A 55,296-nucleotide genomic window follows, 5' to 3' on the forward strand; every position below is an offset into this window, starting at 1 on the left:
TGCTAAGGCCCGGTTTGGCGATGTGCCCTATTTGGCGGTACCTGTCGTTGGCCCGCAGCGATCCACAAGGATCCGCAGCGCAGGTTGACGCAGGCAAGGGGGCTGCGCATCTTGTGCTGCACTGCACCCGTCGATACCCAGTATCGCACCTTAGGACAGAAACAGGGTAATAAAATTGCCGTCGAAAGTCACTTTCATTCTTGGGGGCGCGGCCTCTGGAAAATCGGCTTTTGCCGAAGAAATCTGCGTAAAGTCCGGAAAAGACAGGGTTTATCTGGCCACGTCACAAGTGTTTGATCGTGAAATGCGCGCAAAAGTGGACCGCCACCTGCAACAGCGGGGAGAGGGCTGGACCACCCATGAGGCGCCAATGGATGTGGCGCCGGTCCTCGACTCGCTTGGTGGGGATCAGATCTGCCTGCTGGATTGCGCGACCATGTGGCTGAGCAATCATATGCTGGCAGAGGACGGTGATCTGGTGTCCGCGCAGAGGGATCTTTTGGATGCGCTGGCGCGCTGTGCGGCTGATGTTGTGGTTGTGTCCAATGAAACCGGACAGGGCATCGTCCCTGAAAACGCGCTGGCGCGGCGGTTCCGCGAGGCACAGGGGCGGCTGAACATCGAACTGGCCAAGGTGGCAGATACCGTTGTGCAGGTCACTGTCGGCCTGCCACATGTGCTGAAAGGTGCGCTATGAGCGAGAGCGATCTGACGCGGTTGTTTCTGATCCGTCACGGGCCGACCCATGCCAAAACTATGGTCGGCTGGTCGGATCTGCCAGCGGATCTGTCTGACACCGCGGCGCTTGCACGGTTGCATGATTACCTGCCGCAGGAGGCGGTGGTGGTGTCCTCGGATCTGTCGCGCGCCCGTGACACCGCCTCGGCCATCGGCGGCACCCGCGAGCGGCTGGCGGATCATCGCGACCTGCGCGAGATCCACTTTGGCGCCTGGGAGCTGCGCAGCTGGGCCGAGATTGACGCCGAATCCCCCGACCATATCCGCGCCTATTGGGAAACGCCCGGCGATGTGCGGCCCCCCGGCGGCGAGAGCTGGAACGAGGTTTGCGCCCGTGTCGATCGCGCCATCAATGCGCTGATTGCGCAGCATCGGGGCCGCAACCTGATCGTGGTGGGGCATTTCGGTCAGATCCTGACACAGATCCAGCGGGCCGCGCGGCTGACAGCAGAAGAGGCGTTTTCCCACCGCATCGACAATCTGTCGGTCACGGAGCTGAGCCATCAGGGGCTGGACTGGGATCGGGGCTGGAGCAGCGGGCGGATCAATCACATTCCGTGATGTATGGGCGCACAAATATTCGATTTGAGAATGGTTTCGCTGCGTCTAGCCTGTCTCTATGGCTTATCAACTTTATATCGGTGATCGCAAGTATTCCAGCTGGTCATTGCGCGGCTGGCTGATGCTGGAAAAATTCAACCTGCCCCACTCGACCACTTTGGTCGAGATGTTTTCGGGCACGATGGCAGCGCAGATGGCGCCCCTTGCACCGGCGCGTCTGTTGCCGACGCTGGTTCTGCCGGAGGGCACTGTGGTGGGGGAAACCGTCGCCATTGCCGAAACGCTGGCAGAGCGCCACCCAGAGGCCGGACTATGGCCCGCTGACCCGGCCGCACGCGCCACGGCGCGCTGGCTGGTGGCAGAGATGGCGTCGGGCTTTGGGGCGCTGCGCAGCGCCTGTCCGATGCAACTTGCCTATATCTATCAGGGATTTGAGCCGTCAGACGCCGTTCTTGCGGATCTTGCACGGATCGAGACGCTGTTTGACCATGCCCGCGAGTTCTCTGGTGCTGCGGAGGGCTGGCTGTTTGGTGATTATTCTCTGGCGGATGCCTTTTATGCGCCGGTTGCGGCGCGGATTGTTGGCTATGACCTGCCAGTGTCAGAGCGGATGCGGGCCTATTGTCGGCTGACCCTGTCGGACCCGGTTTTGCTGCAATGGCAGGCCCGCATTGATGAAACGGTCTATGACACCAACCCCTATCCCGTCGACCTGCCCTACCGCCCTTGGGTGCTGGCCTAGCGGGACACGTAATCGTGGTGAATAGATCGTAAATACGGCACGCCGTTAACGACTCCGAAACCACGATTGCCAAGCCTTTCTGCAGACCCACCTGAGGCCTGCAGAAAGGGGAGAGATGATTTCACGCGCCTATACCGTTGCCTTTCAGGGGGTAGAGGCCCGCCCGGTGGAGGTGCAATGCGCCGTGGCGCCCGGCCTGCCTGCGTTTTCCATCGTCGGGCTGCCAGACAAAGCGGTGAGCGAGGCCCGCGAACGGGTGCGCGCCGCCTTTGCCGCCCTGTCCATCGCCCTGCCCGCCCGCCGCATCACCGTGAACCTGTCCCCTGCCGACCTGCCCAAGGAGGGCAGCCATTTCGACCTGCCGATCGCGCTTGCCCTGCTAGCGGCGATAGAAATCATCCCGCCCGAGGCCGCATCAGAGAGCATCGCACTTGGTGAGTTGTCGCTGGATGGCTGCCTGATGCCGGTTGCGGGTGCCCTGCCTGCGGCAATGGCGGCCGCGAGCGAGGGGCGGCGACTGCTGTGTCCGGAGGCATCGGGTGCAGAGGCCGCATGGGTCCGCGATGCCACCGTGATTGGGGCGGCGACCCTGGGGGATGTGCTGCGCCATTTTACCGGTCAGGGCGTCATCTCCCCCGCCCGCCCCGGTGAGGTGGTTGAAGACACAGGCTGCAAGGATCTGCGCGATGTTAAGGGACAGGACCGTGCAAAGCGGGCGCTGGAGATTGCTGCCGCGGGACGTCATCACCTGCTGTTTGTCGGCGCGCCCGGTTCCGGCAAATCAATGCTGGCCGCGCGCCTGCCCGGCATCCTGCCAATGCTGAGCGCGGCTGAAGCGCTTGAGACGTCGATGATCCAGTCACTGTGCGGCCTGATCGACAGCGGTGGCATCTGTCGCAGTCGGCCGTTTCGCGCGCCCCATCACACGGCGTCGATGGCCGCAATCGTCGGAGGCGGCAGGCGCGCGCAGCCCGGTGAGATCAGCCTCGCCCATAATGGCGTGCTGTTTCTTGATGAACTGCCGGAATTCAGCCGTCCGGTTCTGGAAACCCTGCGTCAGCCGCTGGAGACCGGATCCGTCAATGTGGCGCGGGCCAATGCCCATGTCAGCTATCCCAGCCGGTTCATGCTGATTGCGGCGGCGAACCCCTGCAAATGCGGCGCGCTGAGCGATCCGGGCCGGGCCTGCGCGCGGGCACCGCAATGTGCGCAGGACTACATGGGCCGCATCTCTGGCCCGCTGATGGACCGGTTTGATCTGCGGGTGGACGTTCCGGCGGTTGCGTTTTCCGATCTCGATCAGCCCGCCTGCGGTGAGGGCTCTGGCGAGGTGGCGCAACGTGTTGCCATCGCAAGGGAAATTCAGACGTCGCGCTATGATGGCTACGCCGGATTGCGCCAGAATGCGGACGCAGAAGGCAAGCTGCTGGAAGAGGTGGCCGCGCCAGACAGCGAGGGGCGCGCGTTGCTGCTGCAGGCTGCTGAACGCTTTGGCCTGACCGCGCGGGGCTATCACCGTGTGTTGCGCGTGGCGCGCACGATTGCCGATCTTGCCGGTGAGCCATTGATGCGCCGCCCCCATGTCGCCGAGGCGCTGAGTTTCCGCATTCCGGCCTGAGCGCAAAAAAAAGACGCCCGCCCCGGTGGGCAGGCGTCTGGCTGGATCAATCGGGCAGGATCAGACCTTGGCCTCGATCGCCTGCCAGATTTTTTCGGCGATGTTCACACCGTCAAAGCGCTCCAGCTCTTGAATGCCGGTGGGCGAGGTCACGTTGATTTCGGTGAGATAGTCGCCGATGACGTCGATGCCGACAAAGATCTGGCCTTTTTCGCGCAGCAGCGGACCAATGGCGGCGCAGATTTCCAGATCGCGTTCGCTCAGTCCGATTTTCTCCGGGCGACCGCCCACATGCATGTTCGAGCGTGTCTCGCCCGCGGCGGGAACGCGGTTGATGGCCCCGACCGGCTCGCCGTCGACCAGGATCACCCGCTTGTCGCCGTTTGAGACATCGGGCAGGAATTTCTGCACAATCAGGGGCTCGCGGCTGAAGCCGGTGAACAGCTCGTGCAGAGAGGTCAGATTGCGGTCGTTGGCATCCAGACGGAACACACCCGCGCCGCCATTGCCATAGAGCGGCTTGAGAATGATGTCGCCGTGTTTTTCCTTGAATGCCTTGATGGTCTGCAGATCACGGGCAATCGTTGTCGGCGGGGTCAGATCCGGAAAGTCGAGAACCAGCAGTTTTTCCGGGTAGTTGCGGACCCAGAAGGGATCATTCACCACCAGCGTCGTGCCCTTGAGCCGGTCGAGAAGATGGGTGGAGGTGATGTAATGCATGTCAAAGGGCGGATCCTGACGCAGCCAGACCACGTCGAAATCAGCCAGATCGACCTCGCGCTCGGGGCCGAGCACTGCGGGGGTTCCCGGCACCCGCTGGACCGTCATGTCCTGACCACGGGCGGTGATGCGCCCTTCCTGATAGGCGAGCTGATCCGGGCCGTAGAAAAACAGCTCATGGCCGCGCGCCTGTGCCTCTTCGGCGAGACGGAAGCTGCTGTCGGCGTTGATATCGACCGCAGAGATCGGGTCCATTTGAAAGGCGATTTTCATGATGTCAGTCCCTCATGACATGGGCAGGTTGCAGGGCGTTTGGGCAGGTTGGTCGACAATGGGCCAGAACCCGGCGCGAACCGCTGCCCGGAATACATGGCCCAGCCGGGCCTTATGTTCAATGGTGCGCTGCCGCATGGCCCAAGGCGAAGGGATGGGAAACCCCCCCGTTTTCACAAAAAAGTGAGGCGTGTGCGGAACCAATTGCTGCACGGCTGAGTTGTCCTGCCAGTAATGAACGACATTACACTGACAACTAAGAGGATGGAAACAATGAAGAATCTGCTTCTCTCGACTGCAATCGCCCTGACCCCTGCAAGCGCTGTTATGGCGGCTGATCACGGGGACATGTTCCGCGCCGAAGCGGACCCGATGGCGATCCACGCCTCCGAGTTTATTGGCATGCGGGTGTACCGCTCTGATGTGGAAACCGCCGCCGATGAATACGCTGGCGTGCAGCAGGACTGGGATGACATTGGCGAAATCAACGACGTTGTTCTGAACCGCGATGGCACCGTTGACTCCATTCTGGTGGATATCGGCGGCTTCCTCGGCATCGGTGAAAACCAGGTGGCGGTTGACATGAAATCGGTGAAATTTGTCGCCGACAGCTCCACTGCCGAAGATCTGGATGACTTTTTCCTCGTGATGGATGCTCCGGTTGATGCGCTGAAGGACGCGCCGACCTACGACTGGACCCGCCAGGTCGAAGCAGAGGCAGAAGAGCTGAAGCAGGAAACAGCTGCGGCGGCGGGTGAGCTGAAGGATGACGCGGATGCGCTGGCGAAAGATGCCGAGCAGACCGCCGAGAACGCAGCCGACAGTCTGAAAGACCCCTTCGTGAAGGACGGCTATGTTGAGGCATCTGCCGAAGCGCTGACCAGCGAAGAGCTGACCGGTGCACCGCTTTATGACAGCAAAGACGAATGGATCGGTGAAGTGTCGCAGATCAACCTGACGGAACAGGGCAAGGTGGACACGATCGTGGCTGACATCGGTGGCTTCCTTGGTCTTGGTGAAAAGCCGGTTGCGCTGAAGCTGGGTGAGATGGACATCCTGCGCTCTGACGATGGGGACAACCTGCGTGTCTATGTCTCCATGAGCAAGGCAGAGATGGAGCAGCTGCCTGAATACGAGAAGTAATCACGCCATTCTGTCCATTGGGCACAGGTTGGGGGTGCGGGGCGTATGCTCTGCGCCCCCAATCCTGTTGCGGGGGCTACGTGAGGGCAATGGCGGCGACAGCGGCGGTGTTCGTCAGCCCTGACCATAGGCATTTTCCAGCACCTCGACATGGCCTGTGCCATCCACCAGTGCCACGTCGATGCGGCAGTCGGTGAGGCTGCCCTTTGGTTCGCCCTCCAGAAACCGTGCGGCGCTGAGCATCATGCGCTGCATCTGGGTTTCGCTGATGCGGGACACGGCGCTGTCACGGCTGCGGCTGTGCTTGACCTCGACAAAGATCACCATTGCGCCCTGCCGCAGGATCAGATCAATCTCGCTGCCGCCCTTGCGCCAGCGTCGGGCCGCGACCGTGCAGCCGATGCGTTCATAGTGGCGCGCGACCAGTTCCTCTGCCGCGTGGCCTGCGTGATGGGACTGTGCGCCACGACGCTGCCGGGTGGTTCTCGCCCCTTTGTCAGAGCCTGCACCACCCTGCATGATCACCCCTCTCCCTTGGCGATTTCGAGCGCCAGTTGATAGATCTTGCGGCGTGGCATGTTGTGCATCTCTGCGACAATCGCGGCGGCGTCCTTGACCGAGTTCCCCTGCAGGGCCGCGCGCAGGTCGGTGTCCAGATCACCGTCGCTGACGCTGTCGCCGCGATGGCGGTCAACCAGAACCACGATCTCGCCCTTGACGGGGGCGTCCTCCAGCCCGGTGGCCAGGGTGGCCAGGCTGTCGCGGCGGATTTCTTCGAATTTCTTGGTCAGTTCACGGCAGAGCGCGGCGGGGCGGTCGCCCAGGACCTCGGCCATGTCGCGCAAAGAGGCGGCGACGCGTTTGGGCGATTCATAGAAGATCAGCGTGCCGGGCACGGCTGCCAGCTCTTCCAGCCGCTTGCGACGCGCGCCGCTGGCGTTGGGCAAAAACCCCGCAAAAAAGAACGCATCCGTGGGCAGCCCCGCCAGAGTGAGGGCCGCAAGCGCCGCGGATGGGCCTGGCGCAACCGTCACGAGATGGCCGGCTTCGGCTGCGGCGCGGCTGAGATCATAGCCCGGATCGGCAATCAGCGGCATGCCCGCCTCGGATGCGTAGGCAACCGATTGCCCGTCGTCCAGCGCGGCGAGAAGCTTGGCCCTCGCGCCTGCACCACTGTGGTCGTGATAGGCCACAATGTGACGGTTGTTCAGCGGAACTCCGTGGATTTCCATCAACTTACGCAGGGACCGCGTGTCTTCTGCCGCGATGACATCAGCGGATGCAAGCACATCCAACGCGCGCAAAGTGATGTCACGTGCAGTGCCAATGGGCGTTGCAACAAAGTAAAGGCCGCTAGGCAAATGGACGATCTTGTGATTCACGCTGGACCCGCCTTGTTGGTCGTTTATGATCCCTGAGGTACCACCACGGCGTACGCCGCCGGACAAGGGAGTTTCAAGTCCATTATGTTTGCTGTTTTTAAACACGCCCGCAAGGCGGCTTTGGCCGCAGTGACGGCAGTATCGACGCTTGCGTTGGTAGCCTGCGACACCCTGCCGACCGGCAGTGGGCCCACCATCAACACATCAAAACCCGTTCCTGTTGCACTGTTGGTGCCGCGTGGCTCGGCTCAGGCGGGCGATGCTTTGCTTGCCCAGAGCCTTGAGAATGCGGCGCGTCTGGCGATTGCAGATCTGAACGGGGTGCAGATTGACCTGCGCATCTATGACACTGCGGGCAACCCACAGCAGGCCGCAACGGCAGCGACCACAGCGATCAACGATGGCGCCCGTGTCATTTTGGGCCCGGTTTATGCAGAGGCTGCAAACGCCGCCGGTCTGGCAGCGGCGCAGCGCAACGTGAACGTTCTGGCGTTTTCCAACAACACCGCCATCGCGGGTGGCAACGTCTTTATTCTGGGTCCGACCTTTGACAACACCGCCCGCCGGCTGGCCGGCTATGCCGCCCGTCAGGGCAAGGGCAATATGGTGATTGTCAGCGGCAGCGACCCCGCCGGTCAGGCAGGGCGCGTCGCGATTGAACGGGCCGCTGCGGTGACGGGGGCCAATGTGGCTGGCGCTGTCAGCTACGAGCTGTCCCAGCAAGGCGTGATCAATGCGATCCCGACCATCCGCTCTTCTGTCGGCAGCAGCGGCGCGCAGTCGGTTTTCCTGACCGCAAACACGGCAGGCGCCCTGCCCCTGCTGACCCAGTTGATGCCCGAAGCAGGCGTTGATCCGGCCGTGACACAGTATATCGGTCTGACCCGCTGGGATATCCCGTCCCAGACCCTGTCGCTGCCCGGCGTCCAAGGCGGCTGGTTTGCGCTGCCCGATCCGAACAAAACCTCGCAGTTCCGCGCCCGCTATCAGGGGACTTATGGCGCTGCGCCGCATCCGATCGGCGGTCTGGCCTATGACGGCATTGCTGCAATCGGGGCGCTGGTTGGCGCAGGCAAATCCGATGCGCTCACCGGCGCGGCCCTGACCCAGGGCAGTGGTTTCCAGGGCACTGGCGGCATCTTCCGTCTGCGTCCGGACGGCACCAATGAACGCGGCCTTGCGGTTGCAACCATCCAAGAACAGAAGGTCGTGGTTATTGAGCCAGCTCCCTCCAGCTTCGCCGGTGCCGGATTCTGATCCGGCACTGCCCGACACCCTGCACCTACCGCCCTTGCCGGGACCGCTGATCTGCGATCCCGGCAAGATCTTTGATGCCCGCGCGATCCGCCAGCAGATCACGGCCCTGTCCGAGGACTGCAACGGGGCGGATTTGCGCGCGGGGGTCGTCAAGATCCTGCGTGACGCCAACAAAGCCGGGCGCGCGGCCATTGCCGAGGCCTTTGGCGAAGAGCCCTTTGCAGCGCGCGCGCTGACGCGATCCTATGTCTATCTGACCGACGGTCTGGTCACGGCCGCGCATTTCACCGCGACGCAGCTTTTGCATCCCATTGCCAACCCCACGCAGGGCGAACGTATCGCCGTGATCGCGGTTGGGGGATATGGCCGTGGGGAAATGGCGCCGCATTCCGATGTCGATCTGCTGTTCCTGACCCCTTACAAGATCACCGCCTGGGCCGAGAGCGTCATTGAATCGATGCTCTACATCCTGTGGGATCTGCGCCTGAAAGTGGGCCATTCCAGCCGGACGATCCGCGACTGCATTCGCCTCGGCGGTGAGGATTTCACCATCCGCACCGCCCTGTTGGAGCAGCGGTTTCTGGATGGCGACGAGGCCCTGGCGCAGGAGCTGGGGGAACGGCTGCGTGGCGAGCTGTTTTCCAAAGACCCCAAGGATTTTGTCGAGGCCAAACTGGCCGAACGCGATGCCCGCCACCTGAAACAGGGCCAGCGCTATGTCGTGGAACCCAACGTCAAAGAGGGCAAGGGCGGCTTGCGCGATCTGCAATCGCTCTACTGGATTGCAAAATACCTTTATCAGGTCGAGGACGTCGCCGAACTGGTGCCGATGGGGCTGTTCAGCCCTGAAGAGCTCGATTCATTTGCCAAGGCAGAGAATTTCCTCTGGGCTGCACGGGCCCATCTGCATCTGATCGCCAATCGCGCAACTGAACAGCTGAGTTTCGACATGCAGGTCGAGGTGGCTGACCGCATGGGATATGAGGACCGATCGGGCCGACGCGGCGTCGAGGTCTTCATGCAGGAGTATTTCCGCCACGCCACGACTGTGGGGGATGTAACCCGGATCTTTCTGACCAAGCTGGAAGAAAGCCATCTGAAGAACGAACCCCTGCTGGAGCGCATTTTCCGCCGTCGCCCGCGGGTGAAATCCGGCTACAAGGTGGTGCGCAACCGGCTGGACGTGGCTGATCCCGACGCATTCTGCGAGGACAAGCTGAACCTGCTGCGCATCTTCGAGGAAGCCCTGCGCACAGGCATGTTGATCCACCCGGATGCAATGCGTCTGGTAACGGCCAATCTGCATCTCGTTGATGAGGAGATGCGCAACGACAAGGAAGCCCAGCGGATCTTTCTTGATCTGCTGCTGAAACACGGCAACCCGGAACGTGCGCTGCGGCGGATGAACGAGCTGGGCGTACTGAGCGCCTTTGTCCCCGAGTTCGAACCGATCGTGGCGATGATGCAGTTCAACATGTATCATTCCTACACCGTGGACGAACACACCATTCAGGTGATCGCCAACTTTGCCGCCATCGAACGGGGCGAGCTGGAAGATGAGCTGCCGCTGTCGTCGGAGATCCTGCGCAAAGGATTGAGCCGCAAGGTGCTGCTTGTTGCCATGCTGTTGCATGACATCGGCAAGGGGCGCGAACAGGATCATTCGATCCTTGGTGCGCAGATTGCCCGACGCGTCGCGCCTCGGCTTGGGCTCAACAAAAGCGAGACCGAAACGGTCGAATGGCTGGTGCGTTATCACCTGCTGATGTCGGACATGGCGCAGAAACGCGACATTGCCGACCCGCGCACCGTGCGCGACTTTGCCAAGGCGGTGAAGACGATCAAGCGGCTGGACCTTTTGCTGCTGCTCACGGTCTGTGACATTCGCGGCGTCGGGCCTGACACCTGGAACAACTGGAAAGCGGCGCTGTTGCGGGCGCTGTACAACCAGACGCGCGAGGCGCTGGAAAACGGCATGGAGGCGTTGAACCGGGCCCATCGCGGCACCGAGGCCAAGAAAGCCCTGCGCGCCGCCCTGCCCGGCTGGCCCAAAGCCGATCTGAAGATCGAAACCGGGCGGCATTATGATCCCTACTGGCAGGGTCTGGATGTCACCGCGCATATCGACTTTGCCGAAATGCTGCGAGAGCTGACAGAGCGGGACAACCCCGCAGAGGTCATCATCCGCCTGCATCCAGATGAAGACCGGGATGCAACGCGGGCCTGTTTCTGCATGGCCGACCACCCCGGCATCTTTGCCCGCATCGCCGGTGCGCTGGCGCTGGTTGGGGCCAATGTGGTCGATGCGCGATCCTATACAACCAAAGACGGCTACGTCACCGATGCCTTCTGGATCCAGGACACCGAGGGCCACCCTTATGAGGCAGACCGCCTGCCACGTCTCAGCCAGATGATCCACAAAACGCTCAAGGGCGAAGTGATCGCAGGCGAGGCGCTGAAGTCACGCGACAAGATCAAGAAGCGCGAACGCGCCTTCAACGTGCCCACGCATATCACCTTCGACAACGACGGCTCGGAGATCTACACGATCATCGAGGTGGACACCCGCGACCGCCCCGGGCTGCTGTATGATCTGGCCCGCACCCTTGCCGGAGCCAATATCTATATCGCCAATGCGGTCATCGCGACCTATGGCGAGCAGGTTGTCGATGCGTTTTACGTGAAGGATATGTTCGGGTTGAAATATTACTCCGAGGCCAAGCAGAAATCGCTGGAAGCCAAGCTGCGCAGTGCCATCGCCGAAGGGGCAAAACGGGCCGGATCATGAAGCCGATCAAACTGCTGTCGGGGTTTCTCACCGTTGGGTTCTGGACCCTGGCGAGCCGCATTCTGGGGTTTCTGCGTGAAATCCTGATCACTGCCTACATCGGGCCGGGTCCGTTGATGGACGCGTTTGTTGCGGCCTTTCGACTGCCCAACATGTTCCGTCGGTTCTTTGCCGAAGGGGCCTTTAACGCGGCCTTTGTGCCGATGTTTGCCAAACGTGTCGAAAGCGGCGACGACCCGCAGGGGTTTGCCCAGGAGGCGTTCAATCTGCTGGCCGCGACGGTTTTGCTGCTGGTCGGGCTTGGCATGGTGTTCATGCCTGCGCTGGTCTGGGCCACGGCGGGCGGTTTTGTTGGCGATGCGCGGTTTGATCTGGCTGTCGGCTATGGTCAGATCGTCTTTCCCTACATTCTGTTCATGTCCCTTGCGGCACTGTTTTCCGGCGTTCTGAATGCCACTGGCCGTTTTGCTGCAGCGGCGGCGGCGCCTGTGTTGCTGAACATCTTTGCCTGTGCCGCAATGGTGGCTGGCGCCGTTCTTGGCGGCGAGGTCATCAGCTGGCTGATCTGGACCATTCCGGTGGCAGGCGTCGCGCAGCTGGCGCTGGTCTGGCGCGCCACCAGCAAGGCTGGCATTCACCTGCGCCCCGGCCTGCCGCGTTGGACGCCGCAGATGAAAACGCTGGTGCGTGTGGCCCTGCCTGCGGCGCTGGCGATGGGGGTGACGCAGATCAATCTGGTGGTCGGCCAGCAGGTTGCCTCTGACATTGAAAACGCCGTGAGCTGGCTGTTTGTGTCGGACCGGCTGTATCAGCTGCCGCTCGGCGTTGTGGGGATTGCCATCGGGATCGTGCTGCTGCCGGATCTGTCGCGCCGCCTGCGGGCGGGCGATGATGCGGGCGCGCGCGATGCCTTTTCCCGCGCGGGGGAGTTTTCCTTGCTGCTGACCCTGCCCTCGACCGCCGCGTTTCTGGCGGTGCCTATGGTGCTGGTTTCGGTTCTTTATGAACGCGGCGCAACCGGGGCCGATGACGTGGCCGCCATCGCGCTGGCAGTGGCGATCTATGGCGCGGGCCTGCCGGCATTCGTGCTGCAAAAGGTGCTGCAGCCGCTGTATTTTGCCCGCGAAGATACCCGTTCGCCGTTTCATTATGCGCTGGTGGCAATGGTCATCAACGCGGCGCTGGCCTTTGGCCTAAAACCCTATCTTGGCTGGATCGCCCCCGCCATTGCCGCCACAGTGGCGGGCTGGGCAATGGTGGCCTGCCTGTGGCTGGGCGCCCGCCGCATGGGAGAGGTCGCGCGGTTCGACCAGCGGTTCTACGACCGGAGCCTGCGCATTCTGGCCGCCTCTGCCATCATGGGAGCCGTGCTCTTTGGGGTGGTGCAGCAGTTTGGCTGGCTGTTCTACCTGCCCAGCTGGCGCTATCTCGCGCTTTTGGGCCTGATCGTTCTGGGCGCAGCCGTCTATTTCGGAGTTGGCCAGATCATCGGCGCGGTACGGCTGGGGGATTTGAAACGTTCCGTCCGCAGGGGCGGCAAAGCATAGACACCTCACGCGCCGGACACGGCCCCAGCACCGGCGCTGCTGTTTCCGGCGCTGAGCATCTGTGCCTGTCCTACTCCCGGCGGATGCGGTTGCGGATGCGGGCCCAGCCGCCGGGGGCGAGAAAGAAGGACAGGCCAAAGCCGGTGGCAAAACCGCAGAGGTCCGCGACCCAGTCCAATGTGCCGCCGAACAACAGGCCGAACAGCAGCTGGATCCCCATCAAGAACGCAATCAGCGTGAAGGCGCGGCTTTGCTGGGCGCCGACCAGCGACAGCTGGCGCCACAGAATATAGGTAAAGGCCCCGATCAGGCCGTAGACGGCGGGAAAGCCCCCGACCAGCGGCACCGGGGATTGGGTCAGCAGCGCATATCCCAAGGCCCCGCCGATCCCGGACATCACAAAGATCAGCACCATCGCGGCATCGCCAAACAGCTCTCCCACCATTTTGCCCATGGCCAGCACAAAAACGCAGACAAACAGCGTCTGGGTAAAGGCCACATGCACAAAGGGGTAGGACACAAAGCGGATCAGATGCTCGGCCGGCCACTGCCCGGTTTCCCACATCCAGGCAAAAATCTCGGCGGAGAAGGCATAGCTTTGGACCGCATCAAGCCGCCAGCCAATGGCCTCTGGCCCGCCGACAATGCCACGGGCGCCCAGCGAAAACGCCGCCTCGATGCCCATGATGATCAGCACCAGCGCGATCACACCGGGGGGCAATGGGTTCACGGGGGACGGTTCTCTGACGTGGTCCATCTTGGGGCTTTCTCCTGCTCGCCTGCTTTATCGCCTCGCCCTGGCCCGCACAGCGGATCCGCGCGCGGTTGACGACGGTTCCTGCCATGGTTAAGCCACTGAGCATCCTAATTCCAGACGGGAGTTTCTCGATGACCGAGACCACATTCACGCCTCGCGTGTTTTCCGGCATCCAGCCCTCGGGCAATCTGCACCTGGGCAACTATCTTGGCGCGCTCAAGCGGTTCGTCGACTGGCAGGCCAAGGACGTGGAAAGCATCTACTGCATGGTGGATCTTCACGCGATCACCGTCTGGCAGGATCCGGCGGATCTGAAGAAATCCACGCGCGAGCTGTGTGCGGGTTTCATCGCGGCAGGGCTTGATCCGGAGAAGTCCATTCTCATCAACCAGAGTCAGGTGCCCGAACATGCGCAGCTGGCCTGGGTGTTCAACTGCGTCGCGCGCATGGGCTGGATGCAGCGCATGACCCAATGGAAGGACAAGGCCGGCAAAAACGCGCAGAACGCGTCGCTTGGTCTTTTTGCCTATCCTGCGCTGATGGCGGCTGACATTCTGGTCTATCACGCGACCCATGTACCGGTGGGTGAGGATCAGAAACAGCATCTTGAGCTGACACGGGACATCGCGATCAAGTTCAACCATGACTATGGCGTGAACTTCTTCCCCGAAACCGAGCCGGTGATTGAAGGCGCGGCAACCCGCGTCATGAGCCTGCGCGATGGTTCCAAGAAGATGTCGAAGTCCGATCCCTCGGATGCCAGCCGCATCAACCTGACCGATGATGCGGACGCCATCGCCAAGAAGATCCGCAAGGCCAAGACCGACCCGGAGGCGCTGCCGTCCGAGGCCAAGGGCCTGGAAGAGCGCCCCGAAGCACGCAACCTCGTCAATATCTATGCCGCGATGGCAGAGATGAGCGTCGACCAGGTGCTGGCAGAGGTGGGCGGCAAGCAGTTCTCGGAGTTCAAACCGATGCTTGCGGATCTGGCTGTCGCCAAGATGTCTCCGATCACCACAGAGATGGCCCGGCTGATGGAAAACCAGGACGAGATCGACAAGATCCTCGCCCGTGGCTCGGAGCGCGCCCGCGCGATCACCGCGCCCATCCTGAGCCAGACCTACGACATCATCGGCATGGTGCGCCCTGTCGAGGTCTAAGACCGGTCAAGCCCAGGCACTGACATGACTTTTTGACCGCCCCGCATTGGGGCGGTTTTCTTTTGCGCCGCTGCTGCGCAACTTTCCTGTGAGTCATCCGTTGTCTTTCTGTGGCCATGTGCCGGAACAGAAAGGAACCGACATGAAACCGGGTATTTTCAAATCATCCACGGCGCTCGCGGTTATGATCTCGCTGGCAGCCCCTCTTCCTGCCCTGTCGCAAAACAAGGGCGGCAAGCAGATTGATCTCAGCCAGATGTCTGTAGGTGAAATCAGCGATCTGGTGGATCGATGCCGCAAGCGGGCGGAACGCACCCAGAAGAAACTGGCCGCAGGTCAGGAGGTCGAAGAAAAGACCGGCAAGATCGCCAAGTTCTGCAAGGCCTATGGCACTGGTGCCTTTGACGCGGATTTGCCCGGTGAGCTGCAATCCGCCAGCGTTCTGGCCAGCGTCGCGGAGCTGACTGCAGACGCAGACGTGGAGGCCGACGCCGAGGTGCAGGCATCGGAACCCACGGACGCCCCGCCGACCGAAGCCGCGGACACCCAGCCGCAGGCGGACGCCGCAGAGACGGCTGGCACTGATACCAGTGCTGAAGCTGACACCGAGAGTGCGCCCGCGCCCCAAACCGACGCGCCCGCAGGGACGCCCGCTGCAGACGATGTAACAGAGGCTGCTGATGGGTCCGAAGCGACGGCGGAGGCCATTGCCGCAGATCTGGCCCAATCGCCGGAGGAAGCGGACGAAGGCACCGACAATCCCGAACTGGCCGAAATCGACAGCCAGGCCCAGGCCGATGCTCTGGCTGATGCGCTGGACGGGGACGGCAATGCAGCCAGCGCGGCGGCTGCCAGCGCGAGCGATCCGAGCACAGGAGAGGCAGAGCCCGAAGTGATTGAGGAAGTCGTCACCGAGGAGACCGCCCGCAGCTCTGACGAGGAGTTCGAAACCGCTGTTGGCGACGCGGCCCCGGCCCCGCAACAGAACGCAGCGGCACCTGAGGATGACAGCGGTCTGTCCACCCGCGAGCGCAACGTCCTGCTGGGGCTGGGAGCCTTGGCGATCGGCACGCTGTTGAACAACGGCAGCAAGGTTGTCGCCAATTCGGGCGACCGCGCCATTGTCGAGCAAAACGGCCAATACCGGGTGCTGAAGGATGATGACGCACTGCTGCGTCAGCCGGGGTCGAATGTGACCACCTACCGCTTCGCCGATGGCTCGACACGCACTGTGGTTGTGCGCGAAAACGGGGTTGAGGTGGAAACCATCCGCTCTGCCGAAGGGCGGGTATTGCGCCGCACCAAACTGCTGCCGGATGGGCGCAGCGTCGTGCTGTTTGATGACACCCAGAAAGCAGAGCGCGTGGTGGTCAACGAGCTGCCACAGGTTCAAGAGGACCGCAGTGCCGTCTCCAGCAGCAGGGCCGTTTCTGCCGAGGATCTTGCGGCTGCGCTTGCCGCACAAGATGCCAAGTCGGTAGAGCGCCGTTTCTCGCTGGCGCAGATCCGCAACATTGATGCGGTGCGTCGCCTGACGCCGGTCATCAACGTGGATTCGGTGAATTTCGACACCGGATCGTCGGTGATCCGCCCGCAGGAAGCGGAGGAGCTGGCGGCCCTTGGCAATGCCCTGCGTGAGCTGATCGACCGCAACCCCGCCGAGGTGTTCCTGATCGAAGGCCACACCGATGCGGTCGGGGCTGCGACCTTCAACCTTGCGCTATCGGACCGTCGCGCGGAAACCGTGGCGCTGGCGCTGACCGAGTATTTCGACGTGCCCCCGGAGAACATGGTGGTGCAGGGCTATGGTGAGAGTGATCTGGCTGTGCGCACCCTTACGGCCGAGCGCGCGAACCGCCGCGTGGCCGTCCGCCGCATCACCCAACTGCTGAGTGGCGCGCAGTAATCGCCCGATCTGTTCGTATCAACAGACAGACACACCACCCCGGCGCCTTGAAAGGCGGCGGGGGTTTTGCGTTCCGTGCATGGCGCCGGAGCGTTATGACTGACCCCGGCCTGATGTGCCAACGTGATAGGGGCAGAATTGGAGCGGCTGTATGGTCACGCTGTCCTGCTCAAACGACACAACAGCAAGTTCGGGCGCTTCGGCGCTTGGGGTGAAGCTGTTCCAGTCCCATTCTGGCTGCGGTGGCGGCGCCTGATAGAGCACAGAACGCAGGGCCGTGAAGGGGATGCCCCGGATGGTGCCGGTCACGGATCGGTGCACATGGCCAACGCAGAGATGGCGGAGGTTTGCCCGACCTTCGATGATCTCAAGAAAGCGCGCGCCATGTTCCAGCCGCGCGCTGTCCTGCACGGGCAGACCCAGCGGCATTGGCGGATGGTGGAGAAACAGAAGAACCGCCCTGTCTTGTGCTGCGTCCAATGTGCTGGTCAGCCAGCGGGCGCGCTCGGCGCAGAATTCGCCCTCCGATGCACCCGGTTTGAGAGTGTCCAGACACAGGATGAGCCCAGCCGGGGTGTCCACGGAATATTGCAGAAAACCGTCCATGCAGCTGTCCGGTACCTGAAACTGCGCGCGCAGCAGATCCCGGTCATCATGATTGCCCACCATCGGCAGACAGGGGATCGCCAGTTGGTCGAGGCGGTCAGCCAGATCGGCATAGTTGCGGGCGGTGGCGGTCTCTGCCATGTCGCCGGAAATCACGCAGTAAGAGGCGTCGGAATGGTGCTGGTTGATATAGTCGATGGCCGCATCAAGGCGCAGTTGCGGGTCATGACCCAGGATCTCTCCGCTGTGCTGGAAATGCAGATCTGACATCCAAATCAGTTTCATCGAAATCACGTCCCGGCCGGTCAGGCCCAATAAATCCGGCCTGACTATGGTGCACATTCACTGTCTGGCGCAAGCCGGGGCGCATGGCGACCTGCTGTTTGGTCGCCGCCCCTAAAGCCTGCCAACCCCGCCGAGGGTCAGGTTTGCGACCACATCGGCGTAGGCTTCACGCGCGTCGGAGCCCGCGCCGGAGTTCCACATGTAATACCAGTTCAACATGCCAAAGACCGACATCGTGGCAGAGCGCAGTTTTTCGCTGTCTTGGGCCAGTGTGGTGGGTGCGACGGCTGCGAGCGCGTCGCTGACCACCTGGACCAGTTCCCGTTGATAGGCGCGAAGCAGCTTTTGCTGGTCTTCCGGCAACGCGCCCATTGCACTGATCTGAACCTGATGTTCGTGGTCCGCGCCCTGATAAGCCAGCAGGATTTCCGACACGATACGGCGCAACCGCTGATCGGGGGACAGCGCGCTGACATCGACGCCGCAGACCCGGTCGCGCAGCTCGCTCAGGTAGGTGTCAAGGACGCCGAACAGGACGGCATCCTTGCTGTCGTAGTAGTGATAGATATTGGCCTTGGAGATCCCGCACTCTCGCGCGAGTTGGGTCATCGAGGCGCGGTCGAACCCTGCCTCGGCAAACACCTTGGCCGCAGATTTCAGAATCTGGGCGCGTTTCTCGTCGTGGTCTTTTGCGATCGTGCGGGCCAAGCGGGGTTACTCCTTGCTGCGGTTGTCGACGACGCGCTTGGCCTTGCCCTGGCTGCGCTCCACCGAACCCGGCTCGCCTACAATGATCTCGGTCGAGACGCCAACCATATCCTTGATGCGCTTGGTCAGCATCCGCGCAGCCGCGGTCTTGCTGAGTTCGTCGGTGGCATCGGGATTGGCCTCTACAAAGACCCGCATCGCGTCCATGCGGCCGGATTTGTAGAGCTCGATCTGGTAGTAAGGCGCGAGGCCGCCGGTCGCCAGCAGCTGCTCTTCCACCTGGCTGGGGAAGACGTTGACGCCGCGCAGGATGATCATGTCGTCGCTGCGGCCAGTGATCTTTTCCATCCGCCGCATCGAGCGTGCGGTGCCCGGCAGGAGGCGCGTCAGATCGCGGGTGCGGTAGCGGATCATTGGCAGGCCTTCCTTGGTGAGCGTGGTGAACACCAGCTCGCCCAGCTCGCCATCCGGCAGCACCTCGCCCGTTTGCGGGTCGATGATTTCCGGCAGGAAGTGATCTTCCCAGATCACCGGGCCATCCTTGGTCTCGACGCATTCGTTGGCGACACCCGGTCCCATGATCTCGGACAGGCCGTAGATATCGACCGCATGCATGTCAAAGGCGTCCTCGACCTCCTTGCGCATAGCGTCGGTCCAGGGTTCGGCGCCAAACACGCCCACCTTGAGCGAGCATTCGCGCGGGTCCATGCCGACCTTGTGGTACTGCTCCAGAATGTTGAGCATGTAGGAGGGCGTCACCATGATGCCGTCGGGTTTGAAATCGGTGATCAGGCCGACCTGTTTTTCGGTCTGCCCGCCCGACATCGGCACCACAGTGGCGCCCAGACGTTCGATCCCGTAGTGCGCGCCAAGCCCGCCGGTGAACAGGCCATAGCCGTAGGCGTTGTGCACCATATCGCCCTTGCGCAGGCCAGACGCCCGCAAGCTGCGCGCCACCAGATCCGCCCAGTTGTCGATGTCGCCCTTGGTATAGCCCACAACCGTCGGCTTGCCGGTGGTGCCAGAGGAGGCATGGAGACGGATGATTTCACTGCGCGGCACCGCGAACAGGCCGAACGGGTAGTTGTCGCGCAGGTCGTTCTTGTAGGTAAACGGGAACTTCGCCAGATCGGACAACTGTTGCAGATCGTCCGGATGCACGCCTGCCGCGTCGAACCGCTCGCGATACATGGGCACGTTTTCATAGGCGTGGCGCACCGACCATTTCAGCCGGTCCAGCTGAAGGGCGCGGATTTCGTCGATTGAGGCAATCTCGATCGGGTCCAGATCAGCCTTGTTGGGGGTCAGGTCTCTCATTGGCGTCCTCCACACCGTTTGGTCGTCTCAATTGGCGGCTCAGTCAGTCGCCCTGTTTCTCGTCAAACAATTGGCCTTTGATCGCCCGCGAAAACCCGCGGAACTCGGCTATTTTGGTGCCGTCCTGATTGGTGACAGTGACATCATAGATGCCGCTGCGCCCGGTCAGTGACAGCTCTGTTGCGGTGGCAATCAGCCGGTCGCCCAACCGTCCGGGCGCGGTGTAGCTGATCACGTTGTGCTGCGCGACGGTGGCCTGATTGCGGCTGTTGCAGGCAAAGGCAAAGGCGCTGTCGGCCAGCATGAAGGTGACACCGCCGTGGCAGATACCGTGGCCGTTGCAGTGGTGCTGGGTGACGGTCAGCTCCAGCGTGGCGGCGCCCTCATCCACATGGGTGATTTCCATGCCCGCCCATTTGGAGGCATGGTCATCCGCCCACATGGCGGCGGCAGATTTCTCGGCGCGTTCCTTGGGGGTCATGGTCATTTGCCCTTGAACGCGGGTGCGCGTTTTTCCAGGAAGCTGGCCACGCCCTCTGCGTAATCCGCGCTTTCGCCGCAGGTCTTCATCGCGTCGGCCTCGATTTCCAGCTGGTCGGACAGCGTATTGACCGCTGCGGCCTGGATTGTCTGTTTGGTCAGACCCAGACCCAGCGTCGGGCCGTTGGCGAATTTCTCTGCCATCGTGCGGGCCTCGGCCATCAGGTCGTCATCAGGCAGCGCCTTCCAGATCAGGCCCCAGTCCTCGGCCTTCTTGGCAGGCAGTGGTTCAGCGGTCAGCGCCAGCCCCTTGGCGCGCGCCTCGCCCAGAAGGCGCGGAAGATGCCAGCTGCCGCCGGTGTCCGGGATCAGGCCAACCTTGGAAAACGACTGGATGAACTTGGCGCTTTCGGCGGCCAGCACCACATCGCAGGCCAGCGCCAGATTGGCCCCTGCCCCGGCCGCCACGCCATTGACCGCACAGATCACCGGGAAATTCAGGGAGCGGATGAGGTTCACAAGTGGGGCATAGAATGTGCGCACCGTGTTCCCGAGGTCCGGGGGGCCATCCATCTTGCGCGGATCGCGGTCGCCCAGATCCTGCCCCGCGCAAAAGCCGCGGCCCGCGCCAGTCAGCAGCACAGCGCGGGCGCCACCGTCGCGCGCGGCCTCGAGTGCGGCGCGCAGGGCGTAGTGCATTTCCTCGTTGAAACTGTTCAGCCGATCAGGCCGGTTCAGGGTGATTTCCACCCAGTTTCCATGCCCCTGCACCAGCAGCGTATCCGACATTGCCGCGCCCTCCCTCTGACGTCATGGATAAAGATCTTGCATAAACCGACCGGACGGTCAATATATTTGCAACCCCGCCGATTGCGCCCTTGGGTGGTCGGCCAGCAACAGATGCAAAGGATCTCACGATGAGCCTTCTTGATGTTTCCAGCTTTGCCGCTGGTCAGTGGATTGCACCGGGTGCAGGTGCGCGCAACATTGCAAGCGCGATCACAGGCGAAGTGATTGCCCAAGCGGGCAATGATACGCTGAATGTACAGGGCATGCTGGACTATGCTCGCTCTGTCGGCGGCCCCTCCTTGCGCAAGATGACGTTCCACGACCGCGCCCGGATGCTGAAGGCGCTGGCAGGTCATCTGAACCAGCACAAGCAGGCGCTTTATGATCTGTCGTTCAACACCGGCGCCACCCAGTCCGACCACATGATCGACATTGATGGCGGCATCGGCACCATGTTCGTCTTTGCCTCCAAGGGTCGGCGCGAAATGCCGGACGGCCATGTCTACCTGGACGGGGATGTCGAACAGCTGTCGCGCAACGGCACCTTTCTGGGCCAGCACATCTGCACGCCGTTGCAAGGGGTTGCAGTGCATATCAACGCCTTCAACTTCCCGGTCTGGGGCATGCTTGAGAAACTGGCCCCGACCCTGCTGGCCGGTGTCCCCGCGATCGTGAAACCCGCGACCGCCACCTGCTATGTCACCGAACTGGCGGTGCGGCTGATGCTGGAGTCGGGCATCCTGCCGGACGGGGCGCTGCAGCTGGTGTCCGGTGGGCTTGGTGACATGCTCGACCACCTTGGCATGCAGGATGTTGTCAGCTTTACCGGCTCTGCCGAAACTGCGCTGAAACTGCGCGCAAACCCTGTGATCCTGCGGAACTCGGTGCGATTCGTTGCGGAGCAGGACAGTCTCAACGCCTCCATCCTTGGCCCCGACGCCCAGCCCGGCACGCCGGAATTTGACCTGTTCGTCAAGGAAGTCAGCCGCGAGATGACCACGAAAGCGGGCCAGAAATGCACTGCCATTCGCCGCATCATCGCGCCGGAAAGCCAGATCGAGGCCGTCATTGCAGCCCTGTCAGAGCGTCTGGCGAAGACCCAGATCGGAGATCCCCGCCTTGAAGGGACCCGGATGGGGGCGCTGGTGTCGAATGCGCAGAAACGCGACGTGATGGAAAAGGCCGCCATCATCGGTCAGGAGGCCACCCGCGTCTTTGGCGATCCGGAGCGTTTTGACGTGACGGGTGCGGACGCGGCCAAGGGCGCGTTTGTGCCGCCCATGCTGTATCACTGCGAAGCGCCTGACACGGCAGAGCGCGTGCACGACACAGAGGCCTTTGGCCCCGTTTCGACCATTATGGGCTATCGCGATCTGGACCACGCCATCGCGTTGGCCAACCGCGGTCAGGGCTCGCTGGTGGCGTCCGTTATCACCCATGACCCTGCCGTCGCCCGTGAGGTTGCGATCGGCGCCGGCGCCTATCATGGCCGACTTTATTTCAACAACCGCGACTCGATGAAGGAATCGACCGGCCACGGCTCTCCCCTGCCCCACATGGTGCATGGCGGCCCTGGCCGTGCAGGCGGCGGCGAGGAAATGGGCGGCGTGCGCGGCGTCAAACACTACATGCAGCGCACCGCCATTCAGGGTTCACCCGACATCCTGTCGGCAATTGGCGAGAAATGGGTTCCGGGTGGCACCGAGATCGAAGGCCCCGCACACCCCTTTACCCGCAAGTTCGGCGAACTGGCGGTCGGCGAGACGCTGCACACCGCGCCGCGCACCGTGACGTTGGAGGATATCGAGACCTTTGCCCATTTCACCGGCGACACCTTCTATGCCCATATGGATGACGAAGCCGCCAAGCGGAACCCGTTCTTCCCGGGCCGTGTGGCGCATGGCTACCTGCTGTTGTCCTTTGCTGCGGGCATGTTCGTGCAACCCGACGAAGGCCCGGTTCTGGCCAACACCGGCCTTGATAACCTGCGCTTCATGAAGCCGGTTGCGGCCGGTGACAGCATCAAGGTGCGCCTGAGCGTCAAGAAAAAGACCCCGCGCAACGATGAATACGGTGAAGTGCGCTGGCATGTGACGCTGACCAATCAGGACGATGAAATCGCTGCAGAGTATGAACTGCTGACGATGAACGCCTACTGATCCATTGCCGTAGCACCGCACCTGCCCTGGGCCAGTCCGTATGGACTGGCCTATCGCGTTTCGGGGGCTTAGACATAAGGGTATGACTGATGCCCAAGATCTCTGGTTTGATACCGCCGTTTCCAAGCTGAGTGACCCGCAGAACCAGCGGGTCTGGTCGGTGATCGTGTCCCTATTCGGGGATCTGGCGCAGCAAAAAGGGGCCTCTATCAACGGGCAGACCCTGACGCAGATCATCACGCCAATGGGCATCAAGCCCGAAGCGATCCGCGTCGCGCTGCACCGCCTGCGCAAGGATGGCTGGATCGACAGCACACGCTCGGGCCGGGCGTCTGTGCATTTCCTGACCGAAAGCGGGCGCAGCCAGTCTGCGGCGGTGACGCCTCGGATTTATGCCCGCGAAATTGCCCCGCCCACTGAGTGGCATCTGGCCATTGCAGAAGACGGTCAGTCCGCCATGCTGGATGGATTGCTGGAGCAGGCAGATTACGTCAGCGTCAACCGTTGCACGGCGCTGGGTCTTGGCAAAGCTGCATCGCTGGCCCGTGATCTGCTGGTGGTGCACAACCCTGACTTGGCGGTTCCAGAGTGGCTGCAGAGGCGGTTGTTTCCCGAGGATCTGCGCGTCACCTGTTCGGATCTGGACGTGACGCTGGCCGAACTGAACAGCGCGCGCAGCGGGCTGGCCATTGATGAACAGCTATCCGCAGCGCAGATCGCCACGCTGCGCACGCTGATCGTGCACCGCTGGCGGCGGGTGGTTTTGCGCCATCCGGATCTGCCGCTGTCGCTGCATCCGGACGATTGGCGCGGAGAGCCCTGCCGCCGTCGGGTGGCAGAGCTGCTGGAGGCGTTGCCGCGCCCGACCCTTGCCACCAACGGCGATCTGGCCGGGACTGCGGACTGACACGACAGCTGTCAGGCGGCTGCCTTATTTTGCCGCTGCGGTCACGATCAATTCGACCAGCAGATCGGGGCGGGCCAGTTTTGCCTCGCCGCAGGCACGCGCGGGTGCATGGCCTTCGGGAACCCAGGCATCCCAGACACCGTTCATTTCTTCGAAATCCGCCATATCCGCGAGCCAGATGACACACTGCAGGATGCGGGTGTTGTCGCTGCCTGCTTCGGCCAGGAGGGCGTCGATCTTGTCCAGACAATCCTGCGTCTGCTGGGCAACGCTGGCCCCGGCAGTGCCGACCTGGCCTGCGAGGTAGATGGTATCGCCGTGCTTGACGATCTGGCTCATGCGGGTGCCGGTGTGGCTGCGTTCGATGTCGCTCATCTGAATGTCCTGTTTCCAAAAAACCTGAGTTCGGCCGAAGTGGCCTTGCCAACTCGATAGCCAGAGCCGCGCCCGCGCGCAACGTCAGCGCGACCATGATGGCCCCTGTCGCGGCAGAAACCTGCCCCAAGGGCCGGTGGGACGATCCGGTTTGGCACAGCCCGGTGCCCATTTCTGGCCGGTGATCACCGCCAGTGCGCACCCCGCACAAAATGGGCCAGCACGCGCCGCAAGCCGTTCAAATAACGCACAAATTAGGATGTATGAATTGGTTCTTGCCCAGATAAGAGGCACGCCTCTATAGTTTTCGTTGTGAATGCAGCGGATCCCTTGGCGGCCCGCATTCGGGGCCCTTAGCGTGACTGCACGCACCGCAGCTGCGGTGCCATTCCAGACCAAGCCTGCCCAAGCAGGCCAATCCACAGGGGGAAGTGAGAATGACCAAGATCAAGACCGCAGCGCGGCTGTCGCGCCGCCAATTCCTGACCAGCACTGCCGCGGGCGCGCTGGCTGTTGCGCTTGCCGGGGTTCTGCCAGATCCCGTTCTGGCCGCCGACCCGATCAAGGTCGCAGGCATCTACACCGTCCCCGTGGAACAGCAGTGGGTCAGCCGCATCCATGTGGCCGCGCTTGCCGCGCAGGAGCGCGGCGACATTACCTATACGTTTTCCGAAAACACCTCCAACACCGATTACCCGCGCGTCATGCGGGAATATGCCGAGCAGGGCCACAAGCTGATCATTGGCGAAATCTTTGGGGTCGAGGCCGAAGCGCGGGAAGTCGCCGCAGACTATCCCGACGTGGCGTTTCTGATGGGCTCTTCCTTCAAGGAGGATCCGAGCCTGCCCAACCTTGCGGTGTTCGACAACTACATTCAGGACGCCTCTTATCTGTCTGGGATCGTTGCGGGCGCCATGTCCGAGAGTGGCAATATCGGCATGGTCGGTGGCTTCCCGATCCCGGAGGTGAACCGCCTGATGCATGCCTTCATGGCCGGTGCGCGCGAAATGAACCCGGATATCACCTTTCAGGTTTCCTTTATCGGCAGCTGGTTTGACCCGCCCAAAGCCAAGGAAACCGCCTTTGCCATGATCGAGAATGGCGCGGATATGCTCTATGCCGAACGTTTTGGCGTGTCTGACGCGGCCAAGGAAAAAGGCATTCTGGCGATTGGCAACGTAATCGACACCCAAGGGGATTATCCCGATACCGTGGTGGCATCGGCACTGTGGCATTTCGAGCCGACATTGGATGCGGCCATCGCCAAGGTGCGCGACGGCAGCTTTGTGGCCGCGGACTATGGCACCTATTCTTTCATGAAGGAAGGCGGCGCCTCGCTTGCCCCGTTTGGCACCTTTGAAGGCAAGATCCCCCAAGCCGCACTGGACCTGATCGCCAGCCGCACAGCGGCCATCAAGGATGGATCCTATGTGGTAGAGATCAACGACGCAGAACCCACCTCGTCGTGATCCGAGCCAAGGCATGACAACACCCAGCATGGCGCAGCGCGCGGCCAATGGCCCGGTGCTGCGCCTTAAAGAGATAACCAAGCGGTTTGGTCCGGTGACGGCCAATGAAGACGTGAGCTTTGACCTCTTTCCCGGCGAGGTCATCGCGCTTCTTGGTGAAAACGGCGCGGGCAAGACCACGCTGATGAACATCCTCTTTGGCCAGTATACGGCCGACGCGGGAGAGGTTGAGCTGTTTGGCGCAACCCTGCCACCCGGTGCGCCCCGAGCGGCGCTGGATGGTGGTGTGGGCATGGTGCACCAGCATTTCACCCTCGCAGACAATCTGACGGTCTGGGAAAATATCACCCTGGGCGTCGAGCCGCTATTTCAGATGCGACTGAATTCCAGCGCCGCCAGGGCGCGCATTCGCAGTCTTTCCGAGCGCTTTCACCTGAAGGTCGACCCCAACGCCAAAGTGGGCCGCCTCACCGTGGGAGAGCGCCAGCGTGTTGAAATCCTGAAGGCGCTTTATCGCGACGCGCGGATCCTCATCCTGGATGAACCCACGGCCGTTCTGACACCACAGGAGTCCGATGCGCTTTTTGCGACGCTGAGAGAGGCCATCGGTCAGGGGCTTTCGGTCATCTTCATTTCGCACAAACTGCATGAGGTGATGGCGATTTCAGATCGCGTTCTGGTGCTGCGTCATGGCCGACTGGTGGCAGAGCGGCGCACCGCTCAGACCAGCCGCGATGAACTGGCGTCACTGATGGTCGGGGCCGACGTGAAGCCTGCAAGGTTTGCACCGAATGCCGCGGGGCCTGCGCTGTTGCAGCTGCAAGGCGTATCAACCCCAGACAATGGGGCTGCGCCGCGGCTGCGCAACGTTACGCTGGATCTGGCAGCGGGCCAGATCACCGGGCTTGCCGGCGTATCAGGAAACGGACAGGCGGCGCTGTCTGATCTGATTTCGGGGCTGATCACCACCCAGTCCGGCCAGATCCGCATCCACGGGCGCGAGATCGGCGCATGGTCACCGCGCAAGGCGGTCGATGCAGGCATTGCACGCATCCCCGAGGACCGCCACAAGACCGGCACCATCGCAGATTTCGATCTGACCGAGAACGCCATACTGGAAACCTATTCGACCCGGTTTGCGCGCAGGGGATGGTTGGACTGGCGGGCTGCCCGGCAGTTTGCCAAGGATCTGATCGCGACCTACGACGTGCGCTGTCCGGGGCCGGACACCCGCATCCGGTTGTTGTCTGGCGGCAATATGCAAAAGCTGATCCTGGGCCGCGTGCTGGAGTTGGCGCCCGACATAATTCTCGCCAACCAACCGGTACGCGGGCTGGACATCGGCGCGGTCACCTATGTCCATGAACAACTGGCCAAAGCGCGGGCGCGGGGCGCAGCGGTCTTGCTGATTTCAGAGGATCTCGACGAGATCATGCAGCTTTCCGATGTGATCCATGTGATCAGCGAAGGCAGGCTCAGCCCCGGTTTTCCGCGCGGCAGCCAACAGCCCGAAGATCTCGGCGCTTGGATGGCCGGACACGGGTTTGACACGATGACAGCGGAGGGTCCCCATGCGCCTTGAACCCATCGCGGCGCCCAGCTGGCAGCGTCGGCTGATCCCGCCTGCCGCCGCCATTCTTGCAACATTTGTGATTGCCGCGCTTCTTGCACAGATTGCCGGGGGCAACCCGTTTTCGATTTTCGGGCTGATCCTGTCAGGGGCGCTTGGGTCGAAATTTGCGATCCTTGAGACCCTGAACAGGGCGACGCCGCTGATCTTTACAGGGCTTGCGGTTGCTGTCGCCTTTCGTGCGAAGCTGTGGAACATCGGCGCCGAAGCCCAGCTGTATGCTGGGGCGGTTGTAACGGTTGTTCTGGGCACGGGCGCGCTGGCCCTGCCTGCGCCGCTGCTTTTGCCGCTGCTGGCCTTGGCGGCGATGGTCGCCGGGGCGGGGCTGCTACTTGGGCCTGCGCTGCTGAAAACCCGGCTCGGCGTGGATGAGGTTGTCACCACGCTGTTGTTCAACTTCATCTTTCTTCTGTTTGTTTCCTACCTGCTGGAGGGGCCGCTGAAAGATCCGATGGGGATGGGCTGGCCGAAATCACCACGCCTGAATCCAGAGGCGCGGCTGCCACGGGTGGTAGACGGGTTGCGACTGCACTGGGGGTTTGCTCTGGCGCTGATTTCGGCCGTCGCGATCTGGCTCATCAACACGCGCACCACGCTTGGCTATGAAATGCGGGCGGTGGGGCAGAATGCTGAGGCTGCGCAGTTTGCGGGCATTCCTGTCACCAAAGTGATCCTCAAGACCGCGCTGCTGTCCGGTGGGTTGGCGGGGCTGGCAGGGTATTCCGAGGTGGCGGGTCTCAAGGGGGCGCTGACGCTCGATCTGAGCCCCGGCTTTGGCTACACCGGCATCGTTGTTGCGATGCTGGCCCTTCTGCACCCCATTGGCGTGGTTTTTGCGGCGTTGTTTGTGGCGGCCATCTTTGTCGGCGCCGACAGCATGAGCCGGGCCGCAGGGGTGCCGAGCTATCTTGCCGATATCATGCTGGCGTCGGCGCTGTTGTTGATGGTGCTTGCCATCCTGCTGAGCAAATTCCGCCTGCGGAGGGATTGAGATGGATATTCTGGACATCCTTTTGTCGGCAAGTTTCTGGGCCGCTGCCATCCGGATCGCCTCGCCGCTGATCTTTGCCACGCTGGGAGAGCTGATCTGCGAACGGGCCGGTGTGCTGAACCTCGGGATCGAGGGGATCATGGTTGCGGGCGCATTCTCCGGCTGGATCGCAGTCTGGGCCGGGCTGCCGCTTTGGGGGGGCGTTGCGGTGGCAATGCTGACCGGCATGGCCTTTGGTCTGCTGCATGCAACACTCAGCGTGCCCTTTGGTCTCTCGCAGCATGTGGTCGGGATTGGCCTGACGTTGCTGGCGACCTCGCTGACGTTTTACACCTATCGCGTGGTTCTGCCCGAGGTCTCCTCTCCGCCCAAGATCGAGGCCTTTCAACCCTATGAGATACCTCTCCTTGCCGATCTGCCGCTGATTGGGCCTGCGCTGTTTTCGCAGACGCCGCTGACCTATGCTGCATTTCTGTTGGCCGCGATCTGTGCCTACACGCTGTATCGCACCCCTGTGGGTCTTGCGGTCAGGGCCGCAGGAGAGAACCCTTCGGCTGTCGCAGCGCAAGGTCTGTCCGTGACAGCGATCCGCATGGGCGCGGTCATCACGGGCAGTGGTTTCATGGCGGTCGGCGGGGCGTTTCTGACCCTGTCGGCCTTTGACAGCTTTTTCTTTGACATGGTGAACGGGCGCGGCTGGATCTGTATTGCGCTGGTGGTGTTCGGGGCCTGGCGTCCCGGGAAGGCCGTGTTGGGCGCAATCCTTTTTGCGGCCTTTGATGCGCTGCAGATCCGGCTTCAGCAGACGGCGATCGGGGCGTTGGTCCCGTATCAGCTGTTTCTGATGCTTCCCTATATTCTGTCGATTTTGGCGCTGGTCGTGATGTCACGACGCGCAGAGGTTCCTGCGGCGCTGATGGTGCCGTTCAACAAGGGAGAGAGATGATGTTTGATCTGCTCATCAAAGGCGGCACGCTGCCGGATGGTTCTGTTGCGGATATCGGCATTACCGGAGACACCATCGCAGAGATCGCCCCCGCACTGGAGGCCACCGCGAAGGAGACGATCGACGCGACCGGCGATCTGGTTTCGCCGCCATTTGTCGATCCGCATTTTCACATGGATGCCACCTTGTCTTATGGCCAGCCCCGCGTGAATGCCTCGGGCACCCTGCTGGAAGGCATCAACCTGTGGGGAGAACTGCGCGAGGAAGCAAGCGTAGAGGATATGGTCGAGCGCGCGCTGACCTATTGCGACTGGGCCGCCAGCATGGGGCTTTTGGCGATCCGCACCCATGTGGACACCACCCCGGATCACCTGCGCGGGGTCACTGCCATGCTGGAGCTGCGCGAGGCAGTCAAGGACTACATCGACCTGCAGCTTGTCGCCTTCCCGCAGGATGGGTTGTACCGAACGGAAACCGGGCGCGCGAACCTGCTGCGCGCGCTGGATATGGGTGTCGATGTGGTCGGCGGCATCCCTCACTTTGAGCGCACGATGCAGGAAGGTGCGGACACGCTCGTCGATCTGTGTCGCATCGCTGCCGAGCGTGGCCTGATGGTGGACATCCATTGCGATGAGACAGACGATCCCCTGTCGCGCCATATCGAAACACTGGCACGAGAGACCCTGCGCCACGGCCTGGGTGGCCGCGTTGCTGGCAGTCATCTGACGTCGATGCATTCGATGGACAACTACTATGTCTCCAAGCTCTTGCCGTTGATTGCAGAGGCAGGCGTGAGCGCAATTCCCAATCCGCTCATCAATATCGTGCTGCAGGGCCGCCATGACAGTTTCCCCAAGAGACGGGGCCTGACCCGCGTGAAAGAAATGCAGGCCCACGGCATTGCGGTGGGTTGGGGGCAGGATTGCGTGTTGGATCCCTGGTACAGCCTCGGCACAGGCGACATGCTGGATGTGGCCTTCATGGGGCTGCATGTCGCCCAGATGACCCACCCGGAGGAAATGGCGCGCTGTTTTACCATGGTGACAGAGACCAACGCCCAGATCATCGGGCTGGAGGGGTATGGGCTGAAAAAGGGCGCCAAGGCCTCTCTTGTGGTTTTGGATGCCGCCACCCCGACCGAGGCCGTGCGCCTGCGACCGGCGCGGCTGGCGGTTGTGGCAAAAGGCAAGATCATTTCACGCAGTGCACGCGGTGATGCGACCTTGTCGCTGCCTGGCCGTCCTGGTCAGGTTCGTCGCCGTCATGCCCTGCCCTAAGAGCGGGCTTCTCAGGCGACGACGCCGGTCACAAAGATCGGCAGCCCCACTGCAAGAACGCAGACCAGACAAAGCGCAACCAGCATCACCACGCCATCACGGGTCAGCATCGCAACGGACAGGCCTGCCACCACTGCCCCCAAGGCAGAAGAGGTAAAGGGCACCAGCTCCAGAAACGGCATCATCGCCCCGCAAAGCGCGCAGATGGCACGCGGGACGGTGACGAACGGCCGACGCGTCAGAACGGTGAGCCGGGCATCGGTGTGGCGATCCAAAAACCGCGCCATGCGGCGCAGCGGTCCCAGCACCCTGCGCGCCCTATCAGAGGCAAGACTGCGACGGCGCAGCCACTGGGGCAACCACAGCTCGTCCCGGCCCAGCACCATCTGACCGGCCACAAGAAAGATCAGCAGACCACAGACCGTGGAAAGCCCCGGCACCCCGCTGAGGGGGGACACCACAATCATTGCCGGAAACAGCAGCGTGGCAGACATCGAGCTGCGGCCCAGATCATCCACCACGTCATCGACATGAATGCAGTCCTCGTCCAGCAGCTCGCTTGTGGTTTCGATCATATGTTCGACCGGTTGCTGATCTGCTGACATCGGGGTCTCCTTGTCGGTACGCTGGCGCGGCAGGGGGGCCGCGCCCCCTGTTCTGTCTGCGCTTGGCATCAGGACGGGACGGGCATTGTCTGCCTGAAAAACGCAAGGCTTGCGGGCCGGGTTCCCGAAAAAGAAAACCGCAGCGCATGGAACCACTTGCAGGAAGGCGCGTTGAGGCACTGCAAACCTGAGATCAGTCAGGACCGTTCGGGCGTTACGATGATTGCAGGCCTTCCTGCCTCTCGCCCCTCCTCCCGCGTGGCGACCCGCCCGCAATCAGAGATGATGAAAGGACAGATTATGCGTATCATGCTTGCAGCGCTTGCCCTTGTTGGCCTCGCGGCCTGTGAAACCACCGAAGGCTTTGGCCGCGATGTGTCTTCGCTGGGCAATACGATCACTGAAGAGTCCCAAAAGGCGCAGTAACACGCCCCCGCCCTGCCCGGCATTGACCGGGCAAGGGCCGGAAGCGGATCAGCGAAAGAGGTATTGGAATGAATGATTATGTAGGCATTGGCGGGCTGATTGTGCTGGCCCTGACAATCTGGGCCATCGTCGGCACCGTCAGCTCTGGCGCGAGCACCGGCAAAAAGGTCTTTTGGATCCTGTTCGTCCTGATCCTGCCGATCATCGGCTTTATCTGCTGGCTTCTGTTTGGTCCGCGCGGCGCCAAGGCCTGAGGCAGCGACACACTGTTCAGCAAAAAACGGCCCCTTGGGCCGTTTTTTTCGAAGAACACTGGCGCCGAGAGCAAACAGCACCCGCGATCAGCGGGTGTTGCTGCGTTGGCTGGATTTGACCGGTTCAACCCCGAACTGAATGCACATGGACTTGGGCGCCACCAAGAGCTGCTGCCCCTGTGCCACCCATGCGGTGGCCTTTTGAGGCGTCATCTTGAGCAGAACAACACTGGGATCATTGCGCCCCTGTTCAAACCAAGCATCCGCCGCATAGCTCCAGAAATGGTCCAGCTGCTTGGGATCGTCAGCGATCTCAATCTCGCCGCTGAGGCTGGCGAAATAGTCTTCGCTGTTGCTGACGAAGTTCAGCCGAGCCGGCGCGACGTCCTTGAAAGCGGAAACCAGCGCGCTGTCTCGTGAACAGATAAACCACACAAGACCGCGTTCAGGATCGGCAAAATGACTGACCGGTTGCAGGGCTGGTTTCGCCGCCTCGATCATCAACATGGAGGAACGGCGGTTTTCTAATTGGTGCCACAACTGCTGTGCGGCGCGTTTCATCATGTCTGGGCTAAAATCCACGTGATTAACTCTCTCTGGATCCTATTCAGGTTGCCTGTCGTACAGATGATCAGCTGGACATTTGCCTTCATCTGAACATTTGTGCAACCTGAACGCGCGCAAACACAGGATGGTTCCCTTTCATTCTAGCTTTTTTTTACCCGCGGTAAATGTGGATTTTGGGTACATATTTTAACCCATTGATCCTATACGATATCTTCGGTTGCCCCTGGCAAAGGTTGCTGAAGATCTTTCATATTCGACGGGTCATGCGGCACCAGAAAACCGGTTCGTTTCTGCGGCAGACGCACACCGTTTCGGGCGACCTCGCGGCGCCACCAGTCCACGGCGGTTTCGGGGCTGCGCGCCTCGTCCGGCAAGGAGTGAGAGCCACGCCACCAGTGCTCGCACATGGCCTTCCAGACCTTGGCAACGCGCGCGGGATCATCGGTGCGCAGTGCGGCTTCGGTGTCCCAGCGCATGGAGCGACCGTTCATATTGGCCGATCCCACCATCGCAAAGCTGTCGTCCACCAGCAGCACCTTGCTGTGCACATAGATCATCGGTGACCCTGCCAGGGCGCGCGGAGAGTCTCTGTCTGCCAGCATGGGCCGCACTGGGCTTGCGATGCAGGCGCGTGAACCATAGGCTCCCACAACCCGCTCAAGGGCGCTGGCCTGAAGCGCCATGCCATAGCGCGCGTCCAGTTCACGGTTGCCGTCGAACGCGACATCATCGGGAAGCGCGGGCAAAACCAGGATAACCGACAGATCCGGGTTGCGCTGTGCCGCCTCTGCCAGCCCGTTTGCAAGCACGCTGGAGCGAAGGAACTGGGTTTCCATGTAGATCATGTGCCGCGCACGCTCGAAGGCGTTGAGAAAGTCCTCCTCGATCTCTCGCGCGACCGTCTGGGGCGACACCGCCCAGAACCCCAGCTTGCGGGGGGCAGAGAGGGTCCGGCGCAGATGGATACCCTCTTTGGGCGTCTCCTTGCCCGCGACAAGCGTTTCGAACTCCTGCAGATAGGCGTCGGCTTCGGCGGCTTCCGGCCCCTTCAGGATCAGCTGCACATCTGCCCAGGTCTGTTCTGCCACCTGGTCATGATCGGGCGTGTCGTAACGGCGATTGTTGAGATCAAGCCCACCAACATAAAGCGTGGTGCCGTCGATCACGGCGAGCTTCTGGTGGTGGGTGACTGGGCTCAGTTCCGGCAACCAACTGCTTTGGTCACGGGATTTGCGCCCGCGGATCACCTTTTTCTTGCGCCGTTTGACAAACGGGCCAAAGGCAAGCCGGGGCACCAGCCCCGCCCGCGCCGGATGCAGGGCCGCGCGGACGGTCAGTTTGCCACACTTGGTTGGCGGATCGACCCTAAGCTTTGCCTGAATGTCGCGGGCCTGTTTCAAGGTTGCTTGCGATTTGCCGTGCAGATCCTCTGCCATCAGCGCATCGAAGTCACTGACCACCAGATCAAAATCCACACCTTTGCGCAGAATATGTTCGACTAGATCCGCCCATGTCGGGCCCAGCTCCTTGGCCTCGTCACTGTGCAAAAACGTGGCAAAGTCAAAGATCCGAAAGCTGGCCCGGACAACGGTCTCTGCCCTCAGGACAGCCCGCTCGAAGGCAGGCCAGGCTTCCTGCGCCGTGACCAGAACCTCAAACATGTCTTGCCTGTCGGGGGCGTCGGCGGTTGTGTCTCTGCGCTCCATGTCGGCAGATCCCTGTCGTGAATGCAAATTGACTGCGAATGGGGCCCCGTCTCTGGCCCCTGCTACCTGACCTTATGGCGTATCCAGTGAAAATACGATGTCATAGGTAAAGGTTGTCTCGGTTGTTCTGATATTCTGCTCTCCACCCAACTGCGAGGCAAAGGCCTTCATCAGACGCGCGCCAAGGCCGGCCGATCCTGCGGTGTCTGCTGCATCATCACCTGCGCCCGCTGTACGGCTGTTGCGGATCACCAGATGGCAGCGGTCATCGTCCAGAAGGAAAAACTGCACATCCACCGTTCTCTGTCCCTCCGGGCAGAGAGAGGCGAATTTGATCGCGTTGCTCAAGGCCTCGGCCAGCAGCATCGACAGGTTGACAGCAGTATCCTGATCAAGAGGCACGGGCTGCACCTCTGTTCGGATTTCTGCCGCTGCGCCCGACTGCATTCGCGCCTCGCCCACCAGCGTTTCGATCAGTTCACGTGAATCCACGGCCGTGCTGTCGGGGTTGGTGTTGAGCGAGCGATGGATCGCAGCCAACCCCCGGACCCGGCGTTGGAGCTGCGAGAGCACGCCACGCACCTCTTCGGACTTGGTGCCACGGGCCTGCATGTTCATGATCGATGCAATGAGCTGCAGGTTATTTTTGACCCGGTGATGGACTTCTCTCAGCAGAACCGTCTTTTCCTGCAGATCGATCTCACGCCGGGACTCGGCGTTGCTCAGGATCATAACCATCCGGTTAAAGGACTGCTGTGCCTCTGAAAACTCGCGCGGTGGATTGATCAACTGCAGCTGCGCATGTTCCCGTTCCCCCAAAGCGTAGCGCCGCATCGCGGTGCGCAGATCACTGAGGTGCCGGATCACCAGCTGGTGCAGGCCGAACACGGCAACCCCGATCCCGGCGACCCACATCAGAACCGGGAAGGCGAGCGTCAACAACCAACGCCCGGGACCAGATGCCAGATCAGAGATATCCGCAGGCCAACTGCCCACCACAGCCACCTGCCCCGGTATGACTTCGCTAATGGCGAAAAACCGATCGTTACCTGCCGTGGACTGGGCGAAAAACGTCTGCCCACTATAGCCGAGCAGCTTGTCCCGTTCGATGGATGCGGGCAGCAAGAGCCCCGCCTGCGGAAAGACATCAGAGGACGAAAGAATGTCGCCATCCGCATCGATCGTGGCAAACTTGATACCTTCCAGCTGCCATTTCTCAGTAAAGAAGACACTGGTGAGCGACTTTGGGATGGCAAGGGTTGCAAATCCCACCACCGCGTCACCGTCACGGATGGGATACGTCAAGGACAGCTGGAGCCGTTCCCGATCCGCAAGGGAGCGGTCGACGCTGAAGACAGGCGCCCCTTTGTTGCTGGCCTTGATAAAAAACGCCTCCTCGGACACGTCTTTTCCGGTGTTGTCCGATGCACAGATCAAATTGCCGTCTGCGTCAGTCAGACCCGCAAAACTATATTCCGGATGGTCGGAGACAAAGCCCCTCATCACATCGGCGCAGGCCCCGCGCTCGCGCATCAGGGTCCCGCCGATTGAGGCCAAGGTATTGGCCGCGCCCTGGCTTCGCTGCAGCAGCTCGCGCTCGCCAATCGCCGCGCGCTCTGTCCGTGCGAGAATGGCCACCCGCGACAGGCGGGCGGCCTCATCCACCACGGTGTAGGTTTGATACAATGCAATCAGACCCAAGGGCAGCAGGGCAAAGCTCATCAAAATGGCCAGCCGGAAAAACAGCCCTCGGGACAGGTAGCGTTCAAACATCAATCAGGCGTGACTCTGCTGTGCGACGATGCCCGCGGTTACCACGTCAGTGATCTCAATCGGCTCGTCCTCGTCCATGTTCATCAGTTCCGCAAGCCGCGCACGACCACGATTAACGCGGCTTTTGATTGTCCCGACTTTGACGCCACAGGTTTCTGCGGCTTCCTCGTAGGAAAAACCACCGGCGCCCACCAGGATCAATGCCTCGCGCTGCTCGTCGTTGAGCTGTTCAAACGCAACATTGAAATCGCGCATGTTCAACCGGCCGTCATGATCCGGTTTTTGGGACAGGCTTTCCGCCATGATCCCATCCGCGTCCTCTACCTCGCGGCGCCGTTTGCGTCGCAGGGAGTAATACGTATTGCGGAGAATTGTGAACAACCAGGCTCGCATATTCGAACCCTGCTCGAATTTGTCAAAGTTTGTCCAGGCTTTAACCAACGTGTCCTGCACAAGATCATCGGCTGTTGCCGTGTTTCTGGTCAGACTGATGGCAAAGGCGCGCATGGCGCCCAGATGTTCGACAAGCTCATCGCGAGGGTCAGTCATTCCGCCCCTCCTGGTCATCAGAGGCCGACGCGTTATCTGACGTCTCTTTGGCCTTGAGCTGATCCAGCAGGCTGGTGAAGCGGTCCGGCAGAGGCTCCGAGGCCAGTGCGTCAAAGGCACGCTTCAGGTTTTGGTCGATCTCTCGCTCGACCCTATCACTGCGCTTCTTGGGCATCTCGTGCTCTCTCATCCAAATTTTTCACACATTTTTTTTGCGCTTTCCGGAACCAAACGCATTAATCCGGCGTATGGTTCCATATGTATTCCAAAAAAAGGACATAGCCGATGACCGCTGAGCCAGGAGAAGTTCTTGCCAACCAAATCGGGGCGAACCTGCCTTTCCTGCGCCGGTATGCGCGCGCGCTGACTGGAAGCCAGACAAGCGGTGACACTTATGCCCTAGCCACACTAGAGGCTATCCTGTCCGAGCCTGACCGGTTTGACACAGCACTCAAGGCAAAAGTTGCTTTGTTCCGCGCTTTTCACGCAATCTGGACCACCTCTGGCGCTCCACTGGAGGTTGAGGCCCCCGCATCGGGGCTTGAGAGCAAAGCGCAGAAGCACCTGAGCGCGCTGACACCGAACACCCGTGAAGCCCTTTTGCTGCACACAATCGAGGAGTTTTCGACCGAAGAAGTCGGCCAAGTCATGGGTGTCGGCGCTGCCGAAGCCCAGGAGCTGATCAATATTGCCTATCAGGAAATGTCCAAATCGACCTCGGGCAAGGTGATGATCATCGAAGATGAGGCAATCATCTCGATGGATTTGGAAAGCATCGTTGCCGAGATGGGCCACCGTGTCACCGGTATCGCACGCACAGAGACGGCGGCGGTCAAACTCGCACAGGAAGAGCGGCCGGACCTGATTCTGTCGGATATTCAGTTGGCCGACAATTCCAGCGGGATCGATGCCGTGAACAAAATCCTGCAGGAACAGGAAGATTGCCCGGTGATCTTTATCACGGCCTTCCCCGAGCGCCTTTTGACAGGTGAAGGGCCGGAACCCGCATTCCTGATCTCCAAACCTTACACCGAGGAACAGGTCCGCTCTGCCGTGAGCCAGGCCATGTTCTTCAGCTCGACCGAGACTTTGAAGGTCTGAACCGGGCTCACTCAGCAGAAACTGAAAAGCCGCCACAGCAATGTGGCGGCTTTTTTCATTGAACCTGTTTTTCCGGTCCGGTGACCGCTCTTGCCTGAAGCTGGGCGACAGGCAAGAGCAACCTGATCAGGATTTGCCAATTGCGCGCAGCATCCAGGCCGCTTGTTCGTGAAAGGCGGAGCGGGCCGTTGCCAGATCTTCGGTCACGATATCTTTGCGGTCCCCGCTCATTTCGGCCAGCGCGTGCAAGCGGTGCGCGACGCGTTCGTGGCTGGTGGCCAGATCTTCGATCATCTCTGCCGCGCTCAGGCCGCCAGCACTGTCCTGCAGTTTGGAGCGGCTCACGATGTCAGCTAGGCTTGCTGGCGCCAGATGGCCAAGGGCACGGATCCGTTCTGCCAGCTCATCGGTGGCCGCAAACATGTTTTCGTATTGCTCTTCGGTCAGCTTGTGGACCGAGTAGAAGGCCGGGCCTTCGACATTCCAGTGATAGGCGTGGGTTTTGAAGACGAGACGATAGGTATCCGCCAGTACATCTGCCAGACCTTCGGCGAGGGCCGAGGTATCACGCACGCCGGTGGACACAGAATCTTTGCTGGGCACTACGGATAGAACTTCGCTCATATCGTTTTCCTCTCATTCTCGTTTACGTTCACCGACCCAACGCAACGCCCCGGTGGTTGTTCCTGATTCTTTTGTCGCACCACCCGCAACAGCCGCCGTGGTCCAAACAAAAACGGGCAAACCAGAGGTCTGCCCGTCTCAGATATCAACCATGTCAGATCAGCGCCCCCTGACCAGCTGAACCACAAAGGCCACGGCGGCCAGAATGAGGAACAGGACAAACAGGATCTGTGCAATCCCAACAGAAGCCGACGCAACGCCACCAAAGCCGAACAGACCTGCGATCAATGCGACGACCAGAAAGATAAGAGCCCAATATAGCATCGGAGCCTCCTTGGTTGTCGTTTCGTGGATACCGGCAAAACGCAGCGCGGGCTGATCCGGTTCCCGAAAAACAGGATGGAACCAGATGGCCCGGCAGCTCGTTGAGATGGTGACACTTGAGGTGACGAAAGGAGATTTACGATGGCCACGATCGCTGAAAAGAACAACACGACCGCAAGCAAGACCAGCAAGCCGGAGGCGGACGCAGACAGCAATGTCGCAGCGCTGAAGGAAGCGGCCTCGCAAAAGGCCGAAGAGGTTCGCGCTGCTGCGGATGCCACGCTGAAGTCCACCACCGACGCCGCTGCAGATCTGGCCAAATCCGGGTCCAAATTCGTTGAAGAAAACCCCGGTGTTGCACTGGCTGGCGCGGTTGGCCTGGGCGTGCTTCTGGGGTTGGCGCTGGGACACAAGCGCGCCGCGTAATATCGAAATATTACAAATGATGAGAAACAGGCAGGAGGCAGCTAGCCACCTGCCTTTTTTCGTCACGGATAGGCGCGAACTGTCGCCCCCTCAGAACCACAAACCTATGTAAATTTTCTGAAAAGCCGGGTCGTATCGAAGATGGTATCGAGCTTTTCATACCGCGCCCGGGTCTCGTCCCAGCGCTCTTCCTGAGCCGCAGAGATCATCGCCTCAAGCAGCATCATGGTTGAAATATTGGAATCCCAGGCGGATGGGATCTCAACCCAGCAGTTGAACGTATGCGCAGCAACGCTGTTGATCGGGCTTGACCATTGATCGGTGATCAAGATGACAGAAACCCCACGCTCGGCCGCCAGTTCGGCAAGGCGCTGGAGGTTGGTTTCATACCGCCGCACATCAAACATCAGCAGCGTGTCGCCTTCGACCATATCCAGCACGTAATGCGGCCAGGTGGCCGATGACGATGTCATATGCGTGACACGTTGGCGGATCGCCTGAAAGTGGGTGAAGGCATAGTCAGCAAGCGCCCGCGTGATGCGCCCCCCCACCACGTAAAGCCGCCCTTCGGTATTTGCGAGCTGGCGCACGGCCGCGTCGAACTGCTCTGAATCCACATTCGAAAATGTCTGACTGAGGTTCTCGGTAACTGCCTGTGCAAATCTGTTCAGCAGGTGGCCTTCGGGTGCTTCGGACGCCCAGTTGGCGCGCCGCTGCGTGGGGCCTGAACCCTTTGCCTCCAGCTCTTTCAGCAGGGCCTGATGAAACTGCGGATACCCTTTGAAGCCCAGCTTTTGCACCATCCGCGCCACGGTTGGCGTCGACACCTCGGCATTGGAGGCGACGATCGTGATCGATGCCAGCCCCGCAGCCGGATAATTCGCAAGAAGCGCATTGGCGAATTTCTTCTCCGATTGCGTCAACGCCGAATATTGATCCCGGATCAGCTCTCTGACGGTGCTGGGCGGTTTGGTCACAGGCAGGCTACCTCATCAACTTTGCCCGTCAATTAAGCACGTCTGGCGTCCAAAAACCAGCATGGGGCGGGCGGTGAAACTCTTTCTGAAAATATATTGACACAAACCGATCTGCATGAAAACATTTTTCCAAAATACAGGGAGACCCCAATGCCGCTGAGCGATTCCAACGCTCCTACCTCCGGCCTGCCAGACGATCTCGACGTGCCGGTCGAGGTCTGGAATGCCGATGGCTCTGGCGATGTGCTGGTGCTGTGCGAACACGCCAGCAACCACATCCCCGCGCGCTATGACGGCCTTGGTCTGTCGCACGCTGACAGTGAAAGCCATGCAGCCTGGGATCCGGGCGCACGCGCGGTTGCCTTGGGGCTGGCGCAGGCGCTTAATGCCCCGATGGTGGCAAGCCGGGTGTCCCGCCTGGTCTATGACTGCAACCGCCCGCCCGAAGCCCCAAGCGCGATGCCTGCCAAGTCAGAGCTGATTGAGGTGCCGGGCAATCGCGATCTGGATGACGCCGCTCGTGCCGAACGCACCGATGCCGTCTACCGGCCCTTCTGTGCCGCGGTGAGCGAGCTGATCGAGAAACGCACCCTTGAGGGGCGCCCACCGGTTTTGATCACCGTCCACAGCTTTACCCCTGTCTATTACGGCAAGCCGCGCGCGGTTGAGATCGGCATCCTGCACGACACGGACACACGGCTTGCCGATCTGATGCTGGAGGCCGCCTCGGCCCTGCCAGACCGGCTGGTCGAGCGCAACAGCCCCTATGGCCCCGAAGATGGTGTCACCCACAGCCTGGTGTTGCATGGGGTGAACAACGGGCTTGCCAATGTGATGATTGAAATCCGCAACGACCTCGTGCGCGACAGTGCCGAGGAAGCCCAGATGACCGAAGAGCTGCTGGTGCTGCTGCGCCCGGCCCTTGCGCATCTGGCAGCTGCGGCCCCGGCAACGGAAGGAGCCGACAATGCCTAGTGTGATCAAAGGCTACGTTCGCGCAATCGATGCCATGAACCGCTTTATCGGGCGCATTGCGATGTACCTGATCTTTGCCCTGGTTGGGGTTCTGTTGTGGTCGTCGATCTCGAAGACGTTTTTCAACCCGTCCCTCTGGACGCTGGAGACTGCACAATTCGTGATGGTCGCCTACTACATTCTGGGTGGCCCCTATTCGATCCAGATGGGATCAAATGTGCGGATGGACCTGTTTTACGGTGCCTGGTCGCTGAAGACCAAAGCCTGGGTCGATGCCTTTACCGTACTGTTCCTGATGTTCTACCTCGGGGTGCTGTTTTACGGCGCGGTCAGCTCCACGGCCTATTCACTGGGGTATTTCGGGCTTGAGCCGTTCCAGTTCTTTGGAGATCTGCTGAAAACCCTCATGACCGAAGGCCTTGATGCGGCCAGCGCCAAGCTGGGCTATCTGGAGCGCAGCTCTACCGCCTGGCGCCCCTTCCTGTGGCCGGTCAAAACCATCCTGTGCCTCGGTGTCTTCTTGATGCTGCTGCAATGCCTTGCCGAACTGTTCCGTGATCTCGGACGCCTTCGCGGAGACGAATTCTAATGCCTTATGAACTCATCGCCATCGTGATGTTTGCCGGCATGATGCTGATGCTGATGACCGGCCAGCGCGTGTTTGGTGCCATCGGATTTGTCGGCGCTTTGGCTGGACTGCTGCTTTGGGGTACAGGCGGGAGTGAAATTCCCTTCTCTGCGGCCATGAAGCTGATGAAATGGTATCCGCTGCTGACGCTGCCGATGTTCATCTTCATGGGTTACGTTCTGTCGGAATCCAAGATCGCGGACGATCTCTATCGGATGTTCCACGTGTGGATGGGGCCGGTCAAAGGCGGGCTTGCGATTGGCACAATCGGCCTGATGGTCCTGATTTCAGCGATGAACGGTCTGTCTGTTGCCGGTATGGCCATCGGCGCCACCATCGCCCTGCCCGAACTGCTGCGCCGGGGCTATGACAAGACGCTGGTGACAGGGACCATTCAGGCCGGATCATCATTGGGCATTCTGGTGCCGCCCTCTGTTGTGCTGGTCCTTTATGCGATGATCGCCCGCCAGCCGGTTGGCCAGCTGTGGCTTGCAGGCGTTGTGCCGGGCCTGTTGATGGCGACGATGTTCATTGTCTACATCTACCTGCGCGCCCGGATGCAGCCTGAGCTTGGCCCCGCCATGAGCCCCGAGGACCTGGCCGAATATGACCGCATCAGCGACCACCCGCTGCGCCTGAATTACATTGTTCTGGGCACGCTGATCCTGGTGCCACTGGCCGCCATGATGGGCCTGCTGGAGGCCAAACCGGCCGCGGGTCTTGCGCTGGCGCTCTTGGCTGTTGGGTTTGTGACCCGCAAGATCCCTGCATGTTATCACGACGTGTTCATGGCGGAAAAATACCGGTTGCTGTTCTCTGGCGTGCTGCCGCTGGCGATCTTTGCCACCATGATGGTGCCCTTCGTCAACGGATGGACCTCGCTGGTGGAAAGTTCGGCCATCGGAGCCATGACCGCCTTTATCGCGGCCATCCTGAAGGGCCGGATGAACAAGGAGGTGTTTGAAACCTCCGTGCGCTCGACGCTTGGGATTTCCTGCATGTTCATGTGGATCATCCTCGCAGCCCTCGGCTTTGGCGCGATCTTTGACGGGCTTGGCGCGGTGAAGGCGATCGAGGATCTGTTTACCACGCAGCTGGGCCTGTCGCCCTGGATGATCCTGATCCTGATGCAGCTCAGCTTTATCGTGATGGGCACATTCCTGGATGACACCGCTATGCTGGTGATCGTGGCCCCCCTTTATGTGCCGCTGGTGGGCGCGCTGGGGTTCGATCTGATCTGGTATGGCGTCCTTTATACCATCACCACCCAGATCGCTTACATGACCCCGCCTTTCGGCTACAACCTGTTCCTGATGCGCGCGATGGCCCCGCCCGAGATCGGGCTCAAGGACATCTATGTCTCGATCATCCCCTTTGCTGCCGTCATGGTCGTGGCCTTGGCCCTGGTGATGATCTTCCCGCAGATCGCTCTTTGGCTGCCAGAATTTGTTTACGGAAAATAACCCCCAGAAGAGCCCCGCAAGGGGGCCGGAATTTCAACACGGAGAGAACTGATGACAACAAGACGTAAGTTTCTGCAAACCGCCGGTGTTGGCGCCATGGCGGCACCGCTGGCAACCCCTGCTCTGGCGCAGTCCACCATCAAATGGCGGATGCAGACCTATGCGGGTGCGGCGCTGGCCGAGCATGTGGTGAAACCCGCCATCGACATGTTCAACAAGATCGCAGGCGACCGCATGCAGATCGAACTCTATTTTGCCGACCAGCTGGTGCCGACCGGCGAATTGTTCCGCGCCATGCAGCGTGGCACCATCGATGCGGTGCAGTCCGATGATGACTCCATGGCCTCACCCACCGAAGTCACCGTTTTTGGCGGCTACTTCCCCTTTGCGTCCCGCTATTCCCTTGACGTGCCGGTGCTGTTCAACAAATACGGTCTGAACGAAATCTGGGACGAGGAATATTCCAAGGTCGGCGTCAAACATATCTCGGCCGGTGCCTGGGATCCCTGCCACTTTGCCACCAAAGACCCGATCCGCAGCCTCGCGGACCTGAAGGGCAAGCGCGTCTTCACCTTCCCGACCGCTGGCCGCTTCCTGAGCCAGTTCGGCGTCGTCCCCGTCACCCTGCCGTGGGAAGACATCGAAGTCGCGATGCAAACGGGCGAATTGGACGGCATCGCATGGTCCGGCATCACCGAAGACTACACCGTTGGCTGGGCAGATGTGACCAACTACTTCCTGACCAACAACATCTCCGGCGCCTGGGCGGGCTCCTTCTTTGCCAACCAGGGCCGCTGGAACGAACTGCCGGAAGATCTGCAGACCCTGTTCCGCGTCTGCTGTGACCAGTCGCATTACTACCGTCAGTGGTGGTACTGGGGTGGCGAGGCAGACCTGCGCGTCAACGGTCCGAAAATGGAGCTGACCTCGATCCCCGATGCCGAATGGGCAACGGTCGAGGAAGCCGCCTACAAGTTCTGGGATGAGATCGCAGCCGAAAGCCCGACCAAGGCGCGTGTTGTCGAAATCATCAAGAAGTACAACGCAGACATGCAAAAAGCTGGCCGCCCCTACCGTTACGGTTAAGGCCCGCTCTCAAATCATGGGTTTGGCCCGGTCCCTACGGGCCAAACCCCTTCACAACGAATTTGCCCAACTTCCTGAAAAGTTGCGGCCTCAGATGCAAAGGGCTGCTCATGCTCTCCTTCGACACACTCAAAGACCAGGTTAGCACTGGTGCGGTTGATACGGTTCTTGTCTGCCTTGTTGACATGCAGGGTCGCCTTATGGGCAAGCGTTTTCACGCCAAGCATTTCGTGAATGGCGCCTGGGAAGAGACCCATTGCTGCAACTATCTTCTGGCCACGGATCTGGCGATGGCGACGCCGGATGGCTATGCGTCGACCAGCTGGGAAAACGGCTATGGCGATTATGTCATGAAGCCGGATCTGGCGACCTTGCGCCCGGTGCCCTGGCTTGAGGGCACGGTGATGGTGCTGTGTGATGTGCTGGATCATCACAGTCACGAAGAGGTGCCGCATTCGCCGCGCGCGATCCTGAAGCGCCAGGTCAACCGTCTCAAGGAGATGGGGTTTGACGCGATGTGCGCAACCGAGCTGGAGTTCTTTCTCTTTGAAAAGAGCTTTGATGCGATCCGCAAGTCGGGCTTTCGCGATCTGGAGCCGATCTCGGGCTACAATGAAGACTACAGCATCCTGCAGACCAGCCGCGAAGAGCACGTGCTGCGTCCGATCCGCAACCACCTGTGGGACGCGGGCCTGCCGATCGAGAACTCCAAGGGCGAGGCAGAGACCGGTCAGGAAGAGCTGAACATCAAATACGCCGCGGCGATGGACACGGCGGAATTCCACACCATCGCCAAACATGCGGTGAAGGAGATTGCCCAGCAACAGGGCCATGCGGTGACCTTCCTGCCGAAATGGCATAACGACAAGGTCGGCTCGTCCTCTCATGTGCATCAGTCGCTGTGGCAGGACGGCAAGCCTGCGTTCTTTGACGACAGCGACGAGCTGGGCATGTCACCCCTGATGAAGAATTACATGGCGGGATTGCTGAAATACGCGCCCGACTACACCGCCTTCATGGCGCCCTACATCAACAGCTACAAACGCTTCATGAAGGGCACCTTTGCCCCCACCCGGATCATCTGGTCGGTGGACAACCGCACCGCGGGCTATCGCCTGTGTGGCGTCGGCAGCAAGGCCATCCGCGTCGAATGCCGCATTCCGGGTTCGGACATGAACCCCTATCTGGCCATCGCAGGCATGCTGGCTGCGGGTATTGCGGGCATCGAGGAGGGTCTGGAGCTGCAGGCGCCCACCAAGGGCGATGTCTATCAGGGCGACACCGGCATGATCCCCGGCACCCTGCGCGACGCGGCGGCGGCGCTCAAGGGCTCTGCCATGTTGCGCGCCGCAATGGGCGATGACGTGGTGGATCACTACGTGCGCGCGGCAGAGGTGGAAATCGAGGATTTCGAGCGGATCGTGACCGACTACGAAATTGCCCGCGGGTTCGAGCGCGCCTGAGGCGCGCAGAGCCTTCGGCGAGAGTATTTTTGGAAAGATGACGATGGGGGCGCCGCCCCTGTCAAACCACATGAGGAAGACCATGGGCCAGACCCTGAAATGTATCTCTCCGATCGACGGATCGGTCTATGCCGAGCGTGAAACGCTGTCGCCCGAGGCCGCAGCAGAGCGCGCCGCAGCAGCGCGCAGCGCCCAGGCCGCCTGGGCCGCGCGCCCCCTGCAGGAGCGCATCGACCTGGTGATGGCCGGTGTGGCTGCTGTTGGGGCGATGAACGACGAGATCGTGCCCGAGCTGGCCCATATGATGGGCCGACCGGTGCGCTATGGCGGCGAGTTCGGCGGCTTCAATGAGCGCGCAAGCCATATGGCGAAGATCGCTGCAGAGTCGCTGGCGGACATCGAGGTGGGCGAAGACGCCACATTCAAACGCTACATCAAGCGCGTGCCCCACGGTGTCGTGCTGGTGGTCGCGCCCTGGAACTACCCCTATATGACCGCGATCAACACCGTGGCCCCTGCCCTGATTGCGGGCAATACGGTGGTTCTGAAACACGCCACCCAGACGCTCCTGGTGGGCGAGCGCATGGCGCGGGCCTTCCAGTCGGCGGGGGTTCCGGCGGATGTGTTCCAGAATGTCTTCCTGGATCACGACACCACTTCCGCGCTGATCGCAGACCGCGCGTTTGACTTCGTGAACTTCACCGGCTCCGTCGGTGGCGGTCAGGCGATGGAACGCGCCGCAGCGGGCACTTTTACCGGCGTCGGCACCGAGCTGGGCGGCAAGGATCCGGGCTATGTGATGGAAGACGCCGATCTGGACGCGGCGGTGGACACGCTGATCGATGGCGCCATGTTCAACGCAGGCCAGTGCTGCTGCGGCATCGAGCGGATCTATGTCCATGAAAGCCTTTACGATGCCTTTGTCGAAAAGGCCGTGGCGATCGTCAACAGCTACAAGCTGGGCAATCCGCTGGAGGCCGACACCACCATTGGCCCGATGGCCAATGTGCGCTTTGCACAGGAGGTGCGCGCCCAGATCGCCGAGGCGCTCGAGGCCGGTGCCGTGGCCCATATCGCGCCCTTCGCCGAGGATGATGGCGGCGCCTATCTCACCCCGCAGATCCTGACCAATGTGAGCCATGACATGCGGGTGATGCGCGACGAGAGCTTTGGCCCGGTGGTGGGCATCATGAAAGTCACCTCCGACGAGGAGGCCATCCAGTTGATGAATGACAGCGAATTTGGTCTCACCGCCTCGCTGTGGACGCGCGATGTCGAGCGCGCGGCGCGGGTTGGCGATCAGATCGAAACCGGCACCGTCTTCATGAACCGCGCCGATTACCTGGACCCCGGCCTGTGCTGGACCGGCTGCAAGAACACCGGGCGTGGGGGCGGCCTGTCGGTCATCGGCTTCCACAACCTCACCCGCCCGAAATCCTATCACCTGAAAAAGGTCACGGGCTGAGCCCCGTCATCTTTCCGAAAAATACTCCGGGGGGCTTGCCGCAGGGCAAGCGGGGGCAGCGCCCCCTCCCCGGCTTCATCACAGGAACACACCTATGACACTTGTTGGAAACTGGTCCTATCCGACCGCAATCAAGTTTGGCGCTGGCCGGATCAAGGAGCTGGCCGAGGCCTGCGCGGCGGCGGGCATGAAAAAACCGCTTCTGGTCACCGACAAAGGCCTGGCAGATCTGCCGGTCACCCAATCCACGCTCGACATTCTGGAGGCCGCGGGCCTTGGCCGGGCGATGTTCTCGGATGTTGACCCCAACCCGAACGAGAAAAACCTCGACGCAGGTGTGGCCGCCTACAAGGCAGGCGATCATGACGGGGTGATTGCCTTTGGCGGCGGCTCGGGTCTCGATCTGGGCAAGATGGTCGCCTTCATGTGCGGCCAGAGCCGTCCGGTGTGGGATTTTGAAGACATCGGCGACTGGTGGACCCGCGCCGATGCCGATGCCATCGCGCCGATCATCGCGGTGCCGACCACGGCTGGCACCGGTTCCGAAGTGGGCCGCGCCTCTGTGATCACCGACAGTGTGACCCATCAGAAAAAGATCATCTTCCACCCCAAGGTGCTGCCCACGGTGGTGATCTGCGACCCCGAACTGACCGTCGGCATGCCCAAGTTCATCACCGCAGGCACCGGTTTGGACGCCTTTGCCCATTGTGTCGAGGCGTTCTCCAGCCCCCATTACCACCCGATGTCCCAGGGCATCGCGCTGGAAGGCATGCGCCTGGTCAAGGACTACCTGCCGCGCGCCTATGCCGATGGCAGCGATATCGAAGCCCGCGCGCAGATGATGTCAGCCGCCGCCATGGGCGCCACCGCCTTCCAGAAAGGTCTGGGCGCCATCCACGCCATGAGCCACCCGATCGGCGCCGTCTTCAACACCCACCACGGCACCACCAATGCGGTCTGCATGCCCGCCGTGCTGGAGTTCAATGCCGACGCAATCGCCGAGCGCTTTGACATGGCAGCGGCCTACCTTGGCATCGATGGCGGCTTTGCGGGCTTCAAAAGCTATGTGCAGGAGCTCAACGACTCACTCGGCATCCCCCGCGGACTGGCCCAGCTCGGCGTCACCGAAGACTCCATCCCCCAGCTCGTCAAAGGCGCCCTCATCGACCCGTCCTGCGGCGGAAACCCTGTCGAACTGACCGAGGAAAACCTCACCCAGCTCTTCAAAAACGCAATGTAAATCAAAACCGAACGCAGATGGGTTCCAGCGCCCCCTTCCCGGATCTGGGTTGGGGGCGTTTTCATGCCTTGAGCCTTGGCGCCTTAACCGGGGGCCAACCGCCTAAGGCAACCATCGGCGAGCGGCTTTTGCAGGTGGCGGGCTGCTGCCCAGTCGGCCATGAGCCAGGTTTCGATATCTGCAGCTGTTGTCAGGATCACTGGCATCGCCTTGGGGTGGACAGCCCCCACCTCTGCGTTGGCTTCGGTGGTGAGAAAGGCAAAAAGATCCGCCGTCACCGCGCCCTCTTTCAGCTTTCGCACGGATGTCCATTGGGCAATGCACAGCCCTGCAAAGAACGGCACGACATCCGGGTCTGCCATCTCGAACCAGACAGGCTCGTATTTCCCTTCGGCCGTGCGCCCCGGTTCACTGAAGCGGGTCCAGGGCACCAGGCAGCGATGCGGCACACCCAGCCAGCGGCGCCAATGCGCACTATCGGTGTTGCGCACATTGGTGACACCGCTGTCGACCTTCTTACCTTTGAGCGCAAAAGCCGGTTTGGGCAGCCCCCAACGAGCCATCGCAAGAGTCCGCCCCTGGTCTCCGTGACGTACGATCGGGGCAGTGTAATCGGGATAGATCCCCTCTTGCGGCTGCAGGTTGCCAATGGCCGGATCAACAACCATCGCATCTGCGGCCTGCACAATGGCCTGCGGTGGGCGGGTAGAAGCGTAAAGATTGCACATGAGGCAAAGCTATGCAGGCAAAAGGGCGAATGCAATTCGCATCCGCCCCTGCCGGTATTGTTGCCTAGGCTCTACTGCGGCCTGTCAGATCAGCTGGCCTTGTTGCAGTGCCGATCGACCATCCGCTGGACCATCGGGGCAAAATGCCAGAAATCAGGCGTCTCCATCCCCTCACGTTTGCCTGCCTCATCGAGATAGCGGACGGCGATGATTTCTTTGAGATTGGGGTTGGCCTCGAACGCGGTCACCTCGTCTGCGGTCATCGGACCACCCTGCAGTTCGAGGGTGTGAACCGAGGCCGGTGACAACCGTTTGAAATACTCTGGCTTTGTCGCGCAGAGATAGCGTTTGGCGGCCACGTGGTAGCGGCAGCAATCGGTGATGACGGATGGAAAGAACCGCTCCAGCACGGCGGCGCCTGCGTCTTCGTGATGACGGTCTTTGGTATCATCGGGATGGTAGGTGCCAAACTCCGACGTGAAATGACCGATGTCATGAAGCAGCGCCCCCACGATGATCTCTTCTGGCTGGCCGTTCTGTTCGGCGATCGTGGCGCCTTGCAGCATGTGCTCGCCCATGGTGACCGGTTCGCCGAGATATTCCTCGCCCCCCCGGCGGTCGAAGATCGAACCGATGAAGGCAACGATCGTCTCTGCCGACAGGTCCTCTGGCGGCAGATGTGTTGCGGCGTTGTCTTGATCTGGACCACTCATTCTGCAGCCTCCGCCAGCTTTTGACGACGGCGCGCATCATAGGCAGAGCGCAGGCCATCCTTGTCGGCATAGCAGCCCTGAAGCCAACGTGTGCCCTCGCCGGAATATCCCTTGCGGGCATGGAGCACGCGGGTGTTGTCGACCACAAAGGCTTCGCCGGGGTTCAGGCGGAAGGTCACCTCCATCGCGGTGTCGTCGATGATCTCGCCCAGGCGTCGATAGGCCGCGTAATAAAGCGCCATCTGGTCAAAGGGCACATCGGTGATCGCCGCACAGGAGCGATTGTTGAAGCGGACAGCGATCAACTCTCCATCGGGGGCCAATTCAATCATTGGGCGGCGGGACGTAAGACAGACGCCTTCTTCGCCCGCGTATTCAAAACGGGCGCAATGGGCTGCCAGTACATTGAAATAGGCTTCGTTTTCCTCTCGCAGACGCAGCGCCGCCGCAAAGCCGTCAACCACCATGTTCTCACCACCCGCGGCAGAGCTCTCGAGGCAGTACAGCACCTGAATGGTCGGAACCGGATCGCGGTAGGGATTGTCCGTATGGGCCTGCAAGCCCAGCCCCGTGAAGGCGAGATTGGTTGGGTTTACCTCTGTGCGGACTTCAAAGTGGCGGCCATAATTGGTTTCACGCACATGACCGAACAGGTCCACCACCCGGAACAACGCGCCCTCTTCGACAGGGGCGTTCACGATCTTTGCAAACCCATAACGCACAACCGCGCCCAGCCAGTCATCCAGTGCCGGGCCGCCGGCCTCCAACGCCGCAAAATCACCGGTGGGGACAGCCGCCATCAGGCCAGCGTCCCAGGGTTCAACCCCTGCCGGCAGCCAGCCCGCCGCTGCGTCCTGCGCGCGGTCATAGGCGTGGGCTTCCAGCCAAGCGAGATCGTAGCTGATGGTTTTGTCTTCGGGCAGGAAGCGCACTTCCAACGCGCCCCCCTCAAGACCAGCTTCGGCAATCTTGGTGTCTGCCGGAATGTCGCGCAACGCAATCAGGCGCTGCCCGTTTGATGGCGCACGCGTCTCTGGATCACTGGAATTGTCACGCAACCAGATGGCGTGAAACCGCAGGCAATGTGTACCCAAAGTGAGAGTCAGAAAATCGCCTTCGGCGGAAACGGTAACAGACGGCATGGTGTCTCCCATAAAATGTCTGGTGTGAGTGTCAAAACGCTTGGGACCAAAGTGACATTCGCGATACATAATCTCAAATTACGAATTATCTCACTTAGACCAAGGTCAGCTAATGCATAACCCGCGTCCCACTTTGCCCCCGCTGGAATGGATCCGGGTGTTTGAGGCTGCAGCCCGCACCGGCAGCTTTACCGCCGCGGCGGCGGAAACCGGGATCACCCAATCAGCCGTGAGCCAGCGGATCGCCCAGTTGGAGCAGCGCCTTGGCACCGCTTTGTTTCACCGCCACCCCCGCGCCATCACCCTCAGCGTCGAAGGAGAAGCCTGGCTGCCCCATGTGCAATCTGCTCTTGAAGGTATGCGCGACAGTTCCGAGGCGATTTTTGGATCTGGCCGGCGCCGGTTGGTTATCTCGGCCAGTCAAACGATTATTGACCTCTGGCTGATGCCCCGTCTCGGCCAGCTGGCCGAGGTCGCCCATGGCGAGATTTCTGTGCAAACAATGGTGACGGGGGCCCATGACGCGCCAGAGGATGATGTCATCCGGATCCGCTATGGCACCGGCGACTGGCCGCATCCCTACAAGCTGCCGCTATATGGAGAGGCCCTCGCCCCGCTTGCGGCGCCGTCACTGCTGGAGGCAAGGGGGCGCGACTGGGCCCATCTGCCCCGCATTGCGTGTTCCGGCGCGCGCCCCGGATGGAGCGACTGGCTGGCCCGCCAAGGCGGCAGCAGCACACCGGTACCGCAGCTGCGATTTGACACGCATCTGTCCGCGCTCGGCGCTGCGCGCGCCGGAGCGGGGGTGGTATTGGGATCGCTGCCACTGGCAGAGGCAGACCTGCGCAGCGGGGCCCTGATCCGGCTGGAGGAGACCAGCCTGCCCCATCACGCGACCTACTGGCTGATCGCCGGGCAAGACGCGCTGAGCCGGACGCAGTGGGATCAGATCCAGCAGATCGTCGGCGGTCGCCCCCTTGCGCAAAGCTCGCATAATCAGGATGGGACACCCTAGCGCACCGCCCAATATCGCAAAGACATAGTAAAATGACGACACAATCAAGAGGCGTTTCAGTAAACTTCAATCAACTATAAGGGTTACAATTCATCCTTCCTTAAGCCCAGACTGTGAGCATCCTAGGGTCAACTGGTAAAGGGTGATTTCCGATGACTGGACCTGTACTCACATCCACTGCGAACCGCGCAGTTTCTGCCGCGCCCCAGCTTTGCATTGTTGTCCTTGATGACAGTGAATTTGATCGCAGTCGCATGCGCCGCATGATCACCCAGACCAGCGCAGGCGTGAAAGTCGTGACATGCGACAACATCGCTGATTTCAAGGTCGCTCTGGAACAGTATCCCGTTGATCTTTGTCTGGTGGATCACCAGCTGCGCGACGCCAGCGGTTTGGACGCCATCGCCGCCCTCAAGGACCAGAGCGGATGCGCGGATGTGCCCGTGGTCATGGTATCCGGTTTTGAAGACACCGAAAGCATCGTCAGCTCCATGCGGGCCGGTTGCGTGAACTATGTCGGCAAGGAAAGCCTGACCGCCCAGAAGCTGCATGATGTGATCTTCACCTCCATCGCTGAGACATTTTCCGACCCTGAACTCGAGGAACAGGTCAACAAGGCTGCGCGCGATGTCATCTCCGGTCTGGCACAGGGCTGCATCAGTGAACTGCAACCAAGACTGCGCCGTATGTACCGCCAGATCTCGTTCATCCGTGGATGCCATGCGCAAGGTGTCTTGCCCTCGCCAGAGGCCCTGGATGAGATCGAAGACCACTGCCTGAACATCTGGCGCTTCTTTGACGAGGTCGAGGCCTATAGCGCCAGCTTTGGCGAAACCCGCCACTAGGCAACACAGCCACAAATAGGCACCCCACCCGCACATGGGGCAGTAGTATCCCCGCTCAGGCCAGGCCTGCGCGGGGTTTGACCATTCAAAACCTTGTCGACGGCTTGCCCTAGCGCCGGGGTGGGAACCACCGCAAACCAGCGCCGGGGGAACCACGGCAAACCGCGCCCACTGCGTAGCCGTGCACTGGCGTCAGGTCAGTCCGGTCTTGCGTCACATGCTGGTCTTGGCGTCACATGGTTTTGGGCTTCACATGGTAGAGAAATCCGCAACTCTGCCCCCGCTCGCGGCGGCGCCGGGTGATGTGCAGTTACCCGGCCTCCACGGGTTTCGATCAGGCGTTGCAAGATCGCAAGCCCCATCCCGCAGCCGCCGCTGTCATGACGCGAGTAACTGCGCATGGGTTCAAAGATCTGAAACAGCTTTCCCGGGGGGAACCCCTCGCCGCTATCACGAATCCGCAAAACCCACTCCTGCCCGTTGTCTCCCCCGCAAAGCGCAATCCGGATCGCCTCGGAATTATGCGAAGCCGCATTGCCAACTGCGATCATAAGGATCGAGGTCAGAACGTTTTCATCGATGGGGGCCAAACCGGCCCCATTGCTGCCAAACCGCGCCCGGATACGGACCCGATCCGGCAAGGCCAGCATCCGCACCGCACGGCGCAGGCACTTCCTGGGATCGCTTTGCTTGCCTTCCTCCACCCCATCTGGCCCCGTGTCACCGGCGCGAACAAACTGCATCAGCTGATCCAACATCAGGTTCAGCTTGCCTGCGTGCCAGCGCAAGAGTTCAAAGGAATGGCGTGGACCATCTGGCAGACGAACCCCTTCATCAGCGAGATCCTCATCAATCCAGGTCGGCAGCTCTCCGATGGCACGAACAGAGCCGCGCACATCATGGACGATCTTGTAAATGACCTCGGCCAGCTCGGACGGAACATCACCTCTGGTTGTGTCAGGCTCAGCCATTGACCTCTCCCGCTCCCTTTCATCGCCTGTGTCGCGCGTGAATGGATGATCCCAAACGGATGTTACCTGAACCTTCACAGACACGTTAAACTACCGATAAATATCGACAACCATGAAGCCGCCGCAAAAAATAGCACCGACGCGATTTTGAGTTCCAGAAGTTAACACCCGATAACAGTTTCCCCTTAAAGTTGTTGGCGAAAGGAGATTCCAGTGTCTCTTACATTTCGCCTCAGAGTCTGTCTGATCTTCTGCCTGGTCGCCATATGCACGGCGATGCTGCTGCAATGGACCTATCTCAACCGAATAGAAGAAAAGACCCAAAGGCTGTCGGACCTGACGGTGCCCGTTCTGGCGAGCATGCGCTCTGTCGCTGAAATTCAACAGGATCGGGTTGCCGGTCTCACGGTCGGCGCATCCTCGGATCAGGGTATCATACCCGGTGCGACCAGCTTGCTGGATGATTTGCGCAGCATCCGCGATGCGACCCTGACGATCCGGGCAGATGCCGCAGAAACAGCCCATCTCGCAGAGCGGATCAGATTGACGGAAATCCTGGTCAACGGGCTGGTCCTTCTCATTGCGCTCGGCCCGTTATGGTTCATGATCGAGCTGCGCATCATGTCGCGGTTGCGAACCTTGACCCGACATATCCAGCAGATGGCATCCGGGAACCTGTCAAAACGGCTGCCCAAATCCGGAACAGACGAAATAGGCGAAATCTTTGACGCGGTTGAAAAATCTCGCCAGATTGACGCCGATCTGCGGCGCTCGAACGAGGAATTGGCGCGCTTTTCCTACGTCGCTGCCCACGACCTGCGCGCCCCACTACGAGCGATTTCCAACCTGGTGGAATGGACAATCGAAGATTTCACCGAAGAGCTGCCCGAAGAAGCCAGTCGCAATCTCACACTGATCCGCAGCCGCACCAATCGCCTTGCCCATCATCTCAGCGCGCTTCTTGATTACGCACGCGCCGGGCAGATCGAAGGAGAGTTCGGCAGCTTCAGCCTGACTGAATTTGTCGACGACGTGCGCCATCACTTCAACGCGAACGATAACTTTACCATCAAGATTGATCAGGATTGCGGGCCATTTGGTGCCTATCTCACCCCATTGCAGACCATTCTGATCAACCTTCTCAGCAATGCGGCCAAACATCATGACCGCGACAGCGGCACCATTCACGTAAGCTGTGAGAGATATCAAAATTTCATCGAAATCACGGTGGCCGATGATGGCCCCGGTATTGCGCGCAGATATCAGGAACAGATCTTTGTTCTGTTTCAGACCCTTAAATCCCGCGACGAGGTGGAGGGATCAGGCCTTGGGCTGGCCTTGGTGCAGAAGCTTGCCAATTCCCTTGGTGGCAGTGTGTCGCTCAGGTCCAATCCGGACATCGCCCGCGGTGCGGTCTTCACTGTCCGCCTGCCCAATCAGGCGGTGGCATCTGCCCCCGTCCCCCACCCGGTGAATATCAAAGACCAGAAGAAAGGAGTAGCCGCATGATGGACAAAGAAACCGTGACCTTCCTTATCGTGGACGACGATGAGGTCGCTGTCATGGCCATTCGTCGCGCGCTCAACAAGATGCGTTTCGTGAACCCGGTCGAGGTGGTAGGCGATGGGCAGGAGGCGCTTGATCTGCTGCGAGGGGTCAACTCCGAGGCGCTGGCCAAACCTTACATCATCCTCCTTGA

General features: G+C 61.0%; 55 protein-coding genes (1 of these 55 cut by a window edge). 32 read left to right on the plus strand and 23 right to left on the minus strand.

The window, feature by feature from the left end:
• Positions 1–175 precede the first annotated feature (175 nt).
• The 4 genes from cobU (at position 176) to NIT7645_RS00295 (ending at position 3,659) form a co-directional block, all read left to right on the plus strand.
• Complete coding sequence (gene cobU / locus NIT7645_RS00280) at positions 176–697, plus strand: bifunctional adenosylcobinamide kinase/adenosylcobinamide-phosphate guanylyltransferase (RefSeq protein ID WP_008562043.1); 522 nt, start codon at positions 176–178, stop codon at positions 695–697.
• Entirely contained in the window at positions 694–1,299 is a 606-nt protein-coding gene (locus NIT7645_RS00285) for a histidine phosphatase family protein (RefSeq protein WP_050685759.1), read from the plus strand. Before cobU ends, NIT7645_RS00285 begins: the two co-directional genes overlap by 4 nt.
• 58 nt (positions 1,300–1,357) lie before the next feature.
• Complete coding sequence (locus NIT7645_RS00290) at positions 1,358–2,041, plus strand: glutathione S-transferase (RefSeq protein ID WP_008560342.1); 684 nt, start codon at positions 1,358–1,360, stop codon at positions 2,039–2,041.
• A 115-nt stretch (positions 2,042–2,156) separates the two neighbouring features.
• The gene (locus NIT7645_RS00295) at positions 2,157–3,659 is read left to right on the plus strand and encodes a YifB family Mg chelatase-like AAA ATPase (RefSeq protein WP_008560816.1); all 1,503 of its coding nucleotides are present in this window, start codon (positions 2,157–2,159) and stop codon (positions 3,657–3,659) included.
• A gap of 60 nt (positions 3,660–3,719) precedes the next feature.
• On the opposite strand, the gene gshB is transcribed toward NIT7645_RS00295, so the two are convergent.
• A complete protein-coding gene (gene gshB, locus NIT7645_RS00300) occupies positions 3,720–4,652 on the minus strand; it encodes a glutathione synthase (RefSeq protein WP_008562787.1) in 933 nt (310 codons plus the stop codon).
• Between the two features lie 273 nt (positions 4,653–4,925).
• On the opposite strand from gshB, the gene NIT7645_RS00305 reads away from it, so the two are divergent.
• The gene (locus tag NIT7645_RS00305) at positions 4,926–5,795 is read left to right on the plus strand and encodes a PRC-barrel domain-containing protein (RefSeq protein ID WP_008559055.1); all 870 of its coding nucleotides are present in this window, start codon (positions 4,926–4,928) and stop codon (positions 5,793–5,795) included.
• A 114-nt stretch (positions 5,796–5,909) separates the two neighbouring features.
• On the opposite strand, the gene NIT7645_RS00310 is transcribed toward NIT7645_RS00305, so the two are convergent.
• Positions 5,910–6,314 carry a YraN family protein gene (locus NIT7645_RS00310; protein ID WP_008561703.1) on the minus strand — a complete coding sequence of 135 codons (405 nt, stop codon included), beginning with the start codon at positions 6,312–6,314 and terminating at the stop codon, positions 5,910–5,912.
• Between the two features lie 2 nt (positions 6,315–6,316).
• Entirely contained in the window at positions 6,317–7,177 is an 861-nt protein-coding gene (gene rsmI / locus NIT7645_RS00315; protein WP_008560843.1) for a 16S rRNA (cytidine(1402)-2'-O)-methyltransferase, read from the minus strand.
• 84 nt (positions 7,178–7,261) lie between these two features.
• Here rsmI and NIT7645_RS00320 point away from each other — a divergent pair, with 84 nt between their 5' ends.
• The 3 genes from NIT7645_RS00320 to murJ are packed head-to-tail and all read left to right on the plus strand — an operon-like array spanning position 7,262 to position 12,769.
• Positions 7,262–8,434, plus strand: a complete 1,173-nt coding sequence (locus NIT7645_RS00320) for a penicillin-binding protein activator (RefSeq protein ID WP_046210806.1) — start codon at positions 7,262–7,264, stop codon at positions 8,432–8,434.
• Positions 8,421–11,222: a [protein-PII] uridylyltransferase gene (locus NIT7645_RS00325; protein WP_037302530.1), complete on the plus strand. Its 2,802-nt coding sequence runs from the start codon at positions 8,421–8,423 to the stop codon at positions 11,220–11,222. The genes NIT7645_RS00320 and NIT7645_RS00325 overlap by 14 nt, the downstream gene beginning before the upstream one ends.
• Entirely contained in the window at positions 11,219–12,769 is a 1,551-nt protein-coding gene (gene murJ / locus NIT7645_RS00330) for a murein biosynthesis integral membrane protein MurJ (protein WP_008561989.1), read from the plus strand. Before NIT7645_RS00325 ends, murJ begins: the two co-directional genes overlap by 4 nt.
• Positions 12,770–12,839: 70 nt before the next feature.
• On the opposite strand, the gene NIT7645_RS00335 is transcribed toward murJ, so the two are convergent.
• Positions 12,840–13,526: a rhomboid family intramembrane serine protease gene (locus NIT7645_RS00335; RefSeq protein ID WP_037302531.1), complete on the minus strand. Its 687-nt coding sequence runs from the start codon at positions 13,524–13,526 to the stop codon at positions 12,840–12,842.
• 131 nt (positions 13,527–13,657) lie between these two features.
• Here NIT7645_RS00335 and trpS point away from each other — a divergent pair, with 131 nt between their 5' ends.
• Together trpS and NIT7645_RS00345 are read left to right on the plus strand one after the other, a co-directional pair.
• Positions 13,658–14,686: a tryptophan--tRNA ligase gene (trpS, locus tag NIT7645_RS00340; protein WP_008560196.1), complete on the plus strand. Its 1,029-nt coding sequence runs from the start codon at positions 13,658–13,660 to the stop codon at positions 14,684–14,686.
• A 142-nt stretch (positions 14,687–14,828) separates the two neighbouring features.
• On the plus strand, positions 14,829–16,592 hold the full coding sequence (locus NIT7645_RS00345; RefSeq protein WP_008562174.1) for an OmpA family protein: 1,764 nt from the start codon (positions 14,829–14,831) through the stop codon (positions 16,590–16,592).
• A 93-nt stretch (positions 16,593–16,685) separates the two neighbouring features.
• Here NIT7645_RS00345 and NIT7645_RS00350 read toward each other — a convergent pair whose 3' ends face one another.
• The 5 genes from NIT7645_RS00350 to paaG all read right to left on the minus strand — a co-directional run bounded on the left by NIT7645_RS00350 (position 16,686) and on the right by paaG (position 20,777).
• Positions 16,686–17,483: a metallophosphoesterase gene (locus NIT7645_RS00350; RefSeq protein ID WP_037302532.1), complete on the minus strand. Its 798-nt coding sequence runs from the start codon at positions 17,481–17,483 to the stop codon at positions 16,686–16,688.
• A gap of 111 nt (positions 17,484–17,594) precedes the next feature.
• On the minus strand, positions 17,595–18,191 hold the full coding sequence (locus NIT7645_RS00355) for a TetR/AcrR family transcriptional regulator (RefSeq protein WP_008563278.1): 597 nt from the start codon (positions 18,189–18,191) through the stop codon (positions 17,595–17,597).
• A gap of 6 nt (positions 18,192–18,197) precedes the next feature.
• Entirely contained in the window at positions 18,198–19,508 is a 1,311-nt protein-coding gene (gene paaK, locus NIT7645_RS00360) for a phenylacetate--CoA ligase PaaK (protein WP_008559713.1), read from the minus strand.
• A gap of 43 nt (positions 19,509–19,551) precedes the next feature.
• Positions 19,552–19,989, minus strand: a complete 438-nt coding sequence (gene paaI, locus NIT7645_RS00365) for a hydroxyphenylacetyl-CoA thioesterase PaaI (protein WP_008562757.1) — start codon at positions 19,987–19,989, stop codon at positions 19,552–19,554.
• 2 nt (positions 19,990–19,991) lie between these two features.
• Positions 19,992–20,777, minus strand: a complete 786-nt coding sequence (paaG, locus tag NIT7645_RS00370; protein ID WP_008563063.1) for a 2-(1,2-epoxy-1,2-dihydrophenyl)acetyl-CoA isomerase PaaG — start codon at positions 20,775–20,777, stop codon at positions 19,992–19,994.
• Between the two features lie 128 nt (positions 20,778–20,905).
• Between paaG and paaZ the strand changes: the two genes are divergently transcribed.
• Both paaZ and NIT7645_RS00380 read left to right on the plus strand, forming a co-directional pair.
• Complete coding sequence (gene paaZ, locus NIT7645_RS00375; RefSeq protein ID WP_008563288.1) at positions 20,906–22,936, plus strand: phenylacetic acid degradation bifunctional protein PaaZ; 2,031 nt, start codon at positions 20,906–20,908, stop codon at positions 22,934–22,936.
• Between the two features lie 82 nt (positions 22,937–23,018).
• Positions 23,019–23,843, plus strand: a complete 825-nt coding sequence (locus NIT7645_RS00380; protein WP_008562917.1) for a PaaX family transcriptional regulator C-terminal domain-containing protein — start codon at positions 23,019–23,021, stop codon at positions 23,841–23,843.
• A 24-nt stretch (positions 23,844–23,867) separates the two neighbouring features.
• On the opposite strand, the gene NIT7645_RS00385 is transcribed toward NIT7645_RS00380, so the two are convergent.
• Positions 23,868–24,218 carry a RidA family protein gene (locus tag NIT7645_RS00385; protein ID WP_008559624.1) on the minus strand — a complete coding sequence of 117 codons (351 nt, stop codon included), beginning with the start codon at positions 24,216–24,218 and terminating at the stop codon, positions 23,868–23,870.
• 437 nt (positions 24,219–24,655) lie between these two features.
• Between NIT7645_RS00385 and NIT7645_RS00390 the strand changes: the two genes are divergently transcribed.
• Genes NIT7645_RS00390 through NIT7645_RS00410 form a run of 5 tightly spaced genes read left to right on the plus strand, consistent with a single transcriptional unit; the run spans position 24,656 to position 30,531 of the window.
• Positions 24,656–25,687, plus strand: a complete 1,032-nt coding sequence (locus tag NIT7645_RS00390; RefSeq protein WP_008561925.1) for a BMP family protein — start codon at positions 24,656–24,658, stop codon at positions 25,685–25,687.
• A 13-nt stretch (positions 25,688–25,700) separates the two neighbouring features.
• Entirely contained in the window at positions 25,701–27,269 is a 1,569-nt protein-coding gene (locus tag NIT7645_RS00395) for an ABC transporter ATP-binding protein (RefSeq protein WP_050685760.1), read from the plus strand.
• Positions 27,259–28,308, plus strand: coding sequence for an ABC transporter permease (locus tag NIT7645_RS00400; RefSeq protein WP_008561082.1), 1,050 nt, complete (start codon positions 27,259–27,261; stop codon positions 28,306–28,308). The genes NIT7645_RS00395 and NIT7645_RS00400 overlap by 11 nt, the downstream gene beginning before the upstream one ends.
• 1 nt (position 28,309) lies before the next feature.
• Positions 28,310–29,254, plus strand: a complete 945-nt coding sequence (locus tag NIT7645_RS00405; protein WP_008559817.1) for an ABC transporter permease — start codon at positions 28,310–28,312, stop codon at positions 29,252–29,254.
• Positions 29,254–30,531 (plus strand): amidohydrolase family protein, encoded by a 1,278-nt coding sequence (locus NIT7645_RS00410; RefSeq protein WP_008560610.1) that lies wholly within the window; start codon positions 29,254–29,256, stop codon positions 30,529–30,531. The genes NIT7645_RS00405 and NIT7645_RS00410 overlap by 1 nt, the downstream gene beginning before the upstream one ends.
• 11 nt (positions 30,532–30,542) lie before the next feature.
• Here the strand turns inward: NIT7645_RS00410 and NIT7645_RS00415 are convergent, their stop codons facing one another.
• Entirely contained in the window at positions 30,543–31,136 is a 594-nt protein-coding gene (locus NIT7645_RS00415; protein ID WP_008558809.1) for an exopolysaccharide biosynthesis protein, read from the minus strand.
• A 300-nt stretch (positions 31,137–31,436) separates the two neighbouring features.
• On the opposite strand from NIT7645_RS00415, the gene NIT7645_RS00420 reads away from it, so the two are divergent.
• Both NIT7645_RS00420 and NIT7645_RS00425 read left to right on the plus strand, forming a co-directional pair.
• Positions 31,437–31,562 carry an entericidin A/B family lipoprotein gene (locus NIT7645_RS00420; protein ID WP_037302932.1) on the plus strand — a complete coding sequence of 42 codons (126 nt, stop codon included), beginning with the start codon at positions 31,437–31,439 and terminating at the stop codon, positions 31,560–31,562.
• 68 nt (positions 31,563–31,630) lie between these two features.
• Positions 31,631–31,816: a PLD nuclease N-terminal domain-containing protein gene (locus tag NIT7645_RS00425; RefSeq protein WP_008563024.1), complete on the plus strand. Its 186-nt coding sequence runs from the start codon at positions 31,631–31,633 to the stop codon at positions 31,814–31,816.
• Between the two features lie 87 nt (positions 31,817–31,903).
• Here the strand turns inward: NIT7645_RS00425 and NIT7645_RS00430 are convergent, their stop codons facing one another.
• The 5 genes from NIT7645_RS00430 to NIT7645_RS00450 form a co-directional block, all read right to left on the minus strand.
• The gene (locus NIT7645_RS00430; protein ID WP_008562637.1) at positions 31,904–32,398 is read right to left on the minus strand and encodes a pyridoxamine 5'-phosphate oxidase family protein; all 495 of its coding nucleotides are present in this window, start codon (positions 32,396–32,398) and stop codon (positions 31,904–31,906) included.
• A gap of 185 nt (positions 32,399–32,583) precedes the next feature.
• Positions 32,584–34,089, minus strand: coding sequence for a phospholipase D-like domain-containing protein (locus NIT7645_RS19730; protein ID WP_050685761.1), 1,506 nt, complete (start codon positions 34,087–34,089; stop codon positions 32,584–32,586).
• Positions 34,090–34,161: 72 nt separating this feature from the next.
• A complete protein-coding gene (locus NIT7645_RS00440; protein ID WP_008561596.1) occupies positions 34,162–35,862 on the minus strand; it encodes a sensor histidine kinase in 1,701 nt (566 codons plus the stop codon).
• Between the two features lie 3 nt (positions 35,863–35,865).
• Positions 35,866–36,411 carry an RNA polymerase sigma factor gene (locus NIT7645_RS00445; RefSeq protein WP_008562779.1) on the minus strand — a complete coding sequence of 182 codons (546 nt, stop codon included), beginning with the start codon at positions 36,409–36,411 and terminating at the stop codon, positions 35,866–35,868.
• A complete protein-coding gene (locus tag NIT7645_RS00450; RefSeq protein WP_008560090.1) occupies positions 36,404–36,586 on the minus strand; it encodes a NepR family anti-sigma factor in 183 nt (60 codons plus the stop codon). Before NIT7645_RS00450 ends, NIT7645_RS00445 begins: the two co-directional genes overlap by 8 nt.
• Before the next feature lie 110 nt (positions 36,587–36,696).
• Here NIT7645_RS00450 and NIT7645_RS00455 point away from each other — a divergent pair, with 110 nt between their 5' ends.
• Positions 36,697–37,512, plus strand: coding sequence for a response regulator (locus NIT7645_RS00455; RefSeq protein WP_008559895.1), 816 nt, complete (start codon positions 36,697–36,699; stop codon positions 37,510–37,512).
• A 126-nt stretch (positions 37,513–37,638) separates the two neighbouring features.
• Here the strand turns inward: NIT7645_RS00455 and NIT7645_RS00460 are convergent, their stop codons facing one another.
• Both NIT7645_RS00460 and NIT7645_RS19070 read right to left on the minus strand, forming a co-directional pair.
• Positions 37,639–38,136: a Dps family protein gene (locus tag NIT7645_RS00460; RefSeq protein WP_037302536.1), complete on the minus strand. Its 498-nt coding sequence runs from the start codon at positions 38,134–38,136 to the stop codon at positions 37,639–37,641.
• A 159-nt stretch (positions 38,137–38,295) separates the two neighbouring features.
• Positions 38,296–38,460: a DUF1328 domain-containing protein gene (locus tag NIT7645_RS19070; protein WP_008560857.1), complete on the minus strand. Its 165-nt coding sequence runs from the start codon at positions 38,458–38,460 to the stop codon at positions 38,296–38,298.
• A gap of 141 nt (positions 38,461–38,601) precedes the next feature.
• Here NIT7645_RS19070 and NIT7645_RS00465 point away from each other — a divergent pair, with 141 nt between their 5' ends.
• Positions 38,602–38,886: a hypothetical protein gene (locus NIT7645_RS00465; RefSeq protein ID WP_008561348.1), complete on the plus strand. Its 285-nt coding sequence runs from the start codon at positions 38,602–38,604 to the stop codon at positions 38,884–38,886.
• 104 nt (positions 38,887–38,990) lie between these two features.
• Here NIT7645_RS00465 and NIT7645_RS00470 read toward each other — a convergent pair whose 3' ends face one another.
• Positions 38,991–39,863 (minus strand): MurR/RpiR family transcriptional regulator, encoded by an 873-nt coding sequence (locus tag NIT7645_RS00470; RefSeq protein ID WP_008563026.1) that lies wholly within the window; start codon positions 39,861–39,863, stop codon positions 38,991–38,993.
• Positions 39,864–40,013: 150 nt separating this feature from the next.
• On the opposite strand from NIT7645_RS00470, the gene NIT7645_RS00475 reads away from it, so the two are divergent.
• The 7 genes from NIT7645_RS00475 (at position 40,014) to NIT7645_RS00505 (ending at position 48,183) form a co-directional block, all read left to right on the plus strand.
• Complete coding sequence (locus NIT7645_RS00475; RefSeq protein ID WP_050685763.1) at positions 40,014–40,838, plus strand: N-formylglutamate amidohydrolase; 825 nt, start codon at positions 40,014–40,016, stop codon at positions 40,836–40,838.
• On the plus strand, positions 40,831–41,427 hold the full coding sequence (locus NIT7645_RS00480; RefSeq protein WP_008562367.1) for a TRAP transporter small permease subunit: 597 nt from the start codon (positions 40,831–40,833) through the stop codon (positions 41,425–41,427). Before NIT7645_RS00475 ends, NIT7645_RS00480 begins: the two co-directional genes overlap by 8 nt.
• On the plus strand, positions 41,427–42,929 hold the full coding sequence (locus tag NIT7645_RS00485; RefSeq protein WP_008560280.1) for a TRAP transporter large permease: 1,503 nt from the start codon (positions 41,427–41,429) through the stop codon (positions 42,927–42,929). The genes NIT7645_RS00480 and NIT7645_RS00485 overlap by 1 nt, the downstream gene beginning before the upstream one ends.
• A gap of 51 nt (positions 42,930–42,980) precedes the next feature.
• Positions 42,981–44,015 carry a TRAP transporter substrate-binding protein gene (locus tag NIT7645_RS00490; RefSeq protein WP_008561619.1) on the plus strand — a complete coding sequence of 345 codons (1,035 nt, stop codon included), beginning with the start codon at positions 42,981–42,983 and terminating at the stop codon, positions 44,013–44,015.
• A gap of 110 nt (positions 44,016–44,125) precedes the next feature.
• Positions 44,126–45,478, plus strand: a complete 1,353-nt coding sequence (locus NIT7645_RS00495; protein WP_050685765.1) for a glutamine synthetase family protein — start codon at positions 44,126–44,128, stop codon at positions 45,476–45,478.
• A gap of 82 nt (positions 45,479–45,560) precedes the next feature.
• On the plus strand, positions 45,561–46,943 hold the full coding sequence (locus NIT7645_RS00500) for an aldehyde dehydrogenase family protein (protein ID WP_008561440.1): 1,383 nt from the start codon (positions 45,561–45,563) through the stop codon (positions 46,941–46,943).
• 94 nt (positions 46,944–47,037) lie between these two features.
• Positions 47,038–48,183: an iron-containing alcohol dehydrogenase gene (locus NIT7645_RS00505; protein ID WP_008559064.1), complete on the plus strand. Its 1,146-nt coding sequence runs from the start codon at positions 47,038–47,040 to the stop codon at positions 48,181–48,183.
• A gap of 83 nt (positions 48,184–48,266) precedes the next feature.
• Here the strand turns inward: NIT7645_RS00505 and NIT7645_RS00510 are convergent, their stop codons facing one another.
• The 3 genes from NIT7645_RS00510 to tmpA all read right to left on the minus strand — a co-directional run bounded on the left by NIT7645_RS00510 (position 48,267) and on the right by tmpA (position 50,766).
• The gene (locus NIT7645_RS00510) at positions 48,267–48,911 is read right to left on the minus strand and encodes an SOS response-associated peptidase (protein ID WP_008563084.1); all 645 of its coding nucleotides are present in this window, start codon (positions 48,909–48,911) and stop codon (positions 48,267–48,269) included.
• An 89-nt stretch (positions 48,912–49,000) separates the two neighbouring features.
• Positions 49,001–49,624: a (R)-1-hydroxy-2-trimethylaminoethylphosphonate oxygenase gene (gene tmpB / locus NIT7645_RS00515; RefSeq protein WP_008558949.1), complete on the minus strand. Its 624-nt coding sequence runs from the start codon at positions 49,622–49,624 to the stop codon at positions 49,001–49,003.
• Positions 49,621–50,766, minus strand: a complete 1,146-nt coding sequence (tmpA, locus tag NIT7645_RS00520; RefSeq protein WP_008560182.1) for a 2-trimethylaminoethylphosphonate dioxygenase — start codon at positions 50,764–50,766, stop codon at positions 49,621–49,623. The genes tmpB and tmpA overlap by 4 nt, the downstream gene beginning before the upstream one ends.
• 112 nt (positions 50,767–50,878) lie before the next feature.
• Here tmpA and NIT7645_RS00525 point away from each other — a divergent pair, with 112 nt between their 5' ends.
• Together NIT7645_RS00525 and NIT7645_RS00530 are read left to right on the plus strand one after the other, a co-directional pair.
• Entirely contained in the window at positions 50,879–51,781 is a 903-nt protein-coding gene (locus NIT7645_RS00525) for a LysR family transcriptional regulator (protein ID WP_008560902.1), read from the plus strand.
• Positions 51,782–51,933: 152 nt separating this feature from the next.
• Entirely contained in the window at positions 51,934–52,626 is a 693-nt protein-coding gene (locus NIT7645_RS00530; RefSeq protein ID WP_008560450.1) for a response regulator, read from the plus strand.
• Positions 52,627–52,823: 197 nt separating this feature from the next.
• Here the strand turns inward: NIT7645_RS00530 and NIT7645_RS00535 are convergent, their stop codons facing one another.
• Entirely contained in the window at positions 52,824–53,597 is a 774-nt protein-coding gene (locus NIT7645_RS00535; protein WP_008558836.1) for a sensor histidine kinase, read from the minus strand.
• Between the two features lie 213 nt (positions 53,598–53,810).
• Between NIT7645_RS00535 and NIT7645_RS00540 the strand changes: the two genes are divergently transcribed.
• On the plus strand, positions 53,811–55,106 hold the full coding sequence (locus NIT7645_RS00540; protein ID WP_242656142.1) for a sensor histidine kinase: 1,296 nt from the start codon (positions 53,811–53,813) through the stop codon (positions 55,104–55,106).
• Positions 55,103–55,296, plus strand: partial view of a response regulator gene (locus tag NIT7645_RS00545; RefSeq protein ID WP_008559441.1) — the 5' end (the start) only. It continues 262 nt past the right edge of the window; the window shows 194 of its 456 coding nt (coding positions 1–194); it begins with the start codon at positions 55,103–55,105; its stop codon lies off the right edge, out of view. The genes NIT7645_RS00540 and NIT7645_RS00545 overlap by 4 nt, the downstream gene beginning before the upstream one ends.

This window comes from Phaeobacter italicus, assembly GCF_001258055.1.
Lineage (GTDB): Bacteria > Pseudomonadota > Alphaproteobacteria > Rhodobacterales > Rhodobacteraceae > Phaeobacter > Phaeobacter italicus.

Bases quoted from the DNA above. Each gene is read 5' to 3' on its own strand.
- NIT7645_RS00285 (WP_050685759.1), top strand. From the start codon at position 694: ATGAGCGAGAGCGATCTGACGCGGTTGTTTCTGATCCGTCACGGGCCG.
- NIT7645_RS00290 (WP_008560342.1), top strand. From the start codon at position 1,358: ATGGCTTATCAACTTTATATCGGTGATCGCAAGTATTCCAGCTGGTCA.
- NIT7645_RS00295 (WP_008560816.1), top strand. From the start codon at position 2,157: ATGATTTCACGCGCCTATACCGTTGCCTTTCAGGGGGTAGAGGCCCGC.
- gshB (WP_008562787.1), bottom strand. From the start codon at position 4,652: ATGAAAATCGCCTTTCAAATGGACCCGATCTCTGCGGTCGATATCAAC.
- NIT7645_RS00305 (WP_008559055.1), top strand. From the start codon at position 4,926: ATGAAGAATCTGCTTCTCTCGACTGCAATCGCCCTGACCCCTGCAAGC.
- NIT7645_RS00310 (WP_008561703.1), bottom strand. From the start codon at position 6,314: ATGCAGGGTGGTGCAGGCTCTGACAAAGGGGCGAGAACCACCCGGCAG.
- NIT7645_RS00320 (WP_046210806.1), top strand. From the start codon at position 7,262: ATGTTTGCTGTTTTTAAACACGCCCGCAAGGCGGCTTTGGCCGCAGTG.
- murJ (WP_008561989.1), top strand. From the start codon at position 11,219: ATGAAGCCGATCAAACTGCTGTCGGGGTTTCTCACCGTTGGGTTCTGG.
- NIT7645_RS00335 (WP_037302531.1), bottom strand. From the start codon at position 13,526: ATGGACCACGTCAGAGAACCGTCCCCCGTGAACCCATTGCCCCCCGGT.
- trpS (WP_008560196.1), top strand. From the start codon at position 13,658: ATGACCGAGACCACATTCACGCCTCGCGTGTTTTCCGGCATCCAGCCC.
- NIT7645_RS00345 (WP_008562174.1), top strand. From the start codon at position 14,829: ATGAAACCGGGTATTTTCAAATCATCCACGGCGCTCGCGGTTATGATC.
- NIT7645_RS00350 (WP_037302532.1), bottom strand. From the start codon at position 17,483: ATGAAACTGATTTGGATGTCAGATCTGCATTTCCAGCACAGCGGAGAG.
- paaK (WP_008559713.1), bottom strand. From the start codon at position 19,508: ATGAGAGACCTGACCCCCAACAAGGCTGATCTGGACCCGATCGAGATT.
- paaI (WP_008562757.1), bottom strand. From the start codon at position 19,989: ATGACCCCCAAGGAACGCGCCGAGAAATCTGCCGCCGCCATGTGGGCG.
- paaG (WP_008563063.1), bottom strand. From the start codon at position 20,777: ATGTCGGATACGCTGCTGGTGCAGGGGCATGGAAACTGGGTGGAAATC.
- paaZ (WP_008563288.1), top strand. From the start codon at position 20,906: ATGAGCCTTCTTGATGTTTCCAGCTTTGCCGCTGGTCAGTGGATTGCA.
- NIT7645_RS00380 (WP_008562917.1), top strand. From the start codon at position 23,019: ATGACTGATGCCCAAGATCTCTGGTTTGATACCGCCGTTTCCAAGCTG.
- NIT7645_RS00385 (WP_008559624.1), bottom strand. From the start codon at position 24,218: ATGAGCGACATCGAACGCAGCCACACCGGCACCCGCATGAGCCAGATC.
- NIT7645_RS00390 (WP_008561925.1), top strand. From the start codon at position 24,656: ATGACCAAGATCAAGACCGCAGCGCGGCTGTCGCGCCGCCAATTCCTG.
- NIT7645_RS00395 (WP_050685760.1), top strand. From the start codon at position 25,701: ATGACAACACCCAGCATGGCGCAGCGCGCGGCCAATGGCCCGGTGCTG.
- NIT7645_RS00400 (WP_008561082.1), top strand. From the start codon at position 27,259: ATGCGCCTTGAACCCATCGCGGCGCCCAGCTGGCAGCGTCGGCTGATC.
- NIT7645_RS00405 (WP_008559817.1), top strand. From the start codon at position 28,310: ATGGATATTCTGGACATCCTTTTGTCGGCAAGTTTCTGGGCCGCTGCC.
- NIT7645_RS00410 (WP_008560610.1), top strand. From the start codon at position 29,254: ATGTTTGATCTGCTCATCAAAGGCGGCACGCTGCCGGATGGTTCTGTT.
- NIT7645_RS00415 (WP_008558809.1), bottom strand. From the start codon at position 31,136: ATGTCAGCAGATCAGCAACCGGTCGAACATATGATCGAAACCACAAGC.
- NIT7645_RS00420 (WP_037302932.1), top strand. From the start codon at position 31,437: ATGCGTATCATGCTTGCAGCGCTTGCCCTTGTTGGCCTCGCGGCCTGT.
- NIT7645_RS00425 (WP_008563024.1), top strand. From the start codon at position 31,631: ATGAATGATTATGTAGGCATTGGCGGGCTGATTGTGCTGGCCCTGACA.
- NIT7645_RS19730 (WP_050685761.1), bottom strand. From the start codon at position 34,089: ATGGAGCGCAGAGACACAACCGCCGACGCCCCCGACAGGCAAGACATG.
- NIT7645_RS00440 (WP_008561596.1), bottom strand. From the start codon at position 35,862: ATGTTTGAACGCTACCTGTCCCGAGGGCTGTTTTTCCGGCTGGCCATT.
- NIT7645_RS00445 (WP_008562779.1), bottom strand. From the start codon at position 36,411: ATGACTGACCCTCGCGATGAGCTTGTCGAACATCTGGGCGCCATGCGC.
- NIT7645_RS00450 (WP_008560090.1), bottom strand. From the start codon at position 36,586: ATGCCCAAGAAGCGCAGTGATAGGGTCGAGCGAGAGATCGACCAAAAC.
- NIT7645_RS00455 (WP_008559895.1), top strand. From the start codon at position 36,697: ATGACCGCTGAGCCAGGAGAAGTTCTTGCCAACCAAATCGGGGCGAAC.
- NIT7645_RS00460 (WP_037302536.1), bottom strand. From the start codon at position 38,136: ATGAGCGAAGTTCTATCCGTAGTGCCCAGCAAAGATTCTGTGTCCACC.
- NIT7645_RS19070 (WP_008560857.1), bottom strand. From the start codon at position 38,460: ATGCTATATTGGGCTCTTATCTTTCTGGTCGTCGCATTGATCGCAGGT.
- NIT7645_RS00465 (WP_008561348.1), top strand. From the start codon at position 38,602: ATGGCCACGATCGCTGAAAAGAACAACACGACCGCAAGCAAGACCAGC.
- NIT7645_RS00475 (WP_050685763.1), top strand. From the start codon at position 40,014: ATGCCGCTGAGCGATTCCAACGCTCCTACCTCCGGCCTGCCAGACGAT.
- NIT7645_RS00480 (WP_008562367.1), top strand. From the start codon at position 40,831: ATGCCTAGTGTGATCAAAGGCTACGTTCGCGCAATCGATGCCATGAAC.
- NIT7645_RS00485 (WP_008560280.1), top strand. From the start codon at position 41,427: ATGCCTTATGAACTCATCGCCATCGTGATGTTTGCCGGCATGATGCTG.
- NIT7645_RS00490 (WP_008561619.1), top strand. From the start codon at position 42,981: ATGACAACAAGACGTAAGTTTCTGCAAACCGCCGGTGTTGGCGCCATG.
- NIT7645_RS00495 (WP_050685765.1), top strand. From the start codon at position 44,126: ATGCTCTCCTTCGACACACTCAAAGACCAGGTTAGCACTGGTGCGGTT.
- NIT7645_RS00500 (WP_008561440.1), top strand. From the start codon at position 45,561: ATGGGCCAGACCCTGAAATGTATCTCTCCGATCGACGGATCGGTCTAT.
- NIT7645_RS00505 (WP_008559064.1), top strand. From the start codon at position 47,038: ATGACACTTGTTGGAAACTGGTCCTATCCGACCGCAATCAAGTTTGGC.
- NIT7645_RS00510 (WP_008563084.1), bottom strand. From the start codon at position 48,911: ATGTGCAATCTTTACGCTTCTACCCGCCCACCGCAGGCCATTGTGCAG.
- tmpB (WP_008558949.1), bottom strand. From the start codon at position 49,624: ATGAGTGGTCCAGATCAAGACAACGCCGCAACACATCTGCCGCCAGAG.
- tmpA (WP_008560182.1), bottom strand. From the start codon at position 50,766: ATGCCGTCTGTTACCGTTTCCGCCGAAGGCGATTTTCTGACTCTCACT.
- NIT7645_RS00525 (WP_008560902.1), top strand. From the start codon at position 50,879: ATGCATAACCCGCGTCCCACTTTGCCCCCGCTGGAATGGATCCGGGTG.
- NIT7645_RS00530 (WP_008560450.1), top strand. From the start codon at position 51,934: ATGACTGGACCTGTACTCACATCCACTGCGAACCGCGCAGTTTCTGCC.
- NIT7645_RS00535 (WP_008558836.1), bottom strand. From the start codon at position 53,597: ATGGCTGAGCCTGACACAACCAGAGGTGATGTTCCGTCCGAGCTGGCC.